At 36.9% G+C, this 57,671-nt stretch carries 46 protein-coding genes and 1 pseudogene (1 of these 47 running past the window's edge); 23 read left to right on the plus strand and 24 right to left on the minus strand.

Annotated features, from left to right (window positions below; translation table 11 throughout):
• A partial coding sequence (locus tag LEP1GSC203_RS14445) for a helix-turn-helix domain-containing protein (protein WP_002974854.1) occupies window positions 1-339 on the minus strand: 339 nt, incomplete at its 3' end.
• Between the two features lie 898 nt (window positions 340-1,237).
• Between LEP1GSC203_RS14445 and LEP1GSC203_RS14450 the strand changes: the two genes are divergently transcribed.
• Entirely contained in the window at window positions 1,238-2,206 is a 969-nt protein-coding gene (locus tag LEP1GSC203_RS14450; protein WP_002974849.1) for a hypothetical protein, read from the plus strand.
• The gene (locus tag LEP1GSC203_RS14455; protein ID WP_002974813.1) at window positions 2,203-5,577 is read left to right on the plus strand and encodes a hypothetical protein; all 3,375 of its coding nucleotides are present in this window, start codon (window positions 2,203-2,205) and stop codon (window positions 5,575-5,577) included. The genes LEP1GSC203_RS14450 and LEP1GSC203_RS14455 overlap by 4 nt, the downstream gene beginning before the upstream one ends.
• Before the next feature lie 54 nt (window positions 5,578-5,631).
• Here the strand turns inward: LEP1GSC203_RS14455 and LEP1GSC203_RS14460 are convergent, their stop codons facing one another.
• Window positions 5,632-6,726: a helix-turn-helix domain-containing protein gene (locus tag LEP1GSC203_RS14460; protein ID WP_002974824.1), complete on the minus strand. Its 1,095-nt coding sequence runs from the start codon at window positions 6,724-6,726 to the stop codon at window positions 5,632-5,634.
• Between the two features lie 169 nt (window positions 6,727-6,895).
• On the opposite strand from LEP1GSC203_RS14460, the gene LEP1GSC203_RS14465 reads away from it, so the two are divergent.
• The 4 genes from LEP1GSC203_RS14465 (at window position 6,896) to recD (ending at window position 17,685) form a co-directional block, all read left to right on the plus strand.
• Complete coding sequence (locus tag LEP1GSC203_RS14465) at window positions 6,896-8,617, plus strand: alpha/beta fold hydrolase (RefSeq protein WP_002974844.1); 1,722 nt, start codon at window positions 6,896-6,898, stop codon at window positions 8,615-8,617.
• 360 nt (window positions 8,618-8,977) lie between these two features.
• Complete coding sequence (locus tag LEP1GSC203_RS14470; protein ID WP_002974840.1) at window positions 8,978-12,280, plus strand: exodeoxyribonuclease V subunit gamma; 3,303 nt, start codon at window positions 8,978-8,980, stop codon at window positions 12,278-12,280.
• A 3-nt stretch (window positions 12,281-12,283) separates the two neighbouring features.
• Complete coding sequence (locus tag LEP1GSC203_RS14475) at window positions 12,284-15,892, plus strand: UvrD-helicase domain-containing protein (protein ID WP_002974833.1); 3,609 nt, start codon at window positions 12,284-12,286, stop codon at window positions 15,890-15,892.
• The gene (gene recD / locus LEP1GSC203_RS14480) at window positions 15,889-17,685 is read left to right on the plus strand and encodes an exodeoxyribonuclease V subunit alpha (RefSeq protein ID WP_002974810.1); all 1,797 of its coding nucleotides are present in this window, start codon (window positions 15,889-15,891) and stop codon (window positions 17,683-17,685) included. Before LEP1GSC203_RS14475 ends, recD begins: the two co-directional genes overlap by 4 nt.
• Here the strand turns inward: recD and LEP1GSC203_RS14485 are convergent.
• The 4 genes from LEP1GSC203_RS14485 to LEP1GSC203_RS14500 all read right to left on the minus strand — a co-directional run bounded on the left by LEP1GSC203_RS14485 (window position 17,677) and on the right by LEP1GSC203_RS14500 (window position 22,236).
• Window positions 17,677-18,198 carry a nucleoside 2-deoxyribosyltransferase gene (locus LEP1GSC203_RS14485; RefSeq protein WP_002974835.1) on the minus strand — a complete coding sequence of 174 codons (522 nt, stop codon included), beginning with the start codon at window positions 18,196-18,198 and terminating at the stop codon, window positions 17,677-17,679. The genes recD and LEP1GSC203_RS14485 overlap by 9 nt on opposite strands.
• A 42-nt stretch (window positions 18,199-18,240) precedes the next feature.
• Window positions 18,241-20,730, minus strand: a complete 2,490-nt coding sequence (locus LEP1GSC203_RS14490) for a TonB-dependent receptor plug domain-containing protein (protein ID WP_232225905.1) — start codon at window positions 20,728-20,730, stop codon at window positions 18,241-18,243.
• Between the two features lie 30 nt (window positions 20,731-20,760).
• Window positions 20,761-21,366: an HmuY family protein gene (locus LEP1GSC203_RS14495; protein WP_002974838.1), complete on the minus strand. Its 606-nt coding sequence runs from the start codon at window positions 21,364-21,366 to the stop codon at window positions 20,761-20,763.
• 150 nt (window positions 21,367-21,516) lie between these two features.
• The gene (locus tag LEP1GSC203_RS14500; protein ID WP_002974846.1) at window positions 21,517-22,236 is read right to left on the minus strand and encodes a hypothetical protein; all 720 of its coding nucleotides are present in this window, start codon (window positions 22,234-22,236) and stop codon (window positions 21,517-21,519) included.
• Between the two features lie 129 nt (window positions 22,237-22,365).
• Between LEP1GSC203_RS14500 and LEP1GSC203_RS14505 the strand changes: the two genes are divergently transcribed.
• The 4 genes from LEP1GSC203_RS14505 to LEP1GSC203_RS14520 are packed head-to-tail and all read left to right on the plus strand — an operon-like array spanning window position 22,366 to window position 26,022.
• Window positions 22,366-23,214: a heme/hemin ABC transporter substrate-binding protein gene (locus tag LEP1GSC203_RS14505; RefSeq protein WP_002974845.1), complete on the plus strand. Its 849-nt coding sequence runs from the start codon at window positions 22,366-22,368 to the stop codon at window positions 23,212-23,214.
• On the plus strand, window positions 23,211-24,197 hold the full coding sequence (locus LEP1GSC203_RS14510; protein WP_002974851.1) for a FecCD family ABC transporter permease: 987 nt from the start codon (window positions 23,211-23,213) through the stop codon (window positions 24,195-24,197). Before LEP1GSC203_RS14505 ends, LEP1GSC203_RS14510 begins: the two co-directional genes overlap by 4 nt.
• The gene (locus LEP1GSC203_RS14515; RefSeq protein WP_002974827.1) at window positions 24,194-24,973 is read left to right on the plus strand and encodes a heme ABC transporter ATP-binding protein; all 780 of its coding nucleotides are present in this window, start codon (window positions 24,194-24,196) and stop codon (window positions 24,971-24,973) included. Before LEP1GSC203_RS14510 ends, LEP1GSC203_RS14515 begins: the two co-directional genes overlap by 4 nt.
• Window positions 24,970-26,022 carry a hemin-degrading factor gene (locus tag LEP1GSC203_RS14520; RefSeq protein WP_002974826.1) on the plus strand — a complete coding sequence of 351 codons (1,053 nt, stop codon included), beginning with the start codon at window positions 24,970-24,972 and terminating at the stop codon, window positions 26,020-26,022. Before LEP1GSC203_RS14515 ends, LEP1GSC203_RS14520 begins: the two co-directional genes overlap by 4 nt.
• Here the strand turns inward: LEP1GSC203_RS14520 and LEP1GSC203_RS14525 are convergent.
• Together LEP1GSC203_RS14525 and LEP1GSC203_RS14530 are read right to left on the minus strand one after the other, a co-directional pair.
• A complete protein-coding gene (locus LEP1GSC203_RS14525; protein ID WP_039938127.1) occupies window positions 26,002-27,534 on the minus strand; it encodes an MASE3 domain-containing protein in 1,533 nt (510 codons plus the stop codon). The genes LEP1GSC203_RS14520 and LEP1GSC203_RS14525 overlap by 21 nt on opposite strands.
• Before the next feature lie 92 nt (window positions 27,535-27,626).
• The gene (locus LEP1GSC203_RS14530) at window positions 27,627-29,492 is read right to left on the minus strand and encodes a 7TM diverse intracellular signaling domain-containing protein (RefSeq protein ID WP_002974843.1); all 1,866 of its coding nucleotides are present in this window, start codon (window positions 29,490-29,492) and stop codon (window positions 27,627-27,629) included.
• 134 nt (window positions 29,493-29,626) lie between these two features.
• Here LEP1GSC203_RS14530 and LEP1GSC203_RS14535 point away from each other — a divergent pair, with 134 nt between their 5' ends.
• Entirely contained in the window at window positions 29,627-29,806 is a 180-nt protein-coding gene (locus LEP1GSC203_RS14535) for a YegP family protein (protein WP_002974839.1), read from the plus strand.
• On the opposite strand, the gene ppnP is transcribed toward LEP1GSC203_RS14535, so the two are convergent.
• Entirely contained in the window at window positions 29,797-30,108 is a 312-nt protein-coding gene (gene ppnP / locus LEP1GSC203_RS14540; protein ID WP_039938128.1) for a pyrimidine/purine nucleoside phosphorylase, read from the minus strand. The two genes, LEP1GSC203_RS14535 and ppnP, sit on opposite strands and share 10 nt — an antisense overlap.
• Before the next feature lie 116 nt (window positions 30,109-30,224).
• Here ppnP and LEP1GSC203_RS14545 point away from each other — a divergent pair, with 116 nt between their 5' ends.
• A complete protein-coding gene (locus tag LEP1GSC203_RS14545) occupies window positions 30,225-30,830 on the plus strand; it encodes a TetR/AcrR family transcriptional regulator (protein ID WP_002974858.1) in 606 nt (201 codons plus the stop codon).
• A gap of 5 nt (window positions 30,831-30,835) precedes the next feature.
• Here the strand turns inward: LEP1GSC203_RS14545 and LEP1GSC203_RS14550 are convergent, their stop codons facing one another.
• On the minus strand, window positions 30,836-31,309 hold the full coding sequence (locus tag LEP1GSC203_RS14550; protein ID WP_002974825.1) for a PaaI family thioesterase: 474 nt from the start codon (window positions 31,307-31,309) through the stop codon (window positions 30,836-30,838).
• Between the two features lie 94 nt (window positions 31,310-31,403).
• Here LEP1GSC203_RS14550 and LEP1GSC203_RS14555 point away from each other — a divergent pair, with 94 nt between their 5' ends.
• The gene (locus tag LEP1GSC203_RS14555; protein WP_039938129.1) at window positions 31,404-31,991 is read left to right on the plus strand and encodes a TetR/AcrR family transcriptional regulator; all 588 of its coding nucleotides are present in this window, start codon (window positions 31,404-31,406) and stop codon (window positions 31,989-31,991) included.
• A gap of 18 nt (window positions 31,992-32,009) precedes the next feature.
• Here LEP1GSC203_RS14555 and LEP1GSC203_RS14560 read toward each other — a convergent pair whose 3' ends face one another.
• The 4 genes from LEP1GSC203_RS14560 to LEP1GSC203_RS14575 form a co-directional block, all read right to left on the minus strand.
• A complete protein-coding gene (locus LEP1GSC203_RS14560) occupies window positions 32,010-32,195 on the minus strand; it encodes a hypothetical protein (RefSeq protein WP_002974821.1) in 186 nt (61 codons plus the stop codon).
• A 38-nt stretch (window positions 32,196-32,233) separates the two neighbouring features.
• Window positions 32,234-32,851: a helix-turn-helix domain-containing protein gene (locus LEP1GSC203_RS14565; protein ID WP_002974815.1), complete on the minus strand. Its 618-nt coding sequence runs from the start codon at window positions 32,849-32,851 to the stop codon at window positions 32,234-32,236.
• Between the two features lie 517 nt (window positions 32,852-33,368).
• On the minus strand, window positions 33,369-34,247 hold the full coding sequence (locus LEP1GSC203_RS14570) for a ParB/RepB/Spo0J family partition protein (RefSeq protein ID WP_002974842.1): 879 nt from the start codon (window positions 34,245-34,247) through the stop codon (window positions 33,369-33,371).
• A gap of 27 nt (window positions 34,248-34,274) precedes the next feature.
• Window positions 34,275-35,006 (minus strand): ParA family protein, encoded by a 732-nt coding sequence (locus LEP1GSC203_RS14575; RefSeq protein ID WP_002974819.1) that lies wholly within the window; start codon window positions 35,004-35,006, stop codon window positions 34,275-34,277.
• Window positions 35,007-35,786: 780 nt separating this feature from the next.
• On the opposite strand from LEP1GSC203_RS14575, the gene LEP1GSC203_RS14580 reads away from it, so the two are divergent.
• On the plus strand, window positions 35,787-36,368 hold the full coding sequence (locus tag LEP1GSC203_RS14580; RefSeq protein WP_002974836.1) for a helix-turn-helix domain-containing protein: 582 nt from the start codon (window positions 35,787-35,789) through the stop codon (window positions 36,366-36,368).
• A 53-nt stretch (window positions 36,369-36,421) separates the two neighbouring features.
• Here the strand turns inward: LEP1GSC203_RS14580 and LEP1GSC203_RS14585 are convergent, their stop codons facing one another.
• Window positions 36,422-36,868: a hypothetical protein gene (locus LEP1GSC203_RS14585; RefSeq protein WP_002974818.1), complete on the minus strand. Its 447-nt coding sequence runs from the start codon at window positions 36,866-36,868 to the stop codon at window positions 36,422-36,424.
• A gap of 115 nt (window positions 36,869-36,983) precedes the next feature.
• Between LEP1GSC203_RS14585 and LEP1GSC203_RS14590 the strand changes: the two genes are divergently transcribed.
• Window positions 36,984-37,949 (plus strand): YheT family hydrolase, encoded by a 966-nt coding sequence (locus tag LEP1GSC203_RS14590; RefSeq protein WP_039938131.1) that lies wholly within the window; start codon window positions 36,984-36,986, stop codon window positions 37,947-37,949.
• Here LEP1GSC203_RS14590 and mdoH read toward each other — a convergent pair.
• The 3 genes from mdoH to LEP1GSC203_RS14605 are packed head-to-tail and all read right to left on the minus strand — an operon-like array spanning window position 37,888 to window position 41,913.
• Window positions 37,888-39,969: a glucans biosynthesis glucosyltransferase MdoH gene (gene mdoH, locus LEP1GSC203_RS14595; RefSeq protein WP_002974817.1), complete on the minus strand. Its 2,082-nt coding sequence runs from the start codon at window positions 39,967-39,969 to the stop codon at window positions 37,888-37,890. The genes LEP1GSC203_RS14590 and mdoH overlap by 62 nt on opposite strands.
• Window positions 39,966-40,355 carry a hypothetical protein gene (locus tag LEP1GSC203_RS14600; RefSeq protein ID WP_002974809.1) on the minus strand — a complete coding sequence of 130 codons (390 nt, stop codon included), beginning with the start codon at window positions 40,353-40,355 and terminating at the stop codon, window positions 39,966-39,968. Before LEP1GSC203_RS14600 ends, mdoH begins: the two co-directional genes overlap by 4 nt.
• Window positions 40,339-41,913 carry a glucan biosynthesis protein gene (locus LEP1GSC203_RS14605; RefSeq protein WP_002974823.1) on the minus strand — a complete coding sequence of 525 codons (1,575 nt, stop codon included), beginning with the start codon at window positions 41,911-41,913 and terminating at the stop codon, window positions 40,339-40,341. Before LEP1GSC203_RS14605 ends, LEP1GSC203_RS14600 begins: the two co-directional genes overlap by 17 nt.
• 141 nt (window positions 41,914-42,054) lie before the next feature.
• Between LEP1GSC203_RS14605 and LEP1GSC203_RS14610 the strand changes: the two genes are divergently transcribed.
• The 4 genes from LEP1GSC203_RS14610 to LEP1GSC203_RS14625 are packed head-to-tail and all read left to right on the plus strand — an operon-like array spanning window position 42,055 to window position 47,287.
• Window positions 42,055-43,533 (plus strand): hypothetical protein, encoded by a 1,479-nt coding sequence (locus LEP1GSC203_RS14610; RefSeq protein WP_002974856.1) that lies wholly within the window; start codon window positions 42,055-42,057, stop codon window positions 43,531-43,533.
• Window positions 43,530-45,323 carry a hypothetical protein gene (locus LEP1GSC203_RS14615; RefSeq protein ID WP_002974832.1) on the plus strand — a complete coding sequence of 598 codons (1,794 nt, stop codon included), beginning with the start codon at window positions 43,530-43,532 and terminating at the stop codon, window positions 45,321-45,323. The genes LEP1GSC203_RS14610 and LEP1GSC203_RS14615 overlap by 4 nt, the downstream gene beginning before the upstream one ends.
• Window positions 45,324-45,335: 12 nt before the next feature.
• Window positions 45,336-46,232, plus strand: coding sequence for a diguanylate cyclase DgcR (gene dgcR / locus LEP1GSC203_RS14620; protein ID WP_002974829.1), 897 nt, complete (start codon window positions 45,336-45,338; stop codon window positions 46,230-46,232).
• A gap of 8 nt (window positions 46,233-46,240) precedes the next feature.
• The gene (locus tag LEP1GSC203_RS14625) at window positions 46,241-47,287 is read left to right on the plus strand and encodes a serine/threonine protein kinase (protein ID WP_002974853.1); all 1,047 of its coding nucleotides are present in this window, start codon (window positions 46,241-46,243) and stop codon (window positions 47,285-47,287) included.
• 5 nt (window positions 47,288-47,292) lie between these two features.
• On the opposite strand, the gene LEP1GSC203_RS14630 is transcribed toward LEP1GSC203_RS14625, so the two are convergent.
• On the minus strand, window positions 47,293-48,081 hold the full coding sequence (locus LEP1GSC203_RS14630) for a TrmH family RNA methyltransferase (protein ID WP_002974834.1): 789 nt from the start codon (window positions 48,079-48,081) through the stop codon (window positions 47,293-47,295).
• A gap of 146 nt (window positions 48,082-48,227) precedes the next feature.
• Window positions 48,228-48,761: a dihydrofolate reductase family protein gene (locus tag LEP1GSC203_RS14635; protein ID WP_002974811.1), complete on the minus strand. Its 534-nt coding sequence runs from the start codon at window positions 48,759-48,761 to the stop codon at window positions 48,228-48,230.
• A gap of 63 nt (window positions 48,762-48,824) precedes the next feature.
• Here LEP1GSC203_RS14635 and LEP1GSC203_RS14640 point away from each other — a divergent pair, with 63 nt between their 5' ends.
• On the plus strand, window positions 48,825-49,361 hold the full coding sequence (locus tag LEP1GSC203_RS14640) for a TetR/AcrR family transcriptional regulator (RefSeq protein WP_002974814.1): 537 nt from the start codon (window positions 48,825-48,827) through the stop codon (window positions 49,359-49,361).
• 265 nt (window positions 49,362-49,626) lie between these two features.
• The gene (locus LEP1GSC203_RS14645) at window positions 49,627-51,369 is read left to right on the plus strand and encodes a PAS domain-containing sensor histidine kinase (protein ID WP_002974828.1); all 1,743 of its coding nucleotides are present in this window, start codon (window positions 49,627-49,629) and stop codon (window positions 51,367-51,369) included.
• Here the strand turns inward: LEP1GSC203_RS14645 and LEP1GSC203_RS14650 are convergent.
• The 4 genes and pseudogenes from LEP1GSC203_RS14650 to LEP1GSC203_RS14665 all read right to left on the minus strand — a co-directional run bounded on the left by LEP1GSC203_RS14650 (window position 51,356) and on the right by LEP1GSC203_RS14665 (window position 55,632).
• Entirely contained in the window at window positions 51,356-52,231 is an 876-nt protein-coding gene (locus LEP1GSC203_RS14650; RefSeq protein ID WP_002974812.1) for an efflux RND transporter periplasmic adaptor subunit, read from the minus strand. The two genes, LEP1GSC203_RS14645 and LEP1GSC203_RS14650, sit on opposite strands and share 14 nt — an antisense overlap.
• A 1-nt stretch (window position 52,232) precedes the next feature.
• Complete coding sequence (locus LEP1GSC203_RS14655) at window positions 52,233-54,533, minus strand: ABC transporter permease (RefSeq protein ID WP_198008584.1); 2,301 nt, start codon at window positions 54,531-54,533, stop codon at window positions 52,233-52,235.
• Window positions 54,534-54,769: 236 nt separating this feature from the next.
• Window positions 54,770-55,291: pseudogene (locus LEP1GSC203_RS14660) on the minus strand (ABC transporter ATP-binding protein); the annotation flags it as partial.
• A 113-nt stretch (window positions 55,292-55,404) separates the two neighbouring features.
• Entirely contained in the window at window positions 55,405-55,632 is a 228-nt protein-coding gene (locus tag LEP1GSC203_RS14665; protein ID WP_002974847.1) for a DUF167 domain-containing protein, read from the minus strand.
• A 77-nt stretch (window positions 55,633-55,709) separates the two neighbouring features.
• Here LEP1GSC203_RS14665 and LEP1GSC203_RS14670 point away from each other — a divergent pair, with 77 nt between their 5' ends.
• Together LEP1GSC203_RS14670 and amt are read left to right on the plus strand one after the other, a co-directional pair.
• A complete protein-coding gene (locus LEP1GSC203_RS14670) occupies window positions 55,710-56,384 on the plus strand; it encodes a hypothetical protein (protein ID WP_002974820.1) in 675 nt (224 codons plus the stop codon).
• Window positions 56,385-56,710: 326 nt separating this feature from the next.
• Window positions 56,711-57,671, plus strand: the 5' portion of a protein-coding gene (amt, locus tag LEP1GSC203_RS14675; RefSeq protein WP_002974852.1) for an ammonium transporter. The gene runs 1,130 nt beyond the window's last position; only the first 961 of its 2,091 coding nucleotides appear in the window; the start codon lies at window positions 56,711-56,713; its stop codon lies beyond the right edge, outside the window.

The following is a 57,671-nucleotide window of genomic DNA, read 5'->3' on the forward strand; positions in this document are numbered from 1 at the left end:
ACCTACAGTACTTGGATGTGGCCATTTTCTAATCATATGAAACCGAGCTGAGAGTGATGCTAGGAGTTTTCTTGCTCCCCACCTGGGATGGTCTTTTCTCTCTTGTAAAATTAGTTCAATGATTTTCTTTCGAGTTTGGTGTGGATGGTATTTCGGTCTTCGGCTTTTGTCTTTTAACCCATCGATCCCATATAGTTTGTATTGCTTTAAATATTTATACCCCGTCACTCTACTGATATTGAATTCATGACAAAGGTCAGTGAGAGACCACCCACCACGTTTCCAAGCGACAACAAATTTCATTCTTTCTTCAAACACGTTTGTCTCCTTCCAAGCCATGACACACTCCTGGTGTGTACATCGTGTTCTGAATCGAAGAATTAAATTCTTGTTTGTAAAGGATGTTGTGAGATCAATTTGTAAGGGATGAAACTAGTACAGACCCGACCGAAAGCACCCATACATAGTTTACATCTTTGTCCTAATACATGCTTTACAAAAAGGATAAAAGTTGGCTCGGACAAAGGATGCGTTAAGAAACAAGGAGTGGATAGAAAAGACTATGAAAGTAATATAGGCAAAGTTAGGGGCAAGTCCCGAAATTCTAACAAATTTTAGAAAATTACATCCGTTTGGCGATACATTTTTCTTTTTCTCGGGAACGGACTACTCTGGGGTGCGTTTCGTTCAACAGGAACTAAAGACAATAAACAGAAAGAAATCTTTAAATTTTCATTATCATTAATTCTAGAAATATATTCTTCCTGAGTGATACGACCTGCTTCAAAAGCAGCTCGGTGCCTAAGACTGATACTCTCTATTGCGCTTAGAAAATAACTATTAATAGTAGTTACACTTTATTGAACTTCAGGTAACAAAATAATAAATACAATAGATCAAACCAAAAACTGTGCTTTATATCCATTTTATAAAGAATCATCGACCGAACTAAAACTAATGCGAATTTAGGAATTCAAATCATAAACTAACACTATAACAACTATAGTCTTATAATTTCCCACAAAAATTCGGCAAAAAATTTACCACATGTATCATAGAATTCTATGATACAAACCGATTTCAATCTCAAGAGCCCTTGCAATAGGGAATTCAAGACAGAAAACAATTTCTTGTAGTGATATTCACCGCTTCTATATTCAAAAACGCTAAATTAAAAAATAAATTGCCTATTCGGATACAGTCTCCAATTTGCCTTCAAAGTTTTTAAGAAATTACGATGCAAGAAATTAAAATCAATACAACCAATGACATAAAAAAAGACTCCATTGTTACTGGGTTCGAAATGATCTTATTTGAAAAGGACACTCAGGGGAATATTTGGATTGGTTCTTGGAGCCAAAGCCCCATCCTTTATAAAAATGATGGCAATCAAATCACTCGTTATGAATTCCCGATAGGTTATTATCTTGCTAGTGACAACCCATTTGATTCTAATCCAGACAGTGTTTTATTTGGATCTTCGAATTCTATCATATTCTTTAGAGATGAAAAATTTCATAGTATACCTTCTCCAAAATTAGCAAACCCAGCACCATACCAAATTCTAAATATTGGCCAATACTCTTATGTTGTTTTTGCAAATACAAGCGGAAGGAAACAAATTCATAGATGGAATGAAACCAACTGGGATACTTTGAATTCCAATATAGAATTTCAAAACATTGGAAGTCTAAAACAAATAAGCAATAACAGAATTTTGGTTACAGAGAACAATTCTGAAATCGCTTACATACTTGATTTGGATGGTAAGTTTGTATCTGAATTTTCTATCAGTTCTGCGCCGATGAAAGTAAAAGTAAATTCGAAAAAGATATTTCTTTTTTCAGACTCAAAATTAGAGGTAAGGAATACAAATGGTGAACTAAAGAATCTTCTTGATTTGTATGATGATACAATGAAATCCTACTTTGGATCCTATTTAGAATTCATTGATTTAACAGTTGAAGACGAATCCAACCTCACACTACTTTTAAAAGATAAAAATAAAAAACCCGCTAAAAAACATCTATTAAATTTCAACTTAGATACCTTAACTCTTACACCCCACCCCCTCTATGACAAACTAACGCACGATCTAAACTTACTTCGATTCGAAAAAGATAATCTAGGCAACTATTGGTTCAAAGTCTACGGAAACCATTACTCTGAATCGTTTTTCACTTTAAATATGGAATTAGCACAATGAAGCAAAATACAAAACTAAATTTACAAAAAGCAGACCTTTACTACGGAAATCTAAAAGAAATCATCATTGATCGGATGTTAGTGTTTCAATCCCAACGAGATAAATTTCTAAACGCATTTACAAAAAATAAAAATAAATTAGACCAAAGTTTTATAAAAGAATTTGAATCTTTCTATGGCTTCAAACCTGGAAAAGAAATTTTAGAATGGGAAAACCTTAAAAAAGCATACAAAACCATAATGTATGAAGTCGCAGATGTTTGGAACATGATTGACCATCACTCAGCAGAAGAAGAGGAAATGGAAGAAGATGAAGACGGTGGATTTGATTATGCCATTTCTTCTACAGAAAGACTAGTAAAAGTCAAAGATCCTGAAGAAATACTAAGCTGGTTAGTTGGTTCCTATAGTGGATTGATGTTTTTATTTAATGGGTCTTATGCCTTTGCCTCCGATGGCGGTGGAGATACTTGTTGGATCAATCTATTGCCAAATGAAAATGAATCAATCGAAGTCAATCACTACAATCATGAAGTTGGTGAATTAGAAAATCTTCCTTATTTTTCCATAGCTCATTTTATAGCAGATAATTGGAATAATGAATCTAATGAAGGTTATGATGACGAAGAAGAGGAAGAATTTGAAGATCAAAATGAAATCAAAAAAGAGAAAGAACCAATTCTCCTTTCTTTGATCAAAGAAAGCACAATCAAAGCATTTGAAAAAGAGGCAGTCAAAGCTTATGAGTCAAAACCAATATATAACAATTCCTTAGATATGTTTGAAAGATCTAGTTGGTTACTCGGACATAGTTATGGTGACCCAGCTTACGCTTTTACAGAAAAACTAGCTGATGCGCCTTCTTATGTGATATGGGAAGAGGAAAAACAGGAGATTAAAAAATTTCCAAACTTAGCTGCTTATTGGATCTTACATCATTTCTATTTAAAAAATGAAGAGGCTTGTAGGGAAACAATCAAACTTGCAAGTAAATCAAAAGGAAAAATTATAGCGACCCTTAGTGCCCATGTGTTAGCCTATTTGGATGGAAAATCTAAATCATTATTTAATCTTCCAGCTGAGAAAGTAGAAAAGATTCGTTCTCAGACATTTACCAACGCTGACCTGAAACAAATTGAACCTACAAATATTAAACTATATAATGATAGTCTAGGGCTTTCCAATTTAAATACTATTTCTAAAAAAGATTTAGAATCGAGACTAAAAAAGGAAGAAAACCTTTTTCAATTAATGGAAGAATATCCAGATGATGTAAATACTCATGATACCATTCTAAAAGAAATTTCAAAAAAAGATTCAGGCCTAAAGCGTCTGATTGAGGATTATTTTAGAGAGAGGACTGACAGCGCCTACAATACTTGGCCATACAATCCTGAAAAGTTAGATAAACGGCTTTCTGTTCCGATCAATGCTGCCTTTCGACAAGGACTAAAATACGACTCCGAAAATAAAAAAGCCTATTGTGGGATTACAAAAACTGTTGGGATGTTGGATGATGATAGAGCTATGGTTTCTTTTCGAGAGGCAATCCAAAAGCTCAAACAAGACGACCCTAGACTAGAATATGTTGTGGAAGCCTTGATCAAAAGTGACCATGCCGAATCTAATTCCATTTTGGCTGATGCTGCTTGGCGTACTTTTGAAACCTTAGATAATGTAAAAGAAATTCGAGAAAAGGTCCAAAAAGAAGGTCCCACTTTGAACAATATGTTCACAGTGTATACTCACTTGAACGAAGCTTTACAAGAAAGAATACTAACTTTGGATGAAGTTTCTGTTCAGCTGATTCACAAACTTTTTCATTACAAAGATCACTTTGGGTTTTTTGGAATCAGCGTCGGAAATGCTTTTTCTGTATGTGCTCACTTAGAATTAAAAGAACATACTCAAATTATAGCAGACTATGTGAGACGAAGTTTTCAAGTCAAAGGAAGAGACAAAGGATCTTACCTCGATTTGACTCTAATCATTAATGTAGCAGAAGCTGCCTTAGCATGGGCAAAAATGGAGCCCGAAAAAGCAAAACAAGAGTTACATGATTTTTATTCCAAAATAGGAGAATCTTCTTATCCCGGAATTGCTATCGATTTAAAGGCTTGTTATGTGGCAGGATTACTTTTGTTGGAACCAGAGAACGACGAATACTTAGCATTTGCAGAAAGAATTCTCGGAAACAAAGGAGACCAAGTCCGCGTCTATGGAATCATACGATGGATCAGAAAATCAAAAATTCAAAAGTTTAAAGACCACCTTTGGTATCATATTTATGCAGATCCAGACCCTATGGTGGATTATTCTTGGAGTTACATTGAAGTTGAGGCAAGGCGAGCTTGGACCACAATCACTGGAGAAGATGCTCCCGAATTCGATTCTTCTGATAAGTATGCCAATGCACTTTCAAAAAACAAATCTATGTTACCCGATGCCATTCTCCATCCAGAAAAGTACAGCATCCAACATGTATTCGAAAGAATTCGCGAAACAAAATACAAACATGACGACGTAGTTCGTATTGGCGGGACTTGGCTTGTAGAGTCCTTACGCTATTCCCTAGATGAATATAAATATTCAGGATCTTATGACCGTTGGGAAGCCATCAAAGCCTTGTTTTTTCAAGGACGAGGAGTGTATCCATACTTTTTGGAAATCTTTAAACTGCCCTATGCTGCTCCTTCTTGGAAGGCGTATCTATTACAGTTTATGCGAGTGATGGAACCCGAATCGCTTCAATGGAAGAAAGTTCTGTCGATGGAAGCAACTGAAATTCAATCTTTGTTAAAAGAACCAGGTCCCAATTGGTATGTATGGACTGATTTACTCGCAGCAAAATTATTTTTGATAGAGGGTGAATCTTCTTTTGAAATTATTTCTCAAGTGATCGAGAAACGTTTAGAAATGACCAACCAAGAATCCTATGATTCCAGTGTTTATGAAGAGACATTGGGACTTCGGTTGCCACTCCTTTGGAGGTGGTTTGGTAAAAATGGAGATGATAACATACAGTTGCATTGGAAAAATTCCAAAAAAAATTCGGAAACCCATACCATGCTCGATATGGCAGCCAGACGAAAGTTAGATGATAAAATTCCCGATATGCCCGAAATCAAAGAACCAGGCATCTTACTTACTTTCTATCCAGAACAAAGAGAATACGGTTGGCATACATGGATCCATTTGGCACCAGAAACCATTCGATTTGGAACTAACGAGTTCCATCTACATTCCGTATTGCCAGATTCTAAAACTGAATCCAGTATTCCAGCGAACAAGGAATATTTGGAAACTGTTTGGCGAATGGCACATATTTTAGGTTATACGGTTTCTAAGAAAAAACCGAAAGGGAAAAAATAACAGACATTTGATTTGGTCATCCTCGTGTCCATTACCAATGGAGCGCGGGGAAAATCAAACAGACTCACCCTTTGCTACAGATTTTGCATACTCACTCGGAGACATCTTTTTAAGCGACTTAAAGGCTAAATTGAAGTTTGCTTTTGAGTTAAACCCCACTTGGTAAGCTAGTGATAACAAGTTTACCTTTGGCTCTTTTTCTATCAAACGACAAACCTCTGATATACGATATTCGTTGATCAACCGATTGAAGTTCATCCCTAAAAATGCGTTTGTGTATTCACTGAGTTGGTAATCTTTGATGCCTAACTTTTCGGAAAGTGATGCCAAACTCAGATCTTCTTCGCGATAGACACATTCCACTTTCAACAAATAGTCGAGTTCCTTTTGTAATTTTTCCAAATCTAAGTTTAGGATACGAGATGTACGGTAGGATTGCCTAAGACCTGGTAAAATATCTTTAAACAATTCATGATTGATTTCTGTACCAATAAAGGCAACGACAGCCATCAGTGTTGCAAGGCCCGCAGTAAAATAAAGTCCCGAATGCCAACGAAAAATAGTGCTAGTGAGAATAAAACCCGCAAAGGTTATGTTTCCTTTCAGAATCATACCAAGAATTTGGACTCCTAATTTAGCTTCTTTGTTTGGGTTGTTATAAAGGATATTTCTATATTGATAGATCATCCAAACAAAAGCACCCATCCAATAGAGACATCCCAAAATGCATGCGAGTTCGGGAAGAGAAATGGGAGCTCCCGCAAAACTTTGATTCATGGTTTGAGAAAGAGTTTCGGGTGCAAACCATTGTAATATGAGGAGAAATAAAACCACAACAAAGGTCGGATACAAACGATAAAGTTTGCGTAAAGGAACAGGTTCCAGACTTAAAAACTGTTCGATGGTGTACTGCATACTCCCTGGGATCAAATAAATCACAGGAACATATATGTGGTTCCAAAGGGAAGTCTCAAACTCTAGACCAGCATACAAACGATAGGCGTATAAAACCAAGGTCCCACCAGAAAAGGCAGCGATCATGGCAAAAGGAAAACCTTTAGAACCTTTCTCTTTGACAAGGATTCCAATGCCTAAAATGAAATGATACCAAGCCCCAAACTGGAGCCAAGAACCGATGAATTCGATCATGTTCCAAAATTCGGACGAAATGCACGCATCCGTCAACCTTTTGGAGGTCTTTCGTACGAAGAATTAGTACAAAATCATGATATTAGACCTAAAAATTCGTCCAAAATCGCCATCTTAGACGCCAAATGAACGCATTCATGGTAAATTTGAGTCAATTCAGAGGCGAATTATGAAAAAGCAAAAAATCTACCGTCTGCTCTTACCACTCGGAGTCTTCCTCCTCGTGGCTTGCGGACAAAATGGAAACCAAAACTCGAACAATAGTGCAGCCGTACTCGGAGTGTTAAACGGAACAGCTTCCGAAACATCTGCATCACCGGAAGCAATGTTACAAAGCAACGCAAGTCTTTCTCGGGACATCCAATCTGCGTTTGCAAAAGAAAATGATGGAAGTTTTACTTTCAACGATAACATTTCGTATGTCAGTGACGATGGTGTAAAAATTACTGGGAACCTTTTCATTCCAAAATCTGGAACGGGTCCCTTCCCTGCCGTAATTTTTGTCAACAGCTGGGCTCTTAACGAATACGAATACATCGTGCCGGCGGCGAAACTTGCAAAAAAGGGTTACGTAGTATTTAGTTACAACACAAGAGGATTTGGAACTTCTGGAGGACTAATCAACGTTGCTGGTCCGAAAGATATGACAGATCTTTCTAGAGGAATTGATTTTCTTCTTGCGAATGCTCCTGTAAATCCAGCAAACATCGGTATTGCGGGAATTTCTTATGGTGCAGGGATTTCTTTACTTGGTCTAAGCAAAGAACCTAGAATTAAAACAGCGGTTGCCATGAGTGGTTGGGGAAGTTTACCAGATTCTCTTTATGGAAACCAAACTCCAAGACTCGTATGGGGACTTCTTCTTGTCACAGCAGGTTACATCACAGGCAGGATGGATCCAATCATTGCAGAAAACTTTGGAAAACTTTTGGATACAAGAGATGTTGCTACAGTACTCGCTTGGGCCAGTGAACGCTCACCTAACAGTGCAGTAACTGCTCTCAACGCTTCTGGAAAACCTGTTTATATTTCAAACAACTCCCAAGACAATCTTTTCCAACCGAACCAAATCCTCCCTTATTTTGAACAACTGACTGTTCCGAAAAAATTGGATTTAAACAATGGAATTCATGCAACTGCAGAAATTGGCGGAGTTCTTGGACTAAACAACTATGTATGGACCAATGCGTATGATTGGTTTGATTATTGGTTAAAAGGAGTCCAAAACGGAATTATGTTGAAACCAAAAGTTTCCATCCAAAAAAGATTCTCTGATTCTAGAGTTACCTTCTCTGCTTGGCCCAATCCAAACAAAGTGGAACGAACCTATCACTTAAGACCGATGGGACTCTTAAGTCCAGGAAAAATTACACCTACAGCGAACACAACGAACGGAACAGATACCATTCTTTCTGGTGGGACCAGTGCCTCCACAGGAGTTCCCCTACTATCTGAAATTTTAGATGGTGCAGTGTCTGTGCCGGTAACCACGAATGTGAATTTAATTGATCGTACCAATGCAATGGTATATATCTCTGATAAATTGACAAGCCCACTAAAACTCAGAGGAAGGACTTTCTACAAAGGTAAAATCAATAGTTCAGACAATGCTCCTCATGTTGTGGTGTATTTGTATGAAGTGGATGTATGGGGAACCGGAAAACTGATTTCTCATGGAACCGCTACTCTCTTCGGTGTGAAAGGAAAAGACACAGACCTAAATGTTGATTTGCAAGCTGTGGCTCACGACTTTCCAGTGGGAAGCCGCTTAGCGCTTGCCATCGACAATATTGATCCTATGTATGCAGTACCAAAACCAATTTCTTTGTATACAACTGCGTTCAAACATAGCACTTCCACAGCATCGACTCTACGTTTTGAAAGTGAATAATGGAACAAGCCATTAGGTGAATCAGTTAACTTTCGAATGATTTAGATAGAGGGAATCATTAAGTCATTGGATTTAATGATTCCATTGTAAAATTGTTTTCTAATAAAACAACTTTCACCTAGGTACAGTTAGTTTACCAACTGGGAGAGGATTTCCCTCTCCCCTTCTTTTCCAAAAAACAAAAATAAACAAACGCCCCGGATAGTAGCGAAAATCCTTTCGCAGCTGCGAAAGATTGCAGCGAATAGCCGGAAATGGCGCCCCAACTTACTTATTTTTCCTTATATAGGATCAGATTAGAATGGACTTAGTTGGTTTAAGCGCCAGACTTTGTACGATTCATAAATAAAGGGAACCCCGTTGCCGATACATTATTACGCTGGCCTTCATCTAGGTGAGATTACCACCAAACTTGGAAAACAAATCACCGAAGACCAAAGAGAAAATCCACTCAAACGACCACTCGTTGTAGTTCCCAATCAAAATCTAATCCCATGGTTACGACTAAACTTACCAAAGTATGATCCTTCACATCTTTCCTTAAACATTGAATTTACGTTTTTGGAAAAGGCAATTTTAAGAACTATATTTCAATCATTGAATATACAAAATTACGAAGAAGAAACCGCGCTGTATCAATACGATAGATTAAAACGAGATTGTTTTGCCCTACTTTACAAAAAACAAAATTCATTATTTAATAAATTCCCTGAGATGGAACAGTATTTAGAGGAGATTCCGAAGTTATATTATCTTTCCGATGTACTTACTAAATACTTTAAAGATTATGAACTCAACCGTGAAGAGTGGATCAAAGATTGGCTTAGTTTGGAAACCAAATCCATTCCAAACGAACTAAAAAAAGATCCATATTGGGAATTAGAAAAACAAATTTACACTGAGATTTACAAAGACAACTCAAAACCTAAAAACTTATTTCAGTATTTGGAAGAAGGGAAAAAGTTATCTTTGAATGGCGACTTACACTTGTTTTGTTTATCGAATCTTTCTGGAACTTATATAGATTTTTTTAAACAAACAGCTCTGGTGCAAGATTCTAAACTAACCGTACATATCTACCAGTTTCACAATGGCAAAACCATTGGCAAAAATTCCGAAAAAACTAAAAACTATTTATCCAAGTTTTCAAAACCACAATCCTTTTTGGCAAAGGAATTTGCAAATGATCAGTATAACAAACAAAAGCCAAAATTTGTCAATGGTGGGATGCTTTCTAAATTAAAATCATTTTTACTGGAAGAGTCTCCTAAAACCGACAACTATTTAGAAGATCAAACAGTTCGAGTTTGGAACGCACCTTCTGTTTACCGCGAAGTGGAATCAATAGCACATGATATCTTACATAAAATTAGTATCAGCAAAGGAAAACTAAATTTATTAGATTTTGCAATTCTTGTACCCAATATGAACGAATACCGTTCTGCCGTAGAATGGGTGTTTGATGGCGGGATTTACACAACACGAAACAAAGAACATCTACCGAAGTTACTAAAGATACCTTATTCGATTACAGATTTGGTGGCAAAAGATACTTCGCAACTATATTTGGCATTATCTACATTGTTTCGCTGCTTAAAAAACAATCGATTTGAAAAAGAAGATATTCATACTCTTTTTAAAAATCCTCTCATCGTAAATCCAAATGAAAGCGACGAAGAAACGCCAGTAAAAGTATTAGATTTGATAGAATCTTTAGGATCAATTTATGAAGAGGATAAAGAATTTAATCCTTATACAATTTCCTTTGGCCTCAAACGTGCAGTTGTTTCTATGGTTGCTGAAGAAGAAGCAGCATGGTCAGAACTTCAGATGGTTACAAAACCGATCACTTCAAACAATACTATCATCCAATTCGTAGAAATTTGGAATCGTATCAAAGAAATCCAATGGGATTTAAAAGAAAAAATTTTAAAAACACCAAAAGGTGAAAGATATCCAATCTTAGAAAATTCATTTCAAAAATTATTTTCGTTTGAAGGAGAATGGGAAAGAGAACGTTTATACTTCAACGCATGGCTTAAGTCAATTGAGTTTTGGTGTGACTCCGATTGGAACCAAACAAGTGACTTTTTAGAAATGATGTCTTTACTAACGGAAGAAACTTTTTCTGACATTCCCATGCAAAGAGGAAATTATTTAACCGAGGGCATTACGGTTTCTCTTTTACAACCAATGCGACCTATTCCTTTTTTGCATGTTTACATTGCAGGACTCGGGGAAGGAAAATTTCCAGGTACCGTAGATAGATCTAGATTCAATTTAAGAAGGTATGATTCCAAACCTTGGGATCTTAATCGAAGAGAAATCCAAGAATCCTTATTTTGGGAATCCATCCTTTCCGCGGAAGAAAGTATCACATTTTCTTATGTTGGTAAAAACACATTAGAAGACAAAGAATTCGAACCCTGTTCAACTTTATTTGAAGTAATGACTGCAATGGAACTTAAAGAAGCCGTAGATTTGCCACTAACATCATATAGTCGATTTTATGATAAAAATCCATTCCCTTCCTTTGATTATGTTCGTAATTTAGAAAGATTTAGAAACTCTAACGGAACATTGCCAAATCCAAGTTTTACTGATCCAAATTCATTAACTAAAATAGAAATTTCAGAAGTGAAATCTAACGAAATCACTGTGCAACAACTCACCAATGGACTAAAGAATCCCATCTTAGTACCCTTATTAGAAAACCTAGGCAAGATTTGGGAGGAGGAAGAAACGCAAGAGGAAGAACCATTCCGGCTCAATCAATTAGAAATTTTTACCATTAAATCAATTTTTATTCCTATCTTTACTGAGTCCTTAGTGAAAGACAAAGAATGGATTTGGAACCGAGAAAATATAAAAACTCATCTAGCTGAACTCACCCTGAGAGCAGAACAAAATGCAGAATTTCCTTATGGTGCCTTTCATATTGTTTCTACTGAAGTATTATTAGACGAGTTAGATATTATCTCTGAAAGGTTTCGAATCTTAAAGGAATCTCTCTTCCATCCAGAAGACAATCTATCGTATTTAAAGGCAGTTTCCATTGGAGACACAGGGCTTCGCGATTGTAAAAAACTTGAACCTTACCGTCTAACAGAGATTTATTTACTCACTGGGGAATGGGAAAACATCATTGAAAAAGATGGCGTATACTATTGGTTTTATGCTGGCAGTTTGTACGATAAACCAAAATACCCAAATGAGTATTTAAAAGATTATCTCGGAAAAATGGCATTTGTTTTGATTAGCGCCTGTTTGTTTCGGCTTACCGGAAATGCTTTAGTCACCATTCCAGCAAATGCAAAAGATTTCAAAAATGAAACTTGGATAGATATGTCCGAACTTTTGGTAGAAGATTGCCGGTCTTATTTAAATTCTATATTTCAATTAGTGAAGACAGATAATCCGATTTATATCCCGACTGCAGGTTTAAATCTTTTCTTTTCTCAACATCCTTTGGAAGAAATAATAACAAATTTAGATCAAATCGATGAACTTTGGAAGGTTTTTCTAAAAGAAGAAAGTGAAACAGTTTTGCATTTTGAAAATCAGATTATGAAACTCTCTCCTTATACAAAAGTATTGCTAGAAAATTTTTCCATACGATCAGTATTGGAGATTTTTATACCTCTTTTAAAAAAGGGATTTTAATCAATGGACCATCCCCTACTCCACAAACCTAAGTTCATTGAAGCCTCAGCCGGTACCGGCAAAACCCATCTAATCATGGAAATGTTAGGTGAGATCATGAAACATGATGTAGAGAACAATATTTCTGAGAACAGACTTCTAAATACTCTCGTACTTACCTTTACCGAAAAAGCTGCCGGAGAATTGAAAGGAAGACTCAAAACTAAAATTTTAGAACTTTCTGAAAACGGAAAACACTCAATCTACTCTCGTTATCTACGCGATTTAGACCAAGTCACCATATCTACCATCCATGGGTTTTGTAATATGGTCTTAAAAGAATATCCAATAGAAACTCAAAACAATCCCAATGTCCGATTAACAAGCTCTGATGAATTAATTAAAAAATGTTTTTACTTACTAAAACGAAACCATTGGGGACGTAGAAATTATAATGAATTAGCAAAGGATTTAAGCCAGTCCAAAGCCTTAGAAAAGGAAAAATCCATCACTGATACTGTATCAAAACTTCTTTCCAATACAAAAGAATATTATTTTCCTAAGGTTTTAACTTTAGAGGAGACGATTACTTCACCTAATCTAGAAAATATTATTTCTTCTTTAACTCAAGTGATTCAATCAATGAAGGGACCAGTTGGAGATTTTATTTTCGAACAAGGAGACAAGAGAACTATTCAAAAATGGAGAGAGAGTTGGTTTTCTATGGATACCATACTCGAAGCCATTCTTTCGAAAGACTTAGAAATCCTTAAAACTGAATTACAAAGAATCGGAAGTTTCCAAAGAACGGCTGACAAAGTTTCTTACCAAGGCTTCGCTTATCTTTTGTTAACTGGGAAAAATATCACAAAAAATCTAAATAAAGAAGCTATAGAATTACAATCTTCCATTTCAAAATTAATTTCCTTATTCGAAGAAACCTTTCCGATAGATAAAATTGACTTAGAGGGTGAATGGTTTTTGCAAGAAACGGCACTAAGGCTCACCCAAGATACAAAACTTCAATTAAAAACTGGAGATTTACTGACTTATGATCAGATGATCTTAAAGGTACATGAAACAGTAGTTACGGCTCCCAATCCATCACTTGTACAATCATTAAAAGAAAGATACCAAGTTTGTATTTTAGATGAGTTCCAAGATACAGACAAAAACCAATACCAAATTTTTCGCTCCTTATTTGTGGACCACAAAGACAAAACCAGAATGTTATTTTGTATTGGCGACCCAAAACAAAGTATTTACGGATTCAGAGGAGCTGATATTGGAATTTATTTGGAAGCAGCGAGTGATTTTGCCAACTCCAAAGACAGCCTATCAACGAACTTCCGCTCTACGAAAGAAATCATAGATGGTTTGAACCTTCTCTTTTACAACAAAGACAAGGAATTGGGAGAAACCAATTTTTTCCCGATCGAAGAGCCAGGTTCCAAAAAAGAAAATTACCAATACCACCCGGTTGCCTACCCTGATGCATCAGTTATTAAATATACCTATAGCGATTCAAAAGAATTCGGTATCCACATCATCCAACATCCAGAGCACTTACAAAATGTAAGCCAAGCAAGGAGTGTATGGGCAGAATCTATAAAAAAAGAAATTTTGTCCTTCCAACAAAAAAAACAATCGTTATCTTACAATAAAAAAGGAGAACCCTTCTCCCAATCAGTTAAACTCAAAGATATCGCTGTATTATGTGGTAGTAAAAAAGAAACAGAGTTAATCGAAAAAACTTTATCAGATGTTGGAATCCCCTGTTCCATCTACAAACAGAGAGGAATTTTTCAATCTAGAGAAGCAGATCAAATTGAAAACTTATTGGAATGTTTAGCAGAATCGAATAGCTCTCGATCTTACAAACGAATTCTTTTCTCTGATCTTTTTGCAGTTCATCCAGAAGATCTGTCGAAGTACAATGAACATTCCATTGATTCGTATGAAAAGTCGTTAATCGATGTTTGGCTAAAACTGATCAGGGACAATCGTTATGCGGCATTCTTTCGCTCTGTCATGGATGAAACCCAAATACTCTGGAATCACGATCTTAAAAATTTAGAATGGGAAAGAAAACGAACGAACTATAGACAGATATTCCAAAGATTATTGGAATTCCAAATTCGCTCCAACGCAAATCTTAATGAACTACTGTCGGAATTACGAGAACTTAAAAAAGCAAAATCTTCTCCTGAGGAAGAACCTCTGTTTGACAGAGAAACCGAAGACGATGCTGTCCAAATTTTAACTATCCATGCCTCCAAGGGTTTGGAATGGCCCATTGTATTTTTATACTATTTTGGAACAAGACCCCAAAGTCTTACCCATTATGAATACCCAACACTCATAAACGAAAATGGAAAATCCGAAAGAAAATGGATTCTTAGTTTATGGGATTCAAAAAACGGAAAACAAAATGAATTTAATCATTTTATAAATGAACAAAAACGTCTGTTATATGTTGCCTTAACAAGACCCAACCTAAGATTGTATCTACCAATGTTGTCTTGGGGTAGAGATTTTATTCAAAAATCTGGCTATGGTAATATTTTATACACTGAACTCGAAAGAATCCAAGAACATTACTCCAATCATACGGGTCCTGAAAACAGTTATCTTTTCCGTACAGAAAGTAATATTCAATCAATCGATAAGCCAAGTGATACAGATGGCTCAAACTCAGCGAAACATCAAAATGCTGCAGCGATTGTTTTTCCTACAGATATCAAAGCAGGCAGAATCTTATTGCAACATAGTTATACAAGTCTACAAACCTCTCAAGGTCATTTAGTAAAAAACGAAGAGCCGCTAAAAGAAATTGAAGAGAACTTAGAACCAGCACCTTCAAACACTGAATCGAAATTACCTTCGAGTTCAAGAATCGGAAATTTTTTACATCGCATACTAGAATTATGTGAGTTTTCAATTTTTGAACTTCCCATTGATGCAATCGAAAGACACCCTTCTTGGATATGGTCTTACAGCCAATCAATTCGACAATACCCCGTAAAACTTAGATTAGACTCAAATGAAAGTTTAGAAAAGATTGTGCTAAACCTGCTGAAAAGAGCAATGACTGCAGAAATCACTCTTGCAGATGGTGAACCATTTGTTTTGTGCCAACTGAAACAAGAAGACAAATCCTCTGAATTAAAATTCCATTTATACATTCAAAAGATGTTAGAAAAATCCGGTGCAGAATTAACACCAGGATTTGAAAACTACCTAAAGGGAGCTATTGATTTGGTTTTTGTTAAAAATGGAAAATATTATATCGCAGATTATAAATCCAATCTTTTACCAAATGATCTTTATGACAAAAACGCTGTGACAACTGCTGTGATTGAAAAGGGATATGTGATTCAAAAGTCTGTATATGCTTTGATTCTATTTGATTATCTCACTTCGCTTTATGGAAACAAACTGGCTCTAGAAAAGTTTGGAGGAGTGTATTATCTTTTCCTTCGTGGAATGGGAATGGCAAAAAACTCAGGTATCTATTCAGATCTTAAGTCGTCGCAATCAGAATGGACTTTAGATACTTTTACTGAAATTCGAAAAGAAGTTTTAACCTATGTTCGAGAAGCGTCACTTAGTTTAGAGAAGTTATACTTATGAAAGAAACAGAGTCCTCTTATTTGGAAATGGCAAAAGAAATCATAGCGCACTTCCCCCACATTCAAAAAGACCAGGAAGGGTTGGTTGCCAATCTGATTGAAGTTACACAAAACGGAGATTTATACTTACCTGTAGAGGATTCAAAATTCTTAAAAGATTTTAAGAACCAATTCCCTTTCCACTTGGAATCAATAGGTAACGAAACAAGACTCTACTTTCAAAAAACATATAGTGAAAAAATCCATTTTGAAACAAAGGTAAGAACATTACTTTCCAGCCGATCTGAAAATAACAAGTTAACCAAACTACAGATTTCGGAAATAGAACCTATTATTTCAAAACTAGAAACTCAATTTCGAAATCCACTGGCATTAGAGCAAAAAAAAGCAGTGGCAGAGTCCATTTCTTCTTCTTTTCGAATTGTCGCAGGTGGACCAGGAACAGGCAAAACTACTGTTGTTTCCTTCATATTGAAGGTGTTAGATGAACTAAATGAATTACCGAGTCCAAATCATATTGCACTTGTAGCACCAACTGGCAGAGCCGCGCAAAGACTTACAGAATCTATTCAAAAAAATCTAAGTTACTTCTCAAACACTAAAGAATTGGCATCTTCATTACGTGGACAAACCATTCACAATTTATTAAAATATTTTCCAGACACTAAAAAACCTTATTACGGAGAAAAAAGATACCTTCCTTTTGATTTTATTATCATGGATGAAACTTCTATGGTAGATATGGCACTGATGAATTTGTTTTTGGACTCTATTAGCGAAAAAACTCATTTAATATTGTTAGGTGACCCTAATCAATTGCCTTCCGTTGGCCAAGGGGAAGTTTTATCCGATCTTTTGATAGAATTCAGAAAACAAGGAAAATTCGTTTCCGAATTAAAATCCAATCATAGATCTTTGGTTTCTTCTGAATTTAGTCAATTTGCAGAATTAGTAAAAGATTCTTTTGATTTACCAAATACAAAAACTTCCTTTCCCAGTCCAAAAATTTTAGATTCTATTCAAAACAACGAAACTACAGATTTCATCTGGCTCCAAAAAGAAGAACCTAAACCCAATGACGACATTCCCTTTAAAAATTGGAAACAAGATGATTTGATCCATTACTTATGGAAAGATTTCTTTTTGCCCACAGCTACCCTTTCCGCCAACCTAAACTGGAAAAAAGAAGATTTAACAACTAACCAAAACAAAGAAACATTAGAAAAGTTGATTTCAGATTATCGTTGTTTGACTATACTAAGAAATGGTTATTATGGAATTGAATCTATACAAAGTAGAATATTAGAGCTCGCAAAAAAACAACTCACCTCTTCACACAATAACCCGCAAAACATTGAATATCGTCATTTAGCAAAATCTTTTTATTTTGAAGGAATGCCTATCATCATCAAAAGAAACGATCAAATCAGAAAACTATTTAATGGAGACATTGGACTTGTCTTAAAAATAGAATCGGAACTAAGAGCTGTATTTTCGATAGAAAATAGATTGTATTCATTTGCTTTGGATACTTTACCCGACCACGAACCTGCATTTTTTCTTACCATACACAAAAGTCAAGGATCCGAATACAATACCATTATTTTGTATTTACCACCGGTATCTTCTTATCAATCAGAGGATTCTGAAGAAATTCCCATCCTCAACCGAAGAATCTTATACACAGCAGTAACGAGAGCCAAAAAGAAAGTGATCCTCATGGGGGATTATTCTACCTGGAAATTAGGTTTAGAAACCTTTAGGAAACGGAACACAGGTTTCCAATTATTTTAAAGTTTTTAACAACTTTATTACTGTTTCCAAATTTCCTAAAACCAACCTTCCACCAGAACCGATAATGGAAAATTCTAACATTAAATTAATACTATTTCCGAAATCTTCATTCAGTAAAAAACCATCTTCATCGATCGCATAACCGGAAACATGTGGGTTGGTTGGGATTTTTGACTTAACAATTTCCGGCAAACTACGGTTATCATTTAAATAACCCAAAACTAATTTGCCTTTGGCATAAGCATACCCTATTTCAAAAGCAGTTCCATCATCTACGCAAGCCCCTCGGAAAGGATTACAATTTGCAATCACAATGTCTGATTTTTGAATTAGAGACAAATTCTCTTGGAAGATCTGATTGGCTTTAGCTAACTTTATTTTATCAGTTACTTCACCATCAAAAGGGCTAAGTGCATGGTATCCAAATGACTCACAGAGTTTTTTTGACTTGGAAAGTACTTCCAAAGCATTTGGCAGAAAAACTTCCGGACCCGCAAGATATATTGTTTGCATACTGAATTCTATACGTAGCCGGAAAAAGATTTAAAGAAATTTTTAATTTACCTGAGGGTCAGCCGGAGTCACTTTTACATCACTAAAAGCAAATTTGCCATCCAATCCAAAATAATAAAACCTAGGTCTTTGTGGATTGTATTGCAAATCCCAGGCATCCAGAGCATTGTCCACCCCTACAAACCATTGGAAGTGCCCAAAAAATCTTTGGGACAAACGTAAATTTAAATTTGTATGTGGGTTAACCATTCGATATCCATAAGTGGGACTTGTAGTGCAATATGACAAATTATTTTCCGAACAATAATCCGAAACACCAGCAGGCAGCGCACTAAGCGAATTTGTTATGTTAGCTTGTGCCTGGCTATTCAAGAGTGATTCTAAACCATCAAAGTTTGGCGGGAGGTCAGGGTTACACCAAAATGGATTTTTAACACAATAGTATGGTTGTTTTCCAAATACAACAGCAAATACAGACAACGACAATCCACTAGATTTTTCATCTAATCGAACACTAAAATTCCAACGATGTGGACCTCTACCTTCAAGGGGAAGTTTCGTAAGTTCATCTCTGGTATCTGTATAAGTATATCCAACACTTGTGGATAATATCTCAGTAAGGCGAAGATTAATTGATGATTCAATCCCTTGTGTAGTAGCTTTCTGGTAGTTAGAAGTTTGATATACCATTAAACCCGAAGAATCTCTCACAGGGTTGGTTCTAAATCCAATCAAATTATCTACATTGTTATGAAACAAGTTTGTACTATACCAAATTCTTTTTGTAATATCCCACTCCCAACCAAAATTATAACTTCTGGAAAGTTCTGGTTTTAAATTTGAACTCCCTACTACCCGGTAACCAACACCAGGATTTAAAAAATTAAAGTATAGGTCTTGGAAACTTGGTGCTCTATAGCCAAGTCCATTTGCTGCGCGAAAACGAAACTGATCTGTGACGTCATAACGAATCGCTAATTTCGGAAGCCATTCTCCTCCATAAATAGAGTCATGATCATATCGAACTCCTGGTACAATTTGTATTCTAGGTTTATCAGATACTTTCCACTCGTCCTGAACAAAAAACGCATTCCTAAAACGGTAAGCATTCCCATTAATCGTTTGTCCTTTAGTTAATTCAGGATTAAAATCCTCATAACATATATTTGGATAGGCTCTTCGACAATCAGGAGCAATACGTGCAGAAGAAATTTGATCTTGTAAATTTTCTGCACCAACGGAAGTTATATGATTTTCTGAAATTTTATAGTCTACTCTAGATCTAAATTCGGTTACTGCGTTGTCTGTTCTTTGTTGTGAATCCAGATCATCTGCTTTCCTTTGATCTGTAGTATACAAATCCTGAAACCTAGAATAATTAGCGTTTAGGTTTACATTGACTTTTTTGTTTGCCACCCAATCCACATTGAATGCACCCATAAAGTCATGGGTTTTGTTTCTTCGGTCATAGATCGTTCTTGGAGGTGAAGCATCAACTGCAGTTTGATCTAAATGTCTATAATAGAACTGTCCTGTTAGAGTAAGATTGTCCATTGCATGGTAAACCGTTTTGTTAGAAAGATTCATATCATTAAAGGCACTTCCGGATGTAGACTCTAAAGGCGGAGTATAATTTGGCAATTTTGTTGCTAACAAATACGAGTTCACAATGGAAGTATTCGCTGGATATGGATTATAACCAGGAGCTAAAGATGCATACCTTCCATTCCTAGGACCTGGTGTTGCATCATGAGTTAAATCATATCCATCTCCTTTATGCCAACCGACTGTAATGAGAGTTGATAGTTTCTCCGTTTTTGCTCCGACGGTTGCATAATTTCGGAACTCCATATAAGGACCATAATACTTTTCACTTCCAGACCCTCCCTGGGTACGGAACTCGGCATACAATGGATCCTGTGCTTCTTTAGTAATGATATTAATCACACCGGCTATAGCATCTGACCCATAAATCGCAGAAGAAGCTCCCTTTACTATCTCAATCCTTTCGATATCTTCTGCTTTAAATCGTGTTAAGTCTATCGAACCGCTAAACCGCCCTGTTGTTCTCTGGCCATCCACAAGAATAAGTACATTTTGTGCGGATAACCCTTGTAAACGAACAGTTTGGCCTCTTTCTCCAGACTGTGCTGGTCTTACTTCAATTCCAGGCACATTCCCCAATGTTTGCGAAAGATCTCTTGCACCCATGGCATCAATATCTTTTCTAGTAATCACTTCTGTGGTGATAGTGGAATCTTTAAGAAGATTTCTTCTTCTTGTCCCAGTAACAGTGATTATATTCGATCTATCGCTACTTACTTCATTTGGTTGATTTCCAGATTCTCCATGTTTTTGTTGTTTTACAGTTTCCTGAGGAGTTTGAGGTTGAGAAGGCTCCTCTTCTTTTTTAGGTAGATTACTTTGCGAAAGTAAACTAGTATGAACCAATATGGAAAAGAAAAAGATTCTATTTAGATGAATGAAACCCTTCCTACCGAACAATTCTGCAGAAGCCAATTTATAAATCATTTTCGCTAAACTCAAGACCTCTAACCGGGGCTAAAATTTTTTCCATTGAAACTTTGGATACCCAGAAGTTCCTGCAGCGTTATAGTAATCTAACATCTGCAATGCATATTTTGACCCATCACTTCCAGTTACTATATAAACATTTGTTTTCGCAGTAAGTATTGTATTGGAATAAGTATACCAAGCACCGTACCCCGGAGGCATAGGAGACAAATCCAGGGGAGCAGCCAAAACAGGATTAATACTTTCCGAAGAAGCAGAAACTGGCCCACCACCGGCTGAGGAAAGTTTGACGTCTACGACTGCCGTACACTCTGAACCATTATAGGTTGCCGCAAAATTAGTGGACCCAGAATCGCATGCGCCACCACTTCCTGATCCACTCGTTCCACTATTGGTAGCAACATTATATCTTTTAAATGCAATATCCCACTGTGCGGACGAGTCAACTGCAACTCCGTTCGATTTTAAGCTTACATGTATCCAAGCACAGGCGGAAGATGCATTCACAGTTGTAGTGTAGGAACCCGTAGTACTTACAGCATTTGCAGTCGCAGTACAGGGAAGGTTATTTGCATTTCCACCTGTCAGCAGAAATAAAAGCGCCGCAGAATCATCCTCTGCTTTTGGCTTCATTGAACAATCCGCAAACAAAACAATCAAGAAAATGCAAAATACAGAAACTGAAATTTGTCTTTTTGATTTCGAAAAAATAGCCATAGGATCTCTCACTTATATTTTGTTAGCTGCCGAAAACGTACGTTTATCGGCATATTCATTCTCTTTTTAAAGAACACTTTCCGAAGATACTGTGATTTTTGTTCCAGTAAATAGAGTTACGTTACTAAAACGAAAGTAAGCTTGAGTCCCTTCAGTCATTATATTCCCAGGTGTTGGCCATCCTGAATAATTAATAATTGCGTTTTCTTTTTGAAGTGTTGCTGTTAACTTACAGTTAGCTCCAGCCACTCCCGTTACCCAAAGGTATGTTGTTGGAGCAGAAGTAGTTCCAGAAAAACTTACACAAAGCTCTTGTTCGGTCGAATAACTAAAGCTAGTTGGATTTGCACCTGAATCCATTTGTCCGCCTTGGTAGTTTCCATACTGTGCATTTCGAAACCAAGCATAGGGATTTGGGCTCGATACTGATTTCCCTGTGGTAAAAGTATATTGGCCAGAAAGAGTAGGAGTTGTGCTTGTTGGTGTTGCAGAGTAACCAAGCAACAAATAAAAGTATCCGTTATCACCTGGTGCCCTCATTCCTTCGAGGCGAAAAAATCGACCTTGTCCTGCTGCTGGAGTACAAAGAGGCGAATAAGTACCGGAAACATAAGAACTATCAACTACAGTTTCACATCGTTTGGTGGCATCCGACAGTGCCTGAGAAATTGTGAGCAATCCCAATGTAGTATTGTTATCTTTATTATCTTCCTGTTCGCAGGAAATGAGTGTTATGCTAAGGCTAAATGCCAGAGCTACAACTGTGAATTTGTTGAGCTTGTTCATAGGCGCTCTCCTATTTAATTGATTCTGATTCTCAATTTCATAGAAGCCAGTTTCCCGTCAAGCTTTTTGAGAATTAGTCTCATTCTCTTTTGCAGTTGACAGTCCCGCCTTTTCTCCAATTCTAGCCCCATGATTCGATTCCACTTAACAAAAGAAATAGGGATTCTTTGTTTATCCCTTACCCTCCTCTCCTCTTCCGCATCAGCAGAGACAAAACATCGCATAATCTCCGTAAATGGGACAGTGACTGAAATTATCTATTCGCTAAAATTGGAAAACCAATTGATTGCTGTTGATTCCACTTCCTACTTTCCGAAACAAGCGTCTTCTCTTCCAAACGTTGGATACCAAAGGACTTTGGCTACCGAAGGTATTTTAACTTTTAAACCCACACTCATTCTTGGTTTGGAATCCGCAGGTCCTCCCGCGACTATCCAAAACTTAAAAGATGCAGGCATTCTTCTCCGTTTATTTCCAGAAGAATTCAAATTAGAAACCCCAGCCAATCGCGTGTTAGAGATAGGTAAACTATTAGGAAAAGAAAAACAAGCAACGGTTTTAGCAAAATCAATCAACGAACAGATACAAAATCTAAAAATAAACAAATCCAATCTTAAAGTTCTCTTTATCTATTCAAGAAATCCTAGTTCCGTATTTATTTCCGGAACAGGAACTGCTGCGCATGCCATGATTGAACTCTCTGGCGCAAAAAATGCAGTAAACGAATTTTCAGAATACAAACCTCTGACAAGTGAAGCACTCATAAAGGCAAACCCGGACATCATCCTCATGCCAGAAAAATCAGCCCTTGGTTTTGGTGGTGAAAAAGCCATTTGGGAAATCAATGGAATGGAGTTCACAAGAGCTGGAAAAGAAAAAAACTTAATCCTTGTTGATGACCTTTTGCTTTTAGGATTTGGTCCAAGGTTACCGCTTGTTTTAAAAACTCTAAATGATCAATGGAAACTCATCGAATGAAGAAAAAAATTATCTTCATTATTTTTTGCGCACTCTTTTCCATTGTCTCCGCAGTAACATCTTCACTACTCGGAGCGATGAATATACATCTTACGGATTTATTTCAGAGTGATAGCATAGAATCTCGAGTATTTTTTGAACTAAGAGTTCCGAGAATTCTTCTTGGTCTTATGGTAGGAGGGTCGTTGGCATGGTCTGGTGCTTTAGCACAAGGCCTCTTTCGAAATCCGATTGTTGATCCAGGTCTAATTGGTATCACTGCAGGTTGTTCTCTATTTGCAGCAATTGCCATTGTCCTAGGTACATCCATTCCCTTTTTGCATTCTATCTGGAGTGTTGTTTTATTCTCATTTTTTGGAGGAATTTTATCCTCGTTTATCATTTTCATTTTTTCAAAATCAAAAGGAAGGACCGATATCTTCACTCTATTACTCTCAGGAATAGCGGTAAACGCCATTTGTATATCTGCTATTGGAATTCTGAGTTATATTGCAAACGAAGCACAACTCCGAAATCTTTCTCTTTGGAATATGGGAAGTTTGGGTGGTGCCTCTTGGTCTAATATAAAATCTTTTTCATGTTTTTTTATTTTTCCAATCTTAGTCAGCCCATTGATTTCCAAACAATTAAATGTATTTATCCTAGGAGAACTTGAAGCAAGCCATCTTGGAATATCGACAGAACTCTTAAAAACCATCATCATACTTCTTATCGGAATCAGTGTGGGTGCTTGCATTTCACTAGTAGGAAATATCGGGTTTGTCGGTCTCGCAGTTCCACATATTGTTCGTTTGGTGATCGGACAGGACTATAGATTCCTACTTATTTCCACTTACCTATTAGGAGGAGGTCTACTCTGTTTTGCAGATGGAATTTGTAGAGTCATCATTGCTCCATCCGAAATTCCGGTAGGGATAGCAACAGCCCTTCTAGGCTCGCCTTTTTTTCTAAGTTTAATTCGAAAAAGGATAAACCATGTATGACAATTGAAGCAATTGACTTAGACTATGCAATAGGTTCCAAACAAATACTTTCTAAAATAGAACTCAAAATTTGTCCTGGCGAGCTTCATGTTCTCATCGGACGAAACGGAGCGGGCAAATCATCCCTATTCCATATGTTATGCGGTGATATAACTCCACAAAATGGAAATATCTATTTAGATGGGATTGAATTGACCAAATACTCAAAAAATCAATTGGCAAAGATAAGGGCTGTCCTTACCCAGGAGACAAACATAACGTTTCCCATCAATTCCGAAGAGGTAATCGGACTTGGTCGCCATCCGCATAAGGTAGATATTCACAGAGACAGAGAGATTGTCCAAACTTGTTTAAAAATCACTGACTCTATTGAACAAAAAGAACAAAACTATGCCACCTTATCAGGTGGAGAAAAACAAAAGGTCAATTTCGGCAGAATCCTTGCCCAAGCTTGGGAGACACCACCAAGATATATATTTCTTGATGAACCCGTATCCGCCCTGGACATCCCAAACCAATACAAAACACTTAATGTATGCAAACATATGACAGAACAAGGTTATGCAGTCTTCATGATATTACATGACTTAAACCTTGCTGCTTTATATGCAGATACAATTACTCTACTTCACAAAGGAAAAATTCTTAAATCAGGCAAGCCAAAAGAAGTGTTAACGTTAGAAAATTTGGAAACTGCGTTTGGTATGAAAGCAAGAATTCTCAGCTCACCAGAAGGAAATTTTATCATTCCAGAAATCATAGGAGAACCAATATGAATGAAAACTTAAAACAACAGTGGGAAACTTTATCAAAAGATATGCCCAAACTCAGAATCAGAGATGCTGCCAAACATTTAAACGTAAGCGAAGCAGAACTCCTTGCTACAAAAATTGGCACTTCAGTCAAACTGCTAAAACCAGATTGGGCTGGGTTTCTTTTGAACACCACAAACCTCGGTTATGTGATGGCACTTACAAGAAATGAATCTTGTGTTCATGAAAGAAAAGGTGTGTATAGAAATGTATCAGTCAACGGACAAACAGCTCTCGCCGTTGGAGAAGATATTGACCTACGTATTTTTTTAAAAGACTGGAAGTATGGCTTCTACGTTGAGGAAACAAAAGAAACCGGAATCACTCGTAGTTTTCAGTTCTTTGATTCCAAAGGAGAAGCTGTACACAAAATTTACCAGACAGAAAAATCAACAACCGAAGGCTGGGAGATCGCAAAAACACAATTCATCGATGATAATCAATCGTTCCAATTACCTTCGAAGGTGAAAGAACCAAAAAAAGAAACTAATGATCCAAAAGATATTCCACAGTTTCTTGAAGCATGGAGTAAACTCGAAGACACTCACGACTTTTTCTCTTTAATTCGTAAGTACAATTATTCAAGGGAATTTTCACTGAAAGCTGCAAACGGAAAGTTTTCCTTCAAAGTTTCGAAAGTAGATTTATTGAACTTAATGGAAAAAGTAAGTAAACTCGAAATGGATATAATGATCTTTGTTGGGAACCCTGGAATGATCCAAATTCATACAGGCAAAATACAAAAGCTAGAACCTATGGGCCCTTGGTTTAATGTCCTTGATCCAGAATTTAACCTACATTTAAGAACCGACCTTATTGAATCTATTTGGATTGTCGACAAACCAACAAAAGACGGATTAGTCACTTCAATAGAAGTATTTGACCATGAAGAGAATCTTATCTTACAGATGTTTGGAAAAAGAAAACCAGGTATCCCTCAATCTGATCTCTGGTTCCAGTTATCCCGCGAGTACGTAAATAAAACGGAGGAACTAAACCCTTCTTTTGTATAAATTGTTAGGGAAATCAAGTTTCATTTGAAAACCTTGGGTACCATCAATACTCAAGGTTCCTCCCATTTGTTTTTCCGCTATAATCTTCGCTAAACTTAATCCCAACTTTTTCTGTTTTCCCAAATCAAAATCTTTTGGTAAACCGACGCCATTATCCAAATATTCAAAATGACAAATGGTATCATCTAACGAAAACCGAATTACGATCTTACCACTAACGAGTGTAGAGAAAGCATATTTTATACTATTCGATAGTAGCTCAGTAAAGATTAATCCAAGGGGAACGGCAGTATCCAAAAGCAAAGACCCTTCTCCAACCTGAATATCAATGGAAATATCCTTCCCCGCAGAAGGATAAGCTTGCTTAACCAATTCTACCAAAGATTCCAAGTATGCAGAAACCTTAATTTCGCTTAAGTCTTTGTTAGCATATAAATGGTCATGTACCAAAGACATTGTTTGAATTTTAATCGAAGTGTCTTCAACAATAGACTGAATATTTTTGTCTTCCGGGAAATCAGACGCCTGGATCATTAAAATCGAACGAACCAACTGTATTGAATTTTTTGTTCTATGGAAAATTTCAGAAACTAAATTTTCTTTTTCGCGCAAAGACTTCTGAATCATCTCCGAATAAATTTTATTCTCTTCAATTTCTTTACATAAAAGCTGATTAGTGTGTATTAATTTCTCATATGGATCATTGATCGCGGCGATAAATACCGCTTTATAAATTAAATAAAATGCACCAATTTTATATATATGACCTAAAACATTATAAACATCAAATACGCTAGTGTATACGGCGAAGACCATTTCACTAAAAATACAAACCATAAAGGCAGACAAATAGTATTGAAGTTGCCTTTTGGAAGTGTAAAAATTTGCTCTACTATAAAGGATCAGAGACAAAAAAAGAAATGCAATAATCACATATTCGGCATTTTTCTTGAAAGTAGTTAGCCCTTTCCCTTGCTCATAGGTTTTCGGAATCCAATCGTTATAAAATATAACAAGTAGAAAAACTATGCCAACCAAAAGAAAGGCAAAGAATATAAGTGTCCTTTCTTTGATTAACTTGTATTGTTTGTTCGGCTTTATAAAAATTGCAACAAACAATACAAATGCGGTTATCCCCCGCGAAAATATCCAAAACTGCGATGATTTATTTCCAGAGTTAGGAGTCACAAAGTCAGGCATTCCTGCATATCCCAATGCATGCATAAAATCGATCAAACCAACAGCAAGGAAACCAATTCCAAGAAACAAAGTATGTGGGTTTTGACTTTGGGAATAGGAATAGTACCCCAATCCAAAGATTGAAAAAGATACGATAACGCTAAAAATTTCAGTAACGTTGTGGAAAACTAAAAAATAACCAATCTCATACTCACGGTAAAAATACCCAGGGAATGTACCCACAATTAAGAGAGGGAAAATAGAAAAAAGTATAACCCACAAATAAAAACGATTATTGCGCAATAGAGTGAAATATAAACTGAGGCCCGACATTCTTTAGCAGGCTATTACATATAAAATATTGAATTTAGCAAGGAATTATTTTAAATGCAGAGAGAAAGTAAAACCTTGATTAAAATGGATTTTCAAATAATATCTAAAGAAATCAATGTAATATCATCTTTAGAAACCTGCCTCATTCGAGACAACCGATCTAATAAATTTTTATGAAACAATTCCGAACGTTCTCCAATAATAGATGATATTTCAGGAAACAAAATTGATTCAGGTTCTTCGTCTGATTTTAGATTTTCGTACAATCCGTCCGTAAAAATTAAAATCCTATCTCCTTCTTGTAAATCAACTACTCTTTCTTCATATGCAAAGGTAGAACGAACACCCAGCAGAAGCCCCGGGCACTCGAATGATTCTATTTCTCGATTACGAATCAAAATAAAAGGAGGATTTCCTGCTGAACTAAAACATAATTTCATATTTTCAAAATCGATATAGAAATAGGCAGCACTCACGAAACGAGCATGAAGACTTGTGCATAAAAAACGGTTCATTGCAGCTACCAACTCTTTCGGTGACTCCTTAAATTCTTTCGCATTCCGAAATGCAATTTTAACTGTTGAGGAATCGAGTGCTGCACTTACCCCATGACCAGTTACATCGGCAATTACCAAACCAAAACCTTCAGAGAATTCAAAGTAATCATAAAAGTCTCCACCTACATCATAAAGAGGAAGGTAAGAAACCACCATGGACAACTTCTGGTTCGTTGGCAATTTATCTGGCAAAATTCGCATTTGGATCTTTCGAGCTGTTTCTAGATCCTTTTTAATTGTTGTTAGCTGATTTTGAGCGAGAAGGTTTTCTTCTAACAAAAACCGAAGCCGCCTACCCAATGCTAAGGAAAACAAAATAACTTCGAATGCGGTACCAATTTGAACTCCATACCGACCGAAAGTAGAAAAAGGAATGAGGGAAGCCTTTGTCAAAGAATCAAAAATAACACCTACAAACAAAGTAAACCATGCAAGCAAAAAGAACAGAGAAGATTTAACTCCCTTTATATATGAGTAAGCTCCTGCAGACATTAGCAATAAAAACAAATACGGAAAGGTGTAAATAAAAGAAACTTCCATCCAGTTATGCGGAAGAACAAAAGAAACCATAGACATGATTCCGAAACCGATAACACTAAATAGTATGAGAAGGTGTAATCGCGGATTAACTTTTTTTAGATTTAAAAAAGATAGAGAGAATAAACCCACAAACATTAAGGATGCATTTACACTAACATACAAGTAAGGTTTAATCGACATCGCTAGTTCAGGGACAAGCAACTGTTTGAAAAACCCACCAAGCAATGAATAGTTGATTCCAAGAGTTGTCAAGTAAAGGCAATAGTAAACATATGCTTTTTCTCGAACGCTGACATAAATCAAAAGATTGTATAACAAAAGTGCAAAGATAATTCCAAAATAAATTCCATTGGCCACGTAATCTCTTTCTATCCGATCAAAAAAAGAATTTATCTTCCAAATGCGAAATGGCGCATTCAAGATTCCCGAATTTCTTATATGTGCATAAATGGTTCTTTTTTCCAAAGGATTCAATGCCAACTTGTAAGTTGGATTTCTATGTGGCACTTCTCTTGCTTCGAAAGCACCAGAACCGTTAAAAGTTTTTTTAACCACTTCCCCATTAGATTCCCAACCTAACAAAACCGTGTCGACCCAAGGAGATTCTAATTCAAGAACATAATCCGTCGGTTCATTTTCTGGATTTACCAAATCAAATTTTACCCAGACGGATGGCTTCCAATAGCCAAAATGGTATTTCATTTCATGAGCTTTTGACCAGACTGCATCGCCTGCTAGGATTTGTTCCAAGGTTTTGGTTTCAAATGTATATTGAATGAGGGGACGTTCAGGGAACCGATTGCCACAAGAGATTAAAACCAGAATGAATAGAAATAAATTAATTCTGCGATTAAGTTTCATCGGCACGTAACGGGTCTAATGCCAGTGTTAAGATAGATGCCAACTCCTGAAATTCAAATTCAAAATTAAGGAGAAAACGTATTGCCAAAATCCCTAAAGAAGAGATATTCATGGCAAATCAAGGAGATAGGTTCATGTCAGCAAAATTTGAAATTTACAAAGATAAGGCAGGAGAATTCCGCTTTCGCTTAAAAGCAGCCAACGGGGAAATCATCGCATCTAGCGAAGGTTATTCTTCGAAACAAGCCTGCGAAAACGGCATTGACTCAGTAAAGTCTAATGCCGGCACTGCGGAAATCGTTGATCAAACGTAAGAACAACAATAGTCTGTTACAGTTTGGATTTTTAATTTAAACTTGGATCCAGCAGGGACTTCAAATACAGACTGACCGTCAATTTGAAGCCATGTTTCGGATCCAGGCAATAACACGGATAGTTTTCCTGACTGGATTTCCATGATTTCCTTTTGGTCGGTTCCAAATTCATACTCTCCGGGCATCATAATTCCCAAAGTTTTCTTTTCCCCATTGGGGAACAGGACCGTGCGGCTTGTGACTTTCCCATCGAAATAAATGTTGGCTGGTTTTAGTACTGTTACGGATGCAAATGAACTCATACAGACCAAAAACCGGAACCGCTCGAGACTTCCAAGTGAATTCCAATTCCAAGATCTCATTGATTTGGCATTAAAAAGTGTTTGCGAAATTCGAAAGTACCAGAACGGTGAAGTCAGTGCCCATAAAGACCTCACAAAAATCAGAGAACAAAAAGCAACAAGCTAGGGAAAAATCCATCGAAAGGATCCTCTCCTCTGCCATTGCTTTATTTGCAAAACATGGGTTCTCTCAAACCACCATGGAAATGATTGCCAACCACGCAAAAATTTCTAAGGGACTTGCTTATAATTATTTCAAAAGCAAAAATCAAATTTTTGAACAAATCATCGACACTCACCTCGCCAAACAAGAGAAATTCTACAAAACCATCCCACCAAACCTTTCTGCGAAAGAATATGTAAGGGAATTTTTTAACCGTTCGATCCAATTTGCAAAAGAAGAAAGAAAAACCATGGTTTTGATTTCTGTATGTCTTTTCCAACCAGGTTCTGTCTCACTTTCCAAAAAGATGGTAGAAAATGTGGAAAAACGGTTTGCCCCTTTCAAAGAGGCGATGAGAGAAAGATTCCGATCCTATGGGATCAAAGAACCTGACAAAGAAATGATCCTTATCAAAACCTTTCTCCATGGTGTGATTATGAGCCAACACTTCAATGATACAACTACTTGTACGCCAACAATCATTGAAATGGTTCTTGAAAGATACGATTACAAAAACTAAAGTCCTTACTCCCCCACCCCACCTGGAATTTTTAAAATAAGCAGATTCGTTGTAGCAGTGGCTAGAAGTTTGTCTTTTTCAGTCCTCATTTCACCTATCATATGAATGGTGGAAAACCCTTTTGCTTCCACAGAAGCAGTTACAATCACTCGTTGGCCAACAGCCACTCCTCGAATGTATTGAATATTCATATCAATTGTTGTAGTAGGACGTTTTGCCACTAGATAACTAAGAGGACCAAAGGCATTATCAAAGGCAGCGGCAATCACACCACCTTGCATCATACCCATTGGATTTGCTTGTTCTTCTGAAACCGGAAAGGCAACAGTAATACTTTTCCCTTTGGTGTATGATAAAATTTCAGCATTCATTGCTAAAAAAATCGGAGGGGGTACAGTAATCTTTCTGCCTCCGTGATTGAAATTAGCGGTCATTTCTTCTAAGATTTTTTGGGTTTCTTCGGTTGTAAGTGTTTGCATAAAACAACCTCCATATGTTACCAATTGTAACATTATTTGTTTTTTATTCAAGAAAAAATGTTGCCACTGGTAACTTATTTATCAAAATTATATTGTGAAACGGGTCTCTTACCATCATGGTGATTTGAAAAATTCAATCATCAAATCTTGTCATAAATTGTTACAAAAAAAAGGTGCTGCCGATTTTTCACTGAGGGAAGTTGCGACTCTTTCCGGAGTCTCTCATGCAGCGGTTTATCGACATTTTCAAGACAAAGAGGAAGTATTAGAAATATTATCTTCCATTGGATTTGACAGGCTCGGCTCTTTACAAAAAAAAATTCCTCAAATTACAGAGAATCCAGATGAGTACTTTGTTAAACTAGGTTTGGTTTACATTCAATTTGCTGTTAAAAATCCAAATTACTATAGGCTCATGTTTCAGACAAAAAGATCGAATGAATCATCAGTCTTAAAACGATCTAAAATAAAATCTTACGCTATTTTAGTACGAGGTTGTAGATTCTACTTAAAAGCAAAACGGAGAAAAGACAACCGCAGAAGTTTTGCTCTGATGGCTTGGTCTTTGGTCCATGGTTATAGCAATTTATGTATAGAAACTGACTTTCCTGATACCGAGAGCAGAACACTTAAAAAATCTAAGATGGAAATAGCTGAAGACATCTTACGTTTTGCTATTTAAGTAAAAATACTCTGCTTTTTAGAGTCTGAGCGCTTCAAATTTTTCCAAAAATTCAGATTTTTCTCTGACAAATTTCATTGGATTTTCTTTACCATATTCACAATAATACACCATTTGTTGGCCATCGTTCGCATTGGTGCAATTTTTGGCTTCATCCAACTTTAGATATAAATTCCCCGTTTTTTTATGTTTATAAACTAACATTAAATCTCCTCTTCATCACAACATTTTTAGGTCATCAATTACATTTGAGGTATTTTCCATAAGGGAATATTGTTTTGAGTTTCCATCCAATTTTTCCAAATCAAATTTAAAGCGCCTTGTAAGGATTCTGGTGAGGGTAGATTGGAAATTTGGGAGTGGGTAGATTTTGATAGAGTCCTTTCACTCCAACTTTTGAATTCTTCCCAAGGACTTTTTTTTTGTACTTTATTTTGTACCTCTAATGTACTGATAAAGGAGGGCTGAATTTTTTCCAAACCTGCATTGGAATTTTTGGTAGGACGGACCTGGAGAGTTTCTACAACTTCTTTCAATTCTTGGGTTGGAATTTTCTCCAAGGCTATTTTTTCTAAGGTTATCTCTTTGGCTTTCGGGTTGGAAAAAATAGGTCGTAAATACCTTCTTCTTCCATCAAATCCGGTTTGTTCCAAAAGACCGAGTTTTTTTAGAGAAGTGATGAGTCTAGAAATGGTATCCATCTTGAGACCAAGAACTTCACCAAAATATCGGTTAGATGCAAAACACCCGCCTTTATCATGTAAGGATACAATTTCTGCATATAATTTGGTTTGGCTATGAGAGAGATTCAATTTCTCAATCCAAACGGGAATCCAAATTCCTGTTCGATTTGTTTTCATTTTAGGTTCCTTCTCCCAAACGAACACATCTCCGGCTACGAGCGTTTGGTTGTTTTATGCCAATACACCTATGGTGCATCTCCCCTACACTACTTTGGAAAGTTTGTTTTTGTTTCTGACAAACCTTCGGTCAAACTAGAGAAGAGAAAGTTTGGAAGTTCTTACGAACGTCCTCTCGGAACTTTTTTAGAAATTCCGGTTTGAACAATAACGGCATTGTGGTAGAGCCGTGTTCGGTTGTGTGACCCGAACGTTCCCCATATGTACAAGTTTAAAATTTTCGTCAAGTGAAAAATGAGACATAATTCTGGTGAGGTCTCATTGGAATTGATATTTGGGGAGGGATGGAAAATGGCCCCGGGTCGCTACCACACTTCCCAGGGCTTTTATTGTTCAACCCGGTTAAGGATTAAGAACAATTTAGCCTTCTATGGAATGGAGTACAAGTTTTTTTCTATTCCTTTGCTAAAAAAATAAGTTCAGGGAAACTCTCTTGAAATTGGAAAATTTCGAAGATTTATTTTTTGAACTTACGAATGGTTTCCTCAAGGATCGTTTTTTCCTTTTGTAGCAGAGAGATTTTTTCCTTAATTTTAAGAAGTTTGGATTTTAGATCCTTTAGTTCTAAATTGCCTAGTTTGGGTTTTGTTTGTTTAGGTTTGTTTGGTTTTAATGGACGAACAAAATCCCTAAGGTCGTTACGAGAAGGGAAGTCACCTTTTTTCTCTAACCCTTTGATAAGATAATCGATAGCTTTTTTTCTATTGGGAACATCGAGTGGAGCAATTTCGGTGAATAAACTTGTAGGAATTTGGAAGATGGGGTGACTTTTGTCTGATGTTGTATTGATATTTGATTCTTTTAGAATTTCTGCATGAGCGATTTTTGTTTTTACCCACTGTCCAGATTTGTTGATACGTTTTGCCAATTGTTCATTGGTTTCTTTGTGTCTATTTTTTAGTTCTTGGAGTGAAAGTGCCAAATCAGATTCTGAAAGATCTTCACGTTGCAAGTTTTCTACCAACTTGATTTCGGGTAATTTAGAAACATCAATTTGTTCTACGTTTTTAACGATCGCAAGAATGGTTTTTCTTTTGAGAAGTTTGTGTGCTCTGAAACGTCTTTCTCCATTGATGAGTTCATATTTCCCTGCTTTTTTTCTGACAACAATTGGTTGTAAAAGTCCATATTGGGAAATAGATTCTGCTAATTCTCGGATAGTGGATTCGTTAAATGTTCTTCGTGGGTTGTTTTCTGTTAATATCTGGTCGATAGGGATGTCTGTTGCATTGTGATTAGTAGTCCCTTCTTCTTTTAGGAATGGGTTTAGAGAAGAGGTTCTAGCTGTGGCTCTAGAAAGAATATCTGCTGGATTATAGTTTGCTTTGTTTTTCATAATTTTGATAAAGTACGCCGGCGTACTTTATTTTAGTTTCTCCGCTAAAGTTTCAAAAGCTTTCCAAGGGGTGCTTCCTTCTTGTAGAGGTTTTCCGGTTTCTGTACGGTCCCGAATGCTGTCATTTTTCGGAATCGGTTCCAGGATTTTTAACGACTTTATTGTGTTTAGTTTTTCGAGAAGGTCCATTTGTTTTTGGGAAGTCCCCCACTGAGAGGGGAGAATCATCACTGATTTTTTTTTGGATTGTTCATCGAACCTTTCTGCTTCTTCTACTTTTTTGAGAACTTGAGCAACAGTCCGTACTGCCCATTTGGAAGGTGTTACTGGGACAAGAATAACTGATGCAGGTAAATAAGAGGCTATGTTTTCTGAAGATCCTGATCCGGGTGTGTCGATTACTACGTAATCGTATTTGGCCTTCAGTAAAATGTTTTTTAGGCGAGGGATCATGGAAAAATCTTTTGATGCAAGATAACTTAAATCGGAAAGTTCGATGATTGAGGGTAATACATCTATGTTGTTTGCTGGTTTTACAGACTCGGCTAGTGTTGTCTCTGCGTTTAAAACAGTGAGAGTGTTTCCTGAATCAAAAAATTCAACTGGTTCTTCAGGGAAAAAGAAGTCGGAAAGATCTGCTTGTGGGTCCATGTCTATAGCTAAGGTGGTGCCTTTTTTGGAAAGAGCCAGAGCTAAATGGATGGCAGTAGTTGATTTGGAAGTTCCGCCTTTGATATTGGCAACTGTTATGATCTTCATTGCAAAATGAGTTTGCGATTTAGCCTTCTTGGTGCAATTAAAAATCAATTTCTAGAATATTTTTTAAAAAGTACGCCGGCGTACTTCGAATTCTGATGAATCTTTGAGACTTCACCTATGGATCTTTATGTGAATTTATATTATAAAATAACCTCTGCGCAAAGGATCGTAGCGGAAATCCTTTCCCAGGGGGAAAGATTGCAGCGGAGAGCCTGGTCGTTTGTCGGGAGACAAGGATAGAGTAAGAGATTCGATGCGCCCAAATATTTTCTTCGGGTTTTTATTTTGGCTTTGGAGAAAAAATTCTTGTACTATTTTTTGCGGATTGTTAGAGTGATCGTAACCCCTTTAACCGGGTGATGTAAACTCTCTGGATTGTGTGGAAGCAGTTCAGAGAGACTTCTCTCCTCTAATATCCCCTACTCTTTCTAAAAAACTTTTGTTACAATGTTTCAGAACGGACCCGTTCTAATTAATTTGCCATCTAGCAGATGCGTTCGGGCTTAGAATTATGTCACATTAAAACTTGACAGAAAATGGAATCTGGTGCTAATAGAGATAGGGTAGGGGAGGTGTCTCCATACCCAAAAGCGGTCTTCCACAATTTAAACCGCTTAAATACATCACCTGGAATTCAAAAGAATTCCAAATAGGACGTTCGTAAGAACTTCCCAGTTTTTTAGTAACAGCACCGAAGGTTTGTCTTTCTGTTGTTACAAATCCAAAGGAAGAAACCTTCTTTTGGAAGCCGAAGGCTTTTGTTGGGCACAAGGGGTCGTTATGAGTGAATCAAAAAGAACAGGTGTTTGGGTCGCCCAATGGATGGAAGATTTGGGTCTTACGCCGAATCAGACTAGGTTGTATGCAGAGATAGTTTCTTTGGATGCAAAGGGCGGATGTTTTGCTTCGAATGAATATTTAGGAGCAGTTTTGCGATTGAAACGAGATACGGTGTCACGATTGGTTTCGCAACTAAAAGCAAAGGGGCTTTTGAAACAAACTGGTTTTGATGGAAGGAAGCGGTATTTAAAACCAGAGTTACCAACTACCGAATCTGAATTGGATCTTAGTCAGAGAAAGGATGTAACTTCTGGGCTGCAGATAAAACCCCGAATAGGAATCAAATCCAAACCTGAGTCTTCTACGGCTCCAAAGCCTTCTCTTAAATACGAAGTACATACAAATATACAAAATAGTGTTTTGAAAAAAGATAAGGAATCAGATTGGGATGAGTTTTTGCGTTGGAGTGAAAAGAGACTTTCGTTGTCTACGAGGTTCGTGCTTTCCCAGGTCCGAGGACCTGAGGCATTGAGTGGGTTACAACTTTCTTATTGGGAACGCTGGAAGGCAAATCCATCCTAGGTTTCATTTGGCATGGATGAAGATGGTTTTCATTACTCAGATTTTGCCAAAGGTCATTTAACTTGGGTGATGTCTTGGTGGAATTGTTTTCTTCCGCCTGGGTATTCGATGATGTATACGCATTGACAAGATTCCCAAGCAGGGCTTGCGAAAAAATAATTGCCGCTTTCTGTTTGGCAAGAATCTTGTTTGGGTTTGATTTTATGGGTTGAAATAAGGCGCCCAAGGTCTTCGGCCTCTACTTCATCTAGTTGGATGGATTCTTGTTCTAAAAGAATAGAAGTGAGTTTTGGGGAAGTGGAGAGTAGGTTTGTAGCATTGACACAAGTGCTCCTTCTCATTGCTAAGCTGCCTGATTCAATGGCTTGTTGGCTCGCTTTTGCAGAAACAGCTGCATAAAAAACTTCTGTCCCATTTTGAGTTTTCCATTCGGATTTTAATGGCGTATAACTTTGGCAGGCGGTAATAAATAGTAGAATGAAAGGAATTGTAAATTTCATGGTTTGAGTCCTTACCGTGATTGAAGTTTTGTTAATTGAAATCCTATAGGAAGCGACTCGTCGAGGATAATTTATTGAAAATATTTCTAATTCGAGGAAACTAGGGTGATTGTCTATGAGTCTATTTAAACCTTTACCCTTTCTTTCTGGAGCCATGGTTCAGTCCTTTATGGCTTCTTTTAAATCAAAATCAGACAAACGATATGGGCATGCCATTGCAGGGGAGTGGAAATCGGTAAAGGCAACAGACGGCACAACGCTTCTTGCCCGAGTTCATGAAGTACCAAATCCAAAAGGACTCGTAGTTTTGGTTCATGGCTGGGAAGGTAGCATTCATTCCAGTTATATCATACGTACCACAAGGTTTTTTTTGAAAAAAGGGTTCTCTGTTTACCGGCTAAATTTGCGAGACCATGGGGATACACACCATCTTAATGAAGGAATCTTTAACGGAAGTTTGCTTCAGGAATCATATGAAGCGGTAAGAGAATTGGTAAAAACTTTTGGAACTAAGGGGCCTGTATTTTTGGCTGGGTTTTCATTGGGTGGTAATTTTGTATTGCGGATGGCTGCTCGTCATTCCCTTTCCAAGGTTGCCGACCAAATTCCTGGATTAAAACATTGTTTTGCATTTAGTCCAGCTTTGGATCCGAAAAGAGCTACAATTAAAATGGATGAACATCCTTTTTTGCGAAAATATTTTTTGAATTCCTGGAAAACATCTCTCGTAAAAAAAGCAAATTTATTTCCTCACTTGTATTCTTTTCATGATTTGGATGATTATCAGTCGGTAATGCACTTAACAGAAAAAATGGTGAGAGAGTTCTCCCATTTTTCTTCTGTGGATGAGTATTTTGAATCCTATACTTTGAATGATTTATTTTTTAAGTCTATTCGTATCCCTACAACCATTCTCACTTCTATGGATGATCCTGTCATTCCATGGAAGGAATTTGTTGAGATCCCTCCCTCTTCCTACTTAGAAGTTGTGATTGAGTCGAAAGGTGGACACTGCGGTTTTATTGAAGATTTGAATCGGTCTTCTTATTATTGGAAATTGATGGAAAAAAAGATGGGTTGATTTCTTCCCAAATTGTTAACCAATACTTTGCCCAATCAGTCTTTCTGGAGGTCCAAAATTTCCAATAGAATGAATCAAGTAACTCTCTGTTTGATAGAATCTTTAAAAGCGATTTTTTCTCCAAAGATTCGGGTCCATGTTTTAATAAAATTTCAAAATCTTCCTCGATAGATTTGGGAAGTTTGGATTGGTATAGTTTGTTTCCTTGGAGTTGTTTGTGTCTATTGTGAAATATGGGATGGACAAGGGCAAAAAAGAATTCGCGACCTTCGAGATAACTATTTTTATGAGATGTTAATTCTTCTTCTAGGCGACCGATTAAGTTTGTATTTGGTTTCCAAAAGCTAGGATCGAGTATTTTGTTTAATGATTTTTGTTCTTTGCCAGTTAGGATCACTAGAGGAATGGATAAAATCCAGCCGATCCAGATAGGCATTGTCAGAACAAATAACATAATCGAGTGAGTGTAACTTATATAGGCACAGGCAAAACCAAGAATGGTCACTCCAAAAAAAGAAGAGAGAATGTAAGGGATATTGTATCCTGAATCTGCATCTCGGTTTTGTGGTCCCCATGTGATTCTTTTGTTTAGTAATATAGAAAAAACAAAAATACTATGGTAGATCATATAGATAGGGGCGATGAGTATTGAAAATGTTGTCTCTAAAAGGAAGGCTGGAAGTTTTTTTAGAATTTGTAATCCAGGTAAGCTTATAAAACTAAGGACTCGGGGTAAAAATAACAACAATAAAGAAAGGTATAAAAGTTTTATATAGAGCGGATCGTAAATCTGCGATTTGAAGAATTCATATTCTTCGGGTAACATGGAATAATTTAAATATTTGTTATCTTCCAAATAGTTCCACAAACTTAATATGATGTAACACATCCAGATTGGTGAATTAAGATAAGATAGGATTCCGTTGAGAATATGGATTCGGTTGATAAAAGGGATTTTTTTGCCGAATAAAAACCAGAAATGTTGTAAGTTTCCTTGGCACCAACGTTGGTCTCTTTTGAGCGCGTCAATTATGTTGGGTGGATTTTCTTCGTAGCTTCCTTCTAATTCGTAAGCACATAAAACTTCAAACCCTGCTTTTCGCATGAGAGCCGCTTCCACAGTATCGTGGCTTAAAATTTTTCCACCGAGGCCACCATATTCAGGAAGGTGGGGAAGTGCACAATGTTCCATAAACGGTTTGACCCTTAAGATCGCATTGTGTCCCCAGTATCCCGATGCATTGATTTGCCAAAAGCTAGCTCCTTTTAAGAAAAAAGGACTAAAAAGATAAGAAGAAAATTCTGTTAATTTTTGGAAAATGGTAGTGGATCTAAAAATTTTGGTACTAGATTGAATGATACCTGCGTTAGGGTTTTTTTCCATATTGGCGATCAGTTGGATGATGAGTTCGCCAGAAACTAAACTATCGGCATCCAAAACGATCATGTATTTGTATTTTTTCCCCCACCTTCTGCAGAAATCCGCGAGGTTTCCACTTTTTCCATTTAGGTTACTTTTTCTTCTGCGGTAGTGGAAGTTATGGAAGTTGTTTTTTGACTCACATAACTCTATGTAGGCGGCTTCTTCTTTGATCCATTTTTCTGGTGTTCTTGTGTCGCTAAGGATAAAAAAATCTAGTTTTGGTAATTTGTAAATTTTTTCTACTGACTCAAAAATTACTTTGATTCTAGAAAATATGGAAATTTCATTTTCTTCATAAACGGGCATCACAACGGCAACGTGGATGGCTTCATAAGCAGGAAAATCCAAATTTTCCTTCGGGATTTGTTTTGCTTTCAGGAGTGGATCTCCTTTTTTTCTCAGAGATAATAAAAAACCAAAGAGTGAAGTGCTGGCTCCATAGGACAACATCGGCAAAAGAAAAATCAGCGTAATGAATTGATAGTATTCGGTGATCTCGATCCCCCGAAAAGAAATGATTTCAATAAATAAACTAAATCCCCATATCACTGGGATTATAAACGAAAGAAAAAATAAACTACGTTGGATTTGGATCATAACAACCTAAATATAATTAAGTAATAGAGAAGGCTCCAAAGGAAGATAGATACGATGACAAATACTGGTTTTAAGGAACCAACAATTGATTGTTTTGTTTTTTTTGTGTCCCTTTTCCATTCAGAGGAATGAGGAATCATTGAACCAAATTGCCAAGATCTATCGGCTATGGGAAGTGAATGGGTTGGCATTATTTCGTTTGTTTTTAGATAACTTTCCCAAAGTTTCCAATCGGACGAAAATGAGAGTTCCAGGGGAGAAGACTTGAAAAAATTATTTAATATCTCTGCAATTTTGTATTCATTTTGGATTCCATTTAGAATTAGATAGGTGCGAGTTCTCTCGCTAAATTCATTCATATATTCAGTGTTATTTGGATAGTCCATCACGATACATCCAGGTTTCGGTAATTCTTTGGTTCCCATTTTCCAGGTAAACAGTCCAGTCCGACTCATCTGCTAATGCAGGATACCAGATTTGCAAACGCCACTGGTCAAGTTCGGATATTTTCTCTATCTTGTAACGAATATGTTCTGAAGGAATTTTATTATTTTTGATAATAGCATTTAGGTTTGTTTTACGATCTAAAGATTTGAGTTCATCACCAGTGAAATAAAGTGTGAAAACTTTCTCTTTTGGGAAAAGTGGGTCTACTCCTCTATAAAATGCAGAGGCTTTTCCTAATGTATGGTGTTTTGGAGATTTTTCAGTATAGTGGAGTGTGTATTGGAATTCGTAACCTTCATTTAAGTTAGGTGGGACAGCTGGTTCCCAAAATGTAGTCACATTGTCATCCGAATCTAAATTGGTGGTAAACTCGAGTAAATACAGATTTCCCTTACCCCAGTCACCTTTTGGTTCCACCCAGACGCTAGGCCTTAAGTGGTATTTGAGTTTTTCGTCTTGGTAACTTTTGAACTTACGATCTCTTTGGATGAGTCCATAACCTAATGGTGAATCTAATGGAATTCTTGTTAGCTGGGTTTTTTTGGGATTGATCAGGGGTCTCCACTCCCAATCGCCAGTTTTGTTTTGTGTGAGGAGGCCATCAGAGTCGTGCACTTCAGGGTGGATGTTGCCTAATATGGGATTGTCTGATTCTCCATATAAATACATGGAGGTTACTGGAGCAAATCCTAGACGTTTGATTTTTTTGCGAAGATAAATTTTTGCTCGTACATCAATGGTTGTGACTTCGCCTGGTTTTACAATGAACTCATAAGAGCCTACTACGGATTCGCTATTCATGATGGAGTAGATAGTGATGGTTGTGTCTGTTTTTTGTGGGCGTTTGATGTAGAAACTTTCGAAGATTGGAAACTCTTCTTTGTCTTTGGGACCTGTGTTGATAGCAAGTCCTCTTCCTGATAGTCCATAGACTTGGCCTTTGGAAATTGCTCTGAAATAAGAGGAACCCTGAAAAACTAAAAATTCTTCTAATGCTTCTTTTTGATTGATCGGATAATGAACGCGAAAACCTGTATAATGAAGATTTTTCGTAAGTTCTGCAAAATCTTCTGAGAGAGGTAGGTCTCCAAAGTTAAAACGTGATGCATCGTAGGGAATTTCCACCGGTTTTTCATTGATCACTTCATATATTTGAATTCCGTTGCTGTAGATATGTCCTGGATGAAAAAAATGGAGTTGGTAGGGCAGAGCAAGATTCTTCCAGATCGCTACATCGGGTTTGTATTCGATTTGCCTATAATCATCATAACTAATCCCATCAAGGCCTGGAATTTTGAACTCCGGAGTTGGGGAAAATTTAGACTTCAATTTCTGTTGTGCAATCAAATCTGTACTATGAAAGTCGAAAACTTCGGTAGGAGTGGATATCGCCATAAGAGTGGCTAATTTGTTTAGGGTCAGATCGTTTTTTCGGATGATGATGATGACACACAATACCAAGGCAATGAGTGCTAGATATAGGTTCAATTTCTTCATAGGGTAATGATTAATTAACATTCTATTGGGTCACGTAAATAATCTGATGTAGCATTTTTACCTCACTAAACATGGATTAAGCAAGACGGCGATTTTTTTATATTGCATATTTCGATTGTTTCTATAGGGTTCCCTCATCTTATGAAACTTGTTTCCGCAAAGTTCTTTCTCCTGTTAGCCGTCACCTTATTTCTGCAATGTTCTGGTTCACAAAAAACTGATAAAATATTAGGTGAGTCTGTGTTTAATTCCAACAAACCGCAATCCTTCAAAAAGATTGCTCCTTTGACTGCCAATTCCCTTGGGTCGAGACAGAATCTTTTTGAACATGGATGGGCTGTCATTCCTTCTGGAAAAAAGAGTATAGATTTGGTTTATGAAAATGGTGAAATTAGCGCTCGCGTTGCAAAAGCAATGGTGCTCGTTCATATGAAAAAACGGAGCAAAGACTTCCCGGGTAAATTAGGGGAAACTATGACTTCTGTAATTTCTTGGACAGGAAGCGGAATACAGGATTCTTCCCGAAGAACGGAAGATATCTATGATGCAGGTTGGCAATTGAGTAAAGCAGAATGGAAAGTATCGAAAGATAGTTTTGAAGAAGCAGGTTCTCGATTTGTATTAGGATATATTCAATTGGTTCCAAAGATAGAATCGGATAAAAAAATGATGTTTTCTACTTTGGATGAAATTGGGGGAGAACGCAGTAAAACAACGGATCAGTTAAATGATTTGTTCAGCTCAACTATAAAGAAAAATTCCAAAGAGATTATTTCTTCTTGGAGTGATTCCTTTTCAAAAGCTTCCGATGAATTTACAAAAAATTACGAAGAATCGGGTCAAAGAGGGAATTCGCTTCTTGCTCTTGTTGATATTTTCCAAGGTTATTCTGTTGCACTCAAAGAAGTGATGGTGGCACCGATTGCCAAAACAGGAAAAAATACCGGCGAGATTTTAGTTGTCAACGGAGTTTATGTTCCTCTATCTCAAACTATGAATTTTTCATCTAATGCTTTGATTTCCACAGGTGTTGTACTTTACTATTCAGCTAATGCAGGTTACCGCGTAATTTCGCCAACCTTAGAGGCAGGTCTTTTTAGTTCGATAGGTCTTCTATCAGCTTCATCCACTATCCCTACATACACGGGAGGAACTACACTTGCTGCTTTTAACCAAGTCACATCAGTGGCTGCCACAACAACTGGAGGAACAGTTGGTGTTGTGGGTGGAACTGCTTATGAAACAGGGGCATACGCAACGGGAATGGTTTATGATTTTTCGAAAGGAACAGCTGAAGCTGGTATGTATGCGATGAGCTCGGGAATGATTTTAGGGTATTCTGCACTTACTGTCCTTCCTTCGCAATTATTATTAACAGCAGTAGATGGTCCCATATTGATTGCTTATGATGGACCACGAGTTGTAATAGCTGCTGTGAAAGGCAACTACGCGGGGTTTGATGATGCACCTACAGGGACTGTTATTAATCTTGAAGAAGCAAAAAAAGCAGGAAAGGTTAAAATCTTAACAGATGATCCCAAAATCATAAAGAAAGTATTGGATGCTGAAATCGCAGAACAATCAAAACGCGCAAATGCAAAGGCAGCTGAAAAGAAATGAAACCAAAGTACTTAAAAATTATATTATTCATTCTATCCTTTTTTATTTTTTTTACTTATTGTTCTGGAACCGATAGAAAGTCAGAAGATCCATTAAAGAATACTAAAAAATTAGCTATCGAAGGGCATACTTCCCTTTATTACCAAGGGGCGCTCCCTGTGAAAGGGACCAGTATCAAGTTTATCCCTCCCTTTGAAGAGTCTCCTGTGTCATTTATGGGACAAAGGTTTGGGTTTGCAAAAGAAGAGTACTCTCGCTCGGTTTTGAAGGCTAGAGAATCTGTTGTTATTATTAAAGATGGAACCAAAATGAGTTGGTCTGCTGCCGGTAAGTTAAGTGCAGGTGGAGATGCTGCGATTCAGTATCTAAATGAAAATGCCACCAAACCAGGGTTATTTATTATGTACGTTTCGGTGGCAGAGTCATATGGGATTGTCGGATCTTCTTTGGATCGTGGGTTTGATACACATAAAGAAGTTGTGGCAAATTCTGAGTCCATTCGTAAAGAATGGGACGAATGGGCGAATATGCAACTAAACCAAAAAGAGGCTGTAGACAATTCCCCATCCGCTAAAAAAAGATACAACCAATACAAGGAAAAATTTCAAAAAGATTTTGAATCAACCGTCTACGGGTATGTGGATTTAGATGATGCTCTTAAATCTACTTATGATGATACTTACGATGACTTAAAATCGGGAAGTTGGAAACGAAGATTTGCTGAAATTGATGACTTACGTTCTTCTGTCTCAGAAAAGATTTTTGGGAATTGGAAAGAAACTATTTTTACATTTGGAAAAGACACCTCGCAGGAGTTTGGTCGTGCGAAGGAAGATTTGGAATCTATTGCTGATGGAGAAGGGGTACCTTTAGCTTTGCTTAAAGCATTTTCAAGAACCACCAAAGCACTGTTTTATGATAGTATTATCAAACCCATCGGGAAAATGACATTACTTTCTGTAGGATATGTATCTTGGAATGGAATCATTTATCCGGCGGCTGTAATAACTAATGCGGCAGGCACCGGATTATATTGTTTGGTGGAAACTTTTGCTTTAGCGGGAAAAGGGGTGGTGTACATTACTGCACCAAGCTTGGAACTTGGGTTAGGTGCGTTACTTAATAGTACGGAAGCAGTTTTAAATGAGTCGGTTCTTTCCATGGAAAAAGGTGTTAAAGTAACTTCTGCTGTAGCAAGAAAAACATCTGCCTATTCTGTAAAAACTGCTGCGGTAGTTACTGAATCTTCTGGGAAATATATTCTGGCACCGATGAGTCTTGTCGGTGTTACTTCTGGTCAAACTGTTCTTGGTGGTGGTTTGGCTGTATCAGGAACAGTCACAGGTGCCACATTTGCAGGTGCTTCAGCCACAGCACAAACGGTGACTTACACTTCAACCAAAGTGGCTGCGGGAACTGTGGGATTGGTTGGCACTGCCGCTTCTTTTGGAACGGGGACTACCTTTGGTGTTTATCAAATTTCAAAAGCCATTGGTGTTCCTTCAGGTGTGATGATTGGGTCAGGGATTGTACTGAGTTATGAATTCATTGCTCATATGTCAGCACATTCGGTGCTAGCTGTTGCTGATTGTACATACTTAGTGTTATCCCTTGAAGGTGGAAAGTGGGTCGTTTATGGAGTGAAAGATGGATCTAAAAAAGCTTCTCGTCTTTTAACAGGCGCAGTGGTTGATATGGACCAAATCCGTAAAGAAGGAGGAACTGTTGTAAAAGTTCCATTGGAAGAGGGAGAAGTTGAAAAAATACTAGGTAAAAAAAAGAAAAAATGAAACCGTAGGAGAATGGAGAAAGAAGGAAAAAAAATTCTCATCATTGAAGATTCTGAATTACAAAGGAAACTTCTTAATCGATGGATTTCGAATCATGGATACGTTCCCATTGAGGCGGTATCTCTTTCCGATGCAAGGGAGATCATCATCAAAGACCAAATTGATGTGGTTCTTCTTGATTGGGAGTTGCCAGACGGATCCGGGATTGAATTGATCTCAGAAATATTCTCTTCATCTCCGGTAGGTTGGCTTCCTATCATTATGGTCACAGGCCATACGGAACCTGAAAATCTAAAACTTGCTATTGAGGCAGGAGCTACCGACTATATCACAAAACCCGCTAAAGAAATTGAACTTTTAGCGCGAATCTTTAGTGCCTTAAGAATGAAATCATTACATGATCAATTGCGTGAAACTGCAATTCGCGATGTTATGACTGGTTTGTATAACCGTCGCTATATGGAAGAACGGATTGATCAAGAATTCCAAAGATGCAAAAGACACAAACACAATCTGTCTTTGGCAATGCTTGATATAGATTTTTTTAAAAAGGTCAATGACACTTATGGGCATGAAACAGGAGATATAGTTCTCAAACGTTTTGCAACTGAATTGAAATCATCTTTACGAAAGTCAGACATTATTTCTAGATTTGGTGGTGAAGAGTTTGTGATTGTTTTCCCAGAGACAGCAGTTGCCGACGCCTCTCGAGTGTTAGACAAAATTCGAGAAGTGGTTTCAGGTATTGAATTACAATCAGAGGCTGGGCAAAAATTTAAAGTTTCCTTTAGTGGCGGTGTAGCAGGAGGAGATGTCACTTCTATAGAAAATCCAGTGGAATTACTTAGGAGTGCAGATAAACTTTTATATGAAGCAAAGTCCTCTGGGCGAAATAGGATTGCAAGTTAATTACCAAATTGGATATCAATCATTCATTTTACCAACTAACACCAGATACAATTCTTAATGCACTAGAATCATTGGGATACGAAACTACCGGTAGGTTTTATCCATTAAACAGTGTCGAAAATCGTGTTTATGATATTGAAACTACCAATGCCGGTAGAATCGTAGTAAAGTTCTATCGACCAGGTAAATGGTCTTATGATGAAATTCTAGAGGAACATAGGTTTTTACATGAACTAAGCTCCGAAGAGATTCCTGTACTAACTCCCATTCTCATTGAAGGAAAAACTTTATTTGAGTGGTCTGGAATCTTTTTTGCCATTTGGCCACTTCGCAATGGTCGGATTGTAGAAGAGATTGCAGGCGGAGATTTGGAGCGGGTTGGTGCTTTACTGGGAAGGATTCATGCAGTAGGAAAAAAATCGGATTCAATTCATAGACCAACATTAGACATTCCTTCTTACGGATTAAAATCTTTAAACTTTATATTAGAAAAAAAGTTAATACCAAATCAAACTTTGGCTGAGCGTTACAAAACTACAGCTCTAAGATCCTTTGAAATATTTGAATCCTTAGTAAAAGAATTCCAAATCCCATTTCAAAGAATACATGGGGATTGTCACAAGGGCAACTTACTTGTTTCACCAGATGGTTATAGTATTTTGGACTTTGATGATTTTTTGGTAGGTCCCATCGTACAAGACTTTTGGATGTTGCTTCCGTTAGGTGAAAATGACAGAAAAAATGATTTATTCCAGTTTTTACAAGGTTATACAATGTTTGCTGAGTTTGATGAGAATTGGCTACAATTAGTAGAACCTCTCCGTATTGTCAGATACATTCATTATGCTGCTTGGATCGCAAAACGATGGGAAGATCCTTCTTTTCCTTCTTTGTTTCCCCACTTCGGGACCGAAGAGTATTGGTTAAAAGAAACCTTAGATTTGGAGTCAGCGAAAAAAGATTTGGAAGAACAATCTATAGAAGGGATCACCAAAACGACAGATACGGAGCCAGAAATGACAAACAAAGATTTTTTTTGGGATTGGGAAAACTGAATAGATTAACCTAACAGGTGTGACAATGCAACAGCAAGCGCATGAGACACATTTAAAGAATCAATTTGGTTTTTCATTGGAATATAAATTAATTGGTCAGATAAATTGAGAACTTCGTGATCAATTCCTTCCGCTTCATTCCCAACGACTAATACAAATCTATTTTGTTTGTTTACCTCATAAACAGTATTTGTTTTGGACGATAAATTACTCCCTTCTCTGGGTAGGCTAAGTGATAAAATCGTATGTCCCGATGTTTTTAAGGAGATCAAAGTTTCTGTTAGATTGGAAATACGAACCAATTGAATATGAAATAAAGAACCCATCGAAACTCTAACACTCCTACGGAGATATGGCGATGCTGATTTGGAATCAAAAAGAATAGTTTGGATCCCAAATGCTGCAGCAGTTCGTAGAATGGATCCAATGTTTTCGCTATCAACAATTGAGTTTACAAATAGAATTGGAGATTTGATTTCAGATAACAGGTTCCATCTTTGGAATCCAACTGCCATAAAACCTTGGTGCACAGAAAACCCAATGGTTTCTTCAAATACTGATTTATCTGCAACAAAACATTGGTTAGTGTCTCGGAGTTTGGATTGGATTAAGTCTTTATGTTTTTCCCAATATTTGGGCATACAGAACACGGACTCTACCTGGAGTGTGGAATTAAGAAGGCGAACAGCTGTTTTTTCGTGGTCCGCAATGAATTTATCAGAAGGATCCTCTTTTGCTTTAAGAAGTTGGTAAGCGGAAAGTCTCGGATCCTGGGGGGAGTGGATGATTTGCATTATGTCTCATTACCCCGGGAAAGCCCCCGCCCTGATTAGGGTGGTGGAGGCGGGCTTGTGGGGTTGTCCTAAAACCTCTAACACAAATCATTCCATTCTTCAATCAAAGATTGGATTTTCGAAAATAATATTTTGGAAAGTTCATATTACTTAAAGTGGTATTCTGATTGGACAAATCCATTTGCAAAAGTTGAAGTTTGGATGTGTTCCAATTTTTGCTCTTGTGCTAAGTAGCCAAACAGGGATAACCCCGATCCAAGTAAAACAGGAATTTTTGTAACAATGATTTCATTTAACATTTGTTCCTTGATAAATGATTGAATCACCAGTCCCCCATCTACATAAGCTGCTTTAAATTTATTTTTTTCTAAATGGGAAGTTAAATCTTTAAGTTTGCCATGGAATATAAAAATGGGATAGTCTGATTCGAACTTGTATTCGGGATTACGAGTTAATACATAAACAGGAACCGATGCAAAAGGATAAGACTCAAAACTTAATACTGTTTCAAAAGTTGTTCTGCCCATCACAATGCAGTCGATACCTTGCATAAAAGAAGAATAACCTAAGTCATTGTTTTCCAATGTATATTCGTTCGAGGTTAGCCAGTCGATTGACCCGTCAGACCTTGCTATGAATCCATCTAAACTGCTTGCAATAAATGCTTTATATTGTATCATAATAATATATTCCTCTACGGTGTAGATTTAATTATTCTACACCGTAGAGGATGTGGGTTGAAAATGAAACAAAAAATTATTCTAACAGCTTTGAAAATTTGTGAAAAAGAAGGATATGAATCGTTTAGTATGCGAAAATTAGCTACAAAACTGGATCTTGATCCGATGGCGATTTACCATTATTTTGAAAATAAAGAAGCTCTGACAAAGGCCATGGTAGAACAAATATTTAAGAGGTTTGAAAAAGAGATTACAATCTATGAAAAAAATCCTAAATCAAATTTAAAAAGTATATTAGTAGAATACTGGGCACTATTTATAGAATATCCGGGGATGTCCTTTTTTTTGATTAAAAATTCTTATGATGGTTTTCCCTCCGTAATATCACTCAACCAAACCCTTCAAATGTTAATCAAGAAAATCTATCCTGCCGTTGATGATAAAAGAGTACTAAACATCATAATTGATTTTATTCATGGGAATGCTTTTGCTTTCTCAACTCTTCTAAAAGGCAGAACGAAAGAGGCAACAATTGACTCAAATAAAAGAGAATTTGAATCTTCCTTGTCTTATCTTTTGGATTTATTCAAAGATTCTTGATGGATTTGAAACATCTAATCCTTGTCAGGTTATAGCTTTTTTCGTGTAAATTGAGACTAGATTGAACTCTATCCTTCCGCCTAATAATAGTTTTAGGAATTTGACTGTTCTCTAATACTACTAAATTTCATTAACTAATATCCATTTGTAGTTGATTAAATTACATAGGGAAAAACTATTTATATAGAATTTCGGATATTCCCTAATTAGAATGAACATTGATCCACGGACTGTTGTATTTATAAACATAATCGGATGTCTACTGATGTCTGGGGGCCTTTGGTTTGCCGCTCGAGGTTATTTCCAAAAGCTTAGGTTCGTAAAAGATTGGTCGATCGCAACTTTATTGCAAGCCTTCGGATGGGTAGTCATGGGGGCGTTAAGAGGTATTATACCCGATTGGATATCAATTAGCGCAGGAAATTCACTTATTTTACTTTCATTAGTATATTCTAATAATATCATACATTCTATGTTTGATAGAAAACCTATGTGGAAGTCTGGAATTTTTTCTGTGTTGTTGGTTTTTGTATTACTAGTTCTCCATCAATTTTCGGATTTTTCTCCTAAGTATAGGATTTCTTTAATTTCTTTTGCTGCGGGAATACAGCTTATACTATCATCAAATGCCATTTTAGCTGCAAATCGAAAGTCGCATTTGTCTAGTCGGTTCTCCGCATATTTCTATTTGTCTTGTGGTATTTTTTTGTTTCTTCGCTGTTTGTATTATACATTTGCAGATGTTTCAGTTTCACAAATTGCATTTGGAAAAGGTCCTATTCAGGATATAACCTATTTATTTTTTTATGTAACATCAGTTATGATGACTTTTGGTTTTTTAATGATGTGTATTGATATTTTCATTAAAGGTCAAGAAGAGAGTGAGCAGAAGTATAGATTGCTTGCAGAAAACACTACAGATGTTATTTGGGTGTTAAATTTCGACCAACAGAAGTATCTTTATGTAAGCCCATCCGTTTTTAATATCACTGGTTTTACATCGGAAGAAGTAATACACCATTCTTTAGAGGATTCACTCACTCCATCATCTCTAAGTTTTATAATGGAAGTTTTGCCGATGCGGATTCAAGAGTTTAAAGAAACTGGCGAAAGAATACCATTTAGTGATGAAGTAGAACAATATTGTAAGGATGGTTCCACAATTTGGATAGAGGCAAATACTGTCTTTCAATGGAATCCTAACGGTACTGTCAATATACTGGGAGTATCCAGAAATATTGATAAAAGGAAAAAAGCAGAAATTGAAAAAGACGAGTTTTATTCCGAATTGCAGTTGTTAAACCGAACGAAAGATAAATTTTTCTCAATCATTGCACATGATTTAAAAGGTCCAATTGGTGGAATGAATACTTTTGCAGGTATGATTTTAGAAGATCTAGATACAAGACCTTTAAAACGAACTAAAAATGATTTAAGTATTCTCTTTCAATCCTCTGGCGAAGTTTTTATTTTGTTAGAAAACCTACTAACTTGGGCAAGGTCACAGACTGGTGAAATTGCTTTTTTTCCGGAAGACATCTCTTTATATCGTTCCATAGAATCTTCCATTGCTTCTGCTTCCTTCTCAATCCAAAATAAATCAATCACCCTGAATAATTTTGTAGATCCAAATGCAATGGTGTACGCAGACGAAAAGATGTTAGACACTATCTTTAGAAATTTTATTTCGAATGCCATAAAGTATTCTCACCCTGGTGGTGAAATTCGTATTTCATCCGAATCCATAGGTCATGATATCCAGATATGTATTGCTGATTTTGGTACAGGCATCACAGAAGAAATTCGAAACAATTTGTTTCGGATAGATGCAAAACAATCCAGTATGCCAGGTACACTTGGCGAAAGGGGTACGGCACTGGGTTTAATTTTATGTAAAGAATTTATAGAAAAACATGGAGGAAATATTCGCGTAGAAAGTGAAATAGGTAAGGGATCGCAGTTTTACTTCACCTTACCTAAAGAATCTAGTGTACCTATTCGGGTATAACTTTTGTCCCGTTCACAACCGTATCTCCTGGATAAAGTATCACAGATTCGCCTATGGATAGGCCACTTTTAATCATACTGATTCCTTCGCTTTGGTGTTCTATTTCAACAAATCGAAGTTTTGCTCTTTTCTTTTCAACAGTAAACACTGCCCATTTTTCATCTTCTCGAAATAAAGCCGAGGTAGGTATTACAGTGGCATTTGGTTTTTCAAATAAGATAATTTTGCATTCTAATTCATAACCATCTCCGATTCCAGGTGGAGGATTGAATTCAATGTAAATAGGCACACGTTGTTCTTCAACACCTAAGGAGGAGATTTTAGTGATCGCGGAAGGTTCAATGATAGAGACTTGTCCTTCTAGAATATCTTCACCAAATCCGGTAAGTAGAACTTTGTCTTTGAGATCTAAATCAGGCATATCTTCCGATAAAACAAAAGCAGAAACATCTATTTTTGTAATATCACCATAATCTAAAATACGTTCCCCCATAGCTACGGGTCCCGCACTTTCACGGTACACCTTTAGAATTTGGCCATTGGCACTTGCCTTAACTGTTTTCACAATATCCCAATCAATAGTCAAAAGAATCATACCTTTCGTAACTTTATCGCCAGCATGTAATTCTACTCGGCGCATAACTCCATTTACAGGAGAATAGGCAGTATAAAGTTCTTTAATTTTTGTTTTGCCTTGTACGGAAAGTATTTGTCTATAAACACTTTGAGTAACAACGGATACTTCCACTGGTTTCGGATCCTTTTTTAAAATTAAAAAGGAGAGTCCTAAAAACAATATGATTGCCATCGCAATTTTTGCGTTTTTAGTTTTCAATAGTTCTAAAAATCTTTCTTTCGTCATGTTATTCTCTCACCTTGAGCACACTTAATAAGTCCATAGTTTTTAATTTTCGATACACGATGACAAAGCTAATCCCGGCAGTGGTTAGTGCCAGAAGGATTGAATAATAATAAGTAGATGGGAAAATGACAGCAGGAACTTTGAATCCTTCTGTTTCATTGCTGTTTAAGATTAAATTTGCTACTTTGTAACCAAAAAAACATCCAATGGGAATCGCCACAAGAATCTGCCATGTTAGTTCCCAAGCGATAATCTCAAAAACTTCTTTTAAACTGAAACCCAGAATTCTCAAACTTCCCAATTCGTAAATTCTTTCTGATAAAGTAATCATAGCAGTATTATAGATCACCCCAATAGAAATGATAATTGTAAATATTAATATGACGATGGATGTCGATTGAAGAGATCGTTGCATCATTTCTTTAAAAGCAAGCAGAATTGCAGATTTTGAGAATAAACCAATCACAAGTGGATTGTCTTTAAACTCTTCAATTAAATTTTTATCTTCTAGTGGATCCGTTTTTAATAATGCTAAATTAATTAAACTTCCTTCGTCTAACATCCGATTTAGATTATTTCGATTGATAAAAACGCCTTGACCTAAAATTTCATTGGCAAATGCCGAAACAGTAACAGGTATTTTTCTTTTTTCACCATCAAGAGTTTCTATCACAATGGTTTCTCCTTTTTGGATCCCCATTTTATTGGCAAGGTCAGTATTCATCATGATTCCATAAACTGGTATATCGATGGGATGCAAATCATGATTTAGAATTCTTCTTAAATGGGAATCATCCGAAATTCCCGTTAAAATAGTGTCTTTTGTTTTCCTATGTTTCGTAATTTTGATTGGGACAGACCTTTGTCCTTCTGCTAAAAAAACTCCTTTTTTCTCTTTAAGACTCAACAATACAGAGTCTTCCACAGGAATTCTAAACACTAAAGTGAGTGTTTCGCGTTGAATTGTATTAAATTGTAAATCTAACAAAGTACCTACAGTATCTTGAATAAAATTTCCAATGATCATAATCATTATGGAAGTTGATAAACCTAAAATAGTGAGTATCGTTCGTGTAGGTCGTTTAAAGAGATTTCTTAAAACCATTCTTTGTATGGTTCTAAGATTGGTGATCCATGCTTCCCAAAAAGAAATTGTATATGTTCCCGGTGGGGCAGGACGCATTGCCTGTGCGGGGTCTAATTGAATGATACTTCGTAACGAGATAATGGTTCCAAGTCCACCGATGAGAATTCCAAAGCTGACACTAAATAAAGCGAGTAGGGGTGGAAAAATAGGAATCAGTTGTGGAAATTTATAGAATCTTCCATACAAACCAGTCATCGCATTACCTAAAAAGAATCCAACAATCACTCCAAGAATACTGCTAATTGCCGTGATAAAACTGATGAGTTTTAAATAATGGAAAATAATATCTTTCGATGTATAACCAAGCGCTCGTAAGGTTGCGATTTGTTCTCGTTCCTTCGATATGAGTCGATTGGAAATGATGTGCAAAAGAAAAGCAGCGATTGCCAAAAAAATTCCAGGTAAAAATACCGCAGTGGTTCGAAGTTGTCGGAACTCATCACTTAAAAATGAATCAGAAGGTAATAGTTTTCTCTCTTTTGTTCCTAAACCTCCAAATTCATCCAGTAATGCATCCAGATCACGCATCGTACGGAATCGGTCTTCTCCTTCCGTAGCAAAATGAAAAATAACCTGATTAAAAGCTCCTTCAAAGTTAAAGTTCGCCTCCATTGCTTCTCTTTTCATCCAGATGATACCATAATGTTTATCATCGGGCATTGGATTCCCAGGTCGGAAAACATAAACGAATTCCGGAGATAAACCAACGCCTGTTACATGCAAATAAACACGTTTTCCACCAATAATGGATGATAGAACTGAGCCTGGTTCTAACTGATTGGCATTAGCGAAATTTTCGCTTATGATTATGTCCTGGTTTTGTTTTGGTAAAAAACCTTTTTTTAAATATAAGGTGTTTGTATGTTCTGGTAAAGATATCAACTGGGCAGCAGATGGATACACTTCACCCGGAAAATCTAAAACGATTTCTTTAGAAATCCTTGTTTCAAAGTCAGAGATTCCAGGAAGTGCAGCTATTTTTGATTCAAGATAAGAAGGTGCGCGGTTTAAATAAACGAATCCTTCGCAAAGGTTTTGTTTGCTATAAAAATTTGATTGGGCATCCATTAACGAAAAGTAAGCAGCCCAAGAAGCAGAAAAATAACTAATCCCTGCCGCAATGACAAGACCTACAGTCAAACCCTGCATCGTCATAGACTTTAAGTCTCTAAGTAGTTTTAGATTTAAAGTTCTACCTATCACCAACTAACCTCGGATACAGGCTTTTTATGGTGATTTAATGCATCGGAAACAATGGTTCCGTCTTTTACAAGAATAATGCGATCAGCAATTTGTGCAATGGACTCGTTGTGAGTGATCACAACTGTTGTTGTTCCCAGGTCTTGATTGATACCTGTGATGGCTTCTAAAACAATCCTTCCTGTTTTAAAATCAAGTGCACCTGTAGGTTCATCACAAAGTAGTAACTCAGGTCTTTTTGCAATTGCCCTTGCAATGGCGACTCTTTGTTGTTCCCCTCCCGAAAGTTGGGCTGGGAAATGGTTTTTACGATCGGCAAGTTTTACCAAGTTCAATGCTTCTAGAGGTAACATGGATTTGTCCGAGAGGTCTGTCACCAAACGAACGTTTTCTTCTGCAGTAAGACTTGGGATTAAATTGTAAAACTGAAAAACAAAACCTACGTGATTTCTTCTATAACGCGTCAAACCCTCATCATTTTCTAAAGCCAATGTTTTTCCATGAAATAATACTTCACCCGTAGTAGCCGTGTCTAATCCTCCCAAGATATTGAGAAGAGTGGATTTTCCCGATCCTGAAGCACCTAACATTACTGTCAGTTCTCCTTCATTGAATTTTAGATTCACTGAATGGAGGGCAACCAGTGGTACTTCACCGACTTGGTAAGTTTTCCCAAGATTTTTTGTTTCGAGAAGGGTATTGGGTTTCTTCATTATAAAAGTACCATGAGTGCAAAAAGAACTCTTAATTTTACAAACCTATTATTTTGATAAGAATCTGTGAACTTAAAATTCATTGAATTCGGGACTGCTCTAGTTGATGTTTCTCAAGTTCTTGGAAGTACTAAAACCAACTTTGATTTGGATGAAAGTCCAGACTGGATTGTGATATTGTTTTTGGGAACATGGAAGTGCTTTGCTAGTAAGGTGATCAGTTCTTCATTCGCCTTTCCATCCACAGGTGGAGATTTTAAACGCGCAATACATTCTGTTTCCGATATAAATTCTAATCCTGGTTTTTTATTGTTTGGTTTTACCTTTACAGTTAATTTCATAAATTTTTACTATTGAGTATTCTGATTATTATTTAGAATGGTTCTATAATTTGCAAAGGATGTAACATCTACAAAACATGAAAAAATTTTCTAAACCATCCAAATCTTTTGCTACCTATTTTTTTCTTTTTCTAATGGTCGTTTTTACTGCCACCTTGTCCGTACTTCTTGTTATCAATGCAAAGGAAGATTGGGAATATCGTAGTTTCTTTTGTGATGAATCATTTCGAAACCAAAAAGATTCGCGTCTTATCTCTGGTAATATTTCTCCAAACAGTATACCAGATCCAGAATCCGGATTTGTCGTTTACAATGTTGAATACCAAACCAAACGGAATCATTGGAATTTATACCAAGTATCCGTTGGAAGTTTTTTCCTGGTTTTGAATGATAAATCTGAAGTTTTGGTTTCCAATGAATCAGGACTGGCTAATCATAATTTTGATAATAAAGAAAGAACATTCAAAAAGCCTCATAAACCGTCGGAAGCCCAACTCCGATTAGTGGGAGCAAAGCGGGGCGATACAATCACGGTCGTTTATGATAAATCACAATCCTTATCAGATGAGAACGGAATTCAAGCAAGTGCTGTTTATGCTGGTTCTTCCTCCGACCTTTGCCAAGAAGAAACTGCGAATGCAATTACTGCTTTAGTTGGTGCTTTTGCATTTGCGCTAATTTCCTTAGGCCTTAGCTATATGCTTTGGAAAGAATGGCTTCGTATCTATAAAATTAATAAACATAAATCTTAAATCCGTCTCGTTTCTCTGGGCGCCTCGAATCTGTTTGGTGACCAAAATTATTCGGAATAACGATCCCGCTCTTCGCTCCAATCTTTCGCTTTTGCGAAAGGATTTCCGCTGCGATCGGTGGCGCAGAGAACAAAGAAGAAGCAAGTTGCCCATATTATAAACAATTTATGCAAATCAGATACGAGTCGTTTATTCTTTAAAATGATTGTTAGGTGAAAATGCTTAGAATTCGACTTGCTGATCTAAAAATAACCTGAAATGATCACTTAGATTCAAATCCATTTAGGCAATTCCGCCTAAATAGTTTTTGGTTTTGAGGGTAGGGGATGTCGGTTCAAAAAAATCTTTTAGATATTTTATGGGTACTCGTTTGTTCGGGACTTGTGTTGATGATGCAAGGTGGATTTTTAGTCTTAGAGTCTGGTTTAACTCGTGCTAAAAATTCAATCAACGTAGCGATTAAAAACATCGCAGATTTTGGAGTAGCAACATTATTATTCTACTTGTTTGGATTTGGAATCATGTTTGGTTCTTCTTTTTACGGTCTTATAGGTATAGATTTATTTTTACCAGCGTTTCCAAAAGACAATGCTTGGCCTCCTACTTTCTTTTTGTTCCAATTGATGTTTTGTGGAACTGCATCTACCATTGTTTCTGGTGCGGTTGCCGAACGGTTAAAATTTCCTTCTTATCTTTTGGCAACAGCTCTTATCTCTGGTATCATTTATCCGATTGTCGGACATTGGGTTTGGGGTGGAACCTTTATTGAATCCCCTCGCGGTTGGTTAGAACAATTAGGTTTTCATGACTTTGCAGGATCCACACAAGTCCATAGTGTTGGTGGTTGGGTTTCTTTGGCACTTCTATTGGTAGTAGGCCCAAGGCTTGGAAGGTTTAAAGAAGGGGAACCTTCCAAATCAGTTACAGGTAGCAATCTCCCCTTGGCTATGTTAGGTGGAATTATTCTTTGGTTTGGTTGGATGGGTTTTAATGGAGGAAGTACTTTAGCCTTTAATGGTTCAGTTCCAATTGTCATTTTAAATACAATCATTGCTTCTGGATTTTCCATGCTGGTTGCTTTATTTTTAACTTGGTTTGTGAAAGGATATCCAGAGGCAATATCCCCATTAAACGGATCTTTGGCGGGACTTGTTGCCATTACAGCTAGTGCTGACTGTGTTGAACCTGGGCAAGCTGCCATCATTGGAATGATAGCGGGAGGGCTCACTATCCCAGCAGAAAAATTATTAGAAAAATGGAAGATTGACGATGCTGTAGGAGCTGTTC

The organism is Leptospira terpstrae serovar Hualin str. LT 11-33 = ATCC 700639, assembly GCF_000332495.1.
GTDB lineage: Bacteria > Spirochaetota > Leptospiria > Leptospirales > Leptospiraceae > Leptospira_A > Leptospira_A terpstrae.

Bases quoted from the DNA above. Each gene is read 5' to 3' on its own strand.
- recD (WP_002974810.1), top strand. From the start codon at position 15,889: ATGAAAGAAACAGAGTCCTCTTATTTGGAAATGGCAAAAGAAATCATA.
- LEP1GSC203_RS14565 (WP_002974815.1), bottom strand. From the start codon at position 32,851: ATGAAAACAAATCGAACAGGAATTTGGATTCCCGTTTGGATTGAGAAA.
- LEP1GSC203_RS14670 (WP_002974820.1), top strand. From the start codon at position 55,710: ATGAAAAAATTTTCTAAACCATCCAAATCTTTTGCTACCTATTTTTTT.
- LEP1GSC203_RS14475 (WP_002974833.1), top strand. From the start codon at position 12,284: ATGGACCATCCCCTACTCCACAAACCTAAGTTCATTGAAGCCTCAGCC.
- LEP1GSC203_RS14550 (WP_002974825.1), bottom strand. From the start codon at position 31,309: ATGCAAACACTTACAACCGAAGAAACCCAAAAAATCTTAGAAGAAATG.
- mdoH (WP_002974817.1), bottom strand. From the start codon at position 39,969: ATGATCCAAATCCAACGTAGTTTATTTTTTCTTTCGTTTATAATCCCA.
- LEP1GSC203_RS14490 (WP_232225905.1), bottom strand. From the start codon at position 20,730: ATGATTTATAAATTGGCTTCTGCAGAATTGTTCGGTAGGAAGGGTTTC.
- LEP1GSC203_RS14495 (WP_002974838.1), bottom strand. From the start codon at position 21,366: ATGAAGCCAAAAGCAGAGGATGATTCTGCGGCGCTTTTATTTCTGCTG.
- LEP1GSC203_RS14560 (WP_002974821.1), bottom strand. From the start codon at position 32,195: ATGTTAGTTTATAAACATAAAAAAACGGGGAATTTATATCTAAAGTTG.
- LEP1GSC203_RS14510 (WP_002974851.1), top strand. From the start codon at position 23,211: ATGAAGAAAAAAATTATCTTCATTATTTTTTGCGCACTCTTTTCCATT.
- LEP1GSC203_RS14615 (WP_002974832.1), top strand. From the start codon at position 43,530: ATGAAACCAAAGTACTTAAAAATTATATTATTCATTCTATCCTTTTTT.
- LEP1GSC203_RS14450 (WP_002974849.1), top strand. From the start codon at position 1,238: ATGCAAGAAATTAAAATCAATACAACCAATGACATAAAAAAAGACTCC.
- LEP1GSC203_RS14485 (WP_002974835.1), bottom strand. From the start codon at position 18,198: ATGCAAACAATATATCTTGCGGGTCCGGAAGTTTTTCTGCCAAATGCT.
- LEP1GSC203_RS14535 (WP_002974839.1), top strand. From the start codon at position 29,627: ATGTCAGCAAAATTTGAAATTTACAAAGATAAGGCAGGAGAATTCCGC.
- LEP1GSC203_RS14455 (WP_002974813.1), top strand. From the start codon at position 2,203: ATGAAGCAAAATACAAAACTAAATTTACAAAAAGCAGACCTTTACTAC.
- LEP1GSC203_RS14505 (WP_002974845.1), top strand. From the start codon at position 22,366: ATGATTCGATTCCACTTAACAAAAGAAATAGGGATTCTTTGTTTATCC.
- LEP1GSC203_RS14590 (WP_039938131.1), top strand. From the start codon at position 36,984: ATGAGTCTATTTAAACCTTTACCCTTTCTTTCTGGAGCCATGGTTCAG.
- ppnP (WP_039938128.1), bottom strand. From the start codon at position 30,108: ATGAGTTCATTTGCATCCGTAACAGTACTAAAACCAGCCAACATTTAT.
- LEP1GSC203_RS14580 (WP_002974836.1), top strand. From the start codon at position 35,787: ATGAGTGAATCAAAAAGAACAGGTGTTTGGGTCGCCCAATGGATGGAA.
- LEP1GSC203_RS14515 (WP_002974827.1), top strand. From the start codon at position 24,194: ATGACAATTGAAGCAATTGACTTAGACTATGCAATAGGTTCCAAACAA.
- LEP1GSC203_RS14665 (WP_002974847.1), bottom strand. From the start codon at position 55,632: ATGAAATTAACTGTAAAGGTAAAACCAAACAATAAAAAACCAGGATTA.
- LEP1GSC203_RS14645 (WP_002974828.1), top strand. From the start codon at position 49,627: ATGTCTGGGGGCCTTTGGTTTGCCGCTCGAGGTTATTTCCAAAAGCTT.
- LEP1GSC203_RS14640 (WP_002974814.1), top strand. From the start codon at position 48,825: ATGAAACAAAAAATTATTCTAACAGCTTTGAAAATTTGTGAAAAAGAA.
- LEP1GSC203_RS14600 (WP_002974809.1), bottom strand. From the start codon at position 40,355: ATGGACTATCCAAATAACACTGAATATATGAATGAATTTAGCGAGAGA.
- LEP1GSC203_RS14570 (WP_002974842.1), bottom strand. From the start codon at position 34,247: ATGAAAAACAAAGCAAACTATAATCCAGCAGATATTCTTTCTAGAGCC.
- LEP1GSC203_RS14655 (WP_198008584.1), bottom strand. From the start codon at position 54,533: ATGACGATGCAGGGTTTGACTGTAGGTCTTGTCATTGCGGCAGGGATT.
- LEP1GSC203_RS14605 (WP_002974823.1), bottom strand. From the start codon at position 41,913: ATGAAGAAATTGAACCTATATCTAGCACTCATTGCCTTGGTATTGTGT.
- LEP1GSC203_RS14520 (WP_002974826.1), top strand. From the start codon at position 24,970: ATGAATGAAAACTTAAAACAACAGTGGGAAACTTTATCAAAAGATATG.
- LEP1GSC203_RS14530 (WP_002974843.1), bottom strand. From the start codon at position 29,492: ATGAAACTTAATCGCAGAATTAATTTATTTCTATTCATTCTGGTTTTA.
- LEP1GSC203_RS14460 (WP_002974824.1), bottom strand. From the start codon at position 6,726: ATGATCGAATTCATCGGTTCTTGGCTCCAGTTTGGGGCTTGGTATCAT.
- LEP1GSC203_RS14650 (WP_002974812.1), bottom strand. From the start codon at position 52,231: ATGACGAAAGAAAGATTTTTAGAACTATTGAAAACTAAAAACGCAAAA.
- LEP1GSC203_RS14575 (WP_002974819.1), bottom strand. From the start codon at position 35,006: ATGAAGATCATAACAGTTGCCAATATCAAAGGCGGAACTTCCAAATCA.
- LEP1GSC203_RS14585 (WP_002974818.1), bottom strand. From the start codon at position 36,868: ATGAAATTTACAATTCCTTTCATTCTACTATTTATTACCGCCTGCCAA.
- LEP1GSC203_RS14465 (WP_002974844.1), top strand. From the start codon at position 6,896: ATGAAAAAGCAAAAAATCTACCGTCTGCTCTTACCACTCGGAGTCTTC.
- LEP1GSC203_RS14635 (WP_002974811.1), bottom strand. From the start codon at position 48,761: ATGATACAATATAAAGCATTTATTGCAAGCAGTTTAGATGGATTCATA.
- LEP1GSC203_RS14525 (WP_039938127.1), bottom strand. From the start codon at position 27,534: ATGTCGGGCCTCAGTTTATATTTCACTCTATTGCGCAATAATCGTTTT.
- LEP1GSC203_RS14610 (WP_002974856.1), top strand. From the start codon at position 42,055: ATGAAACTTGTTTCCGCAAAGTTCTTTCTCCTGTTAGCCGTCACCTTA.
- dgcR (WP_002974829.1), top strand. From the start codon at position 45,336: ATGGAGAAAGAAGGAAAAAAAATTCTCATCATTGAAGATTCTGAATTA.
- LEP1GSC203_RS14630 (WP_002974834.1), bottom strand. From the start codon at position 48,081: ATGCAAATCATCCACTCCCCCCAGGATCCGAGACTTTCCGCTTACCAA.
- LEP1GSC203_RS14500 (WP_002974846.1), bottom strand. From the start codon at position 22,236: ATGAACAAGCTCAACAAATTCACAGTTGTAGCTCTGGCATTTAGCCTT.